This is a genomic window from Novosphingobium album (ex Liu et al. 2023), assembly GCF_029076845.1.
In the GTDB taxonomy this organism is placed as follows: domain Bacteria; phylum Pseudomonadota; class Alphaproteobacteria; order Sphingomonadales; family Sphingomonadaceae; genus Novosphingobium.
This window is the reverse complement of sequence record NZ_JARESE010000056.1, coordinates 56,051-111,205: the sequence shown is the minus strand read 5'-3', so window position 1 is coordinate 111,205 and position 55,155 is coordinate 56,051. Positions and strand designations below refer to the sequence as shown.

Below are 55,155 nucleotides of genomic sequence, written 5' to 3'. Positions count from 1 at the left end.
TCGCTGCTTGGCGAAGTGCAGAGCCTGGCGCTCAACCATCTGCGGATGCGGCTCGATCCCGATCCGTCGATGCGGCGGCCGGGCGATATCGTTTCGGGCCCGGCGATCATGGCGCTGGTCGATGTCGCGGCCTATGGCGTGATCGCGGCGCATCACGGCCCCGAGGCGATGGCGGTGACGCATTCGCTGTCGATCACGTTCCTGCGCGCCTGCCGGTTCGAGCCGATCATCGCGGATGCACAGATCCTCAAGCTGGGGCGACGGCTGGCCAGCGTGGACGTGCGGATCTGGCAGCGCACGCCGGAGCGGCTGATCGCGCAGTCGACCGTGGGCTATTCGCTGCCCTGAGCGGGCGCCCTGAGCGGGCGCATCGCCTGCCGCCCGGCGCGGCTCTTGCGCCTAATGGGAAGGGCGAAAAATGAGAAGGGCCGCCCCGGAAACCCGGTGCGGCCCTTCGCATGGTCAGCGGCCGGAAGTGCCGCCAGCGAAACCTTTATCGCTTACTGATTTTTCAGCGATAATGCCTCGCGACGGATTTAGCCGACCTCTCTGCTGAACCATGAGACATCGGATCACCTCCTTTCGCGCTGTTGAGCCAGATCGCCGCTTTCACGGCTGGGGCGGACAACTGCGGGGGAGGCCCTGCCAGCTCATCCTGCCTTGAGGGAATTTCTGTATGATTCCGCAGCGCACAACAAGTCTTGCAAAGATTTTTTTTGCCGTCAGTATCGGGACTTCCGGCCGGTTCTCCCCAGCCTTTTCGAAGCAGTGCCGGCAAGCGGCCGGGCGCCTTCGATTCCCTAGCGGCAATCCTCGATCACGCGGCTCACTTCCGGCCAGCTTGGCACGTAGAGCGCGGGCAGTCCCGCGGCCTCGACCATGAATCGGCCCCGGCTGAAGGCCATCGCGTCAAGCAGCGGATCGCGCGCGCTGAAAGTGATCGCGATGGCCGGCGCCGGGCCGCCCTGCGCGGTGCCGGTCAGCGGGCGAGTCACCGTTTCGGTCGTCACGGTCATCGGCACTTGGCCCGTACCCATGGCCGTCCCCGTACCGGCGCGCAGCAGCGTCACCGTGCGCTGGGGCAAGTCGCAGCGCAGCACCAGTTGCCCGCCGGCGAAGCTTGCGGCCGACTGGCTGGCGTTTGCGCTCAAGGCCCAGTCGCCCGGCGTGATCGGCGCATCGCGCCAGTTGGCGGGCGGCGATGGCAGCGGGGGAGGCGCGCGCGTGGGCGTGGAGGTTGGCGTGGGCACGGGCGCCGGAACGATGCCGCGCTCCGAACAGCCGGCCAGCGCCAGCATCGTCGCGGCGGCGGCAAGCAGGGGGGCGAGGGGAGCGCGAAGTGGGCGCAGGCGCGGATTTGCCTTCATCGCGCCCGTATGGGATCAGTCGCCTTTGACCACAAGACCGCTTTGCCCATGACCAGCGCTTCCAAGCCCCGCCTTGCCGAAAAAACCCGTGTCGACCAGTTGCTGGTCGATCGCGGCCATGCCGAAAGCCGCACGCGCGCGCAGGCGCTGGTGCTGGCCGGGCTGGTGTTTTCGGGCGAGACGAAAATCGCCAAGCCGGGCCAGACGCTGCGGGCCGATGCGCCTCTGGAGGTGCGCGGGCGCGATCATCCCTGGGTCTCGCGCGGGGGGATCAAGCTGGCGCACGCGCTGGCCCATTTCGGCCTCGATCCCACCGGGGCCACGGCGATGGACATCGGCAGCTCGACCGGCGGCTTTACCGACGTGCTGCTGGCGAACGGGGCGGCGCGCGTCTTCGCGGTCGATTCGGGTACCAACCAGCTTGCCTGGAAATTGCGGCAGGACCCGCGCGTCACCGTGCTGGAACAGACCAGCGCCCGCGTGCTGACGCCGCAACTGATCGACGCGGCTTGTGACTGGGTGGTGTGCGATGCCAGCTTCATCGGCCTTGCCAAAGTGCTGGAAGTGCCCTTGCGGCTGGCCGCGCCGCGCTGCCGGCTGGTGGCGCTGATCAAGCCGCAGTTCGAAGTGGGGCGCGGCGAAGTGGGCAAGGGCGGCGTGGTGCGCGATCCGGCGCTGCACGATCGGGTCTGCGGCGAAGTGCGCGCATGGCTGGAAGCCACCGGCTGGACGGTCGAGGGAATCGTGGAAAGCCCGATCAAGGGGCCTGAAGGAAATGTGGAATTTCTCGTCTCGGCACAGCGTGGTGGCTGACGATTGCGTGTTCGCCCGCATGACGTCACAACCACGCACGAACACGTGATTCGGGAGACCGCACGGGAATGAACGTGATTGCCTCGTCAGGCCAGTTGCGCGCGGGCTATTTCCGCTGGGCGCTTTTTCTCGTTCCCTCCGTTCTTCTTCTCGGCCTGCTTTCGGGCCGGATCGCGGGCAGCGATGCCGGCGGCGCCTGGTTCAACGCGCTGGTCAAGCCGGCCGCCTTTCCCCCGCCGGTGACGTTCGCGATCGTGTGGAGCGTGCTTTATGTGCTGATGGGCCTGGCCTGCGCGATGATCGCGGCCGCGCGCGGCGCGCCGGGGCGCGTGACGGCGCTGACGGTCTTTGCCGTGCAGCTCGTGCTCAACCTGGCCTGGTCGCCGGTGTTCTTCGGCGCGCACCGGCTTTCGGGCGCGCTGGTGGTGATCGGACTGCTCGACATCGCGGTGATCGCCACGATCGTGCTGTTCCAGCGCGTGCGCCCGGTGGCGGCGCTGCTGCTGGTGCCCTACCTGCTGTGGGCGCTGTTCGCGACCTATCTCAACTGGACGATCCTGGAGGCCAATCCCCGGCTGGATGGCGTCGAGCTGAGCGGGGCGGTGCAGCGGATCACGTTCTGATCCCTTGCAGCCGCGCGCGGATTGTCCCATCTAGGCGCCATGCAAAGCGAAAACCCCTTTGTCGCCGATTTCGTCAAGCTGATGAACAGCGCCGCCGGCACGCTGGCCGGCATGGGCCGCGAGGCGCGCGATTCCGCGCGGGAGCGGTTCAAGGAACTGATGGGGGACATGGACTTCGTCAGCCGCGAGGAATTCGACGCGGTGAAGGAAATGGCCGCCCGCGCCCGCGAGGAAGCCGAGACGCTGAAGAAGCGGATCGACGAACTCGAAGCCAGGCTGAACCCGGGCGACTAACGCCCGGTTCGCGCGTCCGGCCATCGCCGGCTTGCGGCTGAGGGCCGCGGCGTCCACACAGCCTTGATGGAGATCAGCGCGCCCGCGATCGTCTGCGCGGCCCGGCCGCACGGCGAGACCGCCGTGATCGCGCGGCTGCTGACGCACGACCATGGCGTGGTCGCGGGCTATGTCGCCGGGGGCAGGGGGCGGCACTTGCGGCCGCTGCTGATCCCCGGCACCCTCGTCGCGGCCGAGATCCGCGCGCGATCGTCCAGCCAGCTGCCCTTCGCCCGGATCGAGCTGATCGAAAGCCGGGGCCCCTGGCTGAGCGAGCCGCTGCCCGCCGCCGGCATCACCTGGGCCACCGCGCTGACCGCGACCGCGCTGCCCGAACACCAGCCGTTTCCCGCCCTGTTCGATGCCCTGGCCGCGCTGCTCGATGCGATCTGCGTCGCCCCATCGGCGCGCGGCTGGGCCATGCCGCTGCTGTCCTACGAAGTGCTGATCCTGCGCGAACTGGGCTATGGCGCCCCCGTGCCGCGCCCCGAGCGGGACGACTGGCCGGTGATTCTCACAACCTTTGATCGACTTGGCGCCTATCTGGAGCGCTACCTGCTTGCCGATCGGCGAAGCGGTGTTATGGCGGCGCGCGCCATGCTGCGGGAGCGGCTGGCACGGATCGAAGGCGGCTAGCAGCAACGAGGGGCCAGATGCGCATCGCGGTTTTTGCAGGGGACGGGATCGGCCCGGAAGTGACGCAGCAGGCGGTTCGCGTGCTCGAAGCGCTGGCGCTGCCCGGGCTCGAACTGGTCGAAGGCGATGTCGGCGCGGCCGCCTATCGCAAGCACGGCCATCCGCTGCCGGCCGAAACGCTGGCTATCGCGCGCTCGTGCGACGCGATCCTGTTCGGCGCGGTGGGCGATTTCGATTGCGACGGGCTTGAACGCCACTTGCGGCCCGAGCAGGCGATCCTGGGGCTGCGCAAGGAACTGGGCCTTTTCGCCAACTTGCGCCCGGCCACCGTGTTCAAGGGCCTGGAAGACCTGACCACGCTGCGCCCGGAAGTGGCCGCGAAGATTGACCTGCTGATCGTGCGCGAGCTGAACGGCGACGTCTACTTCGGCGAGAAGGGCGTGCGCATCCTGGAGGACGGGCGGCGCCAGGGCTATGACATCATGTCCTATGCCGAGGACGAGGTGCGCCGCATCGCGCGCACCGCGTTTACCGCCGCGATGGGGCGGCACAAGCGGCTCTGCTCGGTGGACAAGGCCAACGTGCTCGAAACCTCGCAGCTCTGGCGCGACGTGGTGATCGAGGTTTCGGCCGAATTTCCCGAAGTCCACCTCAGCCACATGTACGTCGACAATGCGGCGATGCAGCTCGTCAAGAATCCGGGCCAGTTCGACGTCATCGTCACCGGCAACCTGTTCGGCGATATCCTGTCCGATCAGGCCAGCATGTGCGTCGGCTCGATCGGGCTGCTGGCCTCGGCCTCGCTGGCGGAAGGGACTTACGGGCTTTACGAGCCGATCCACGGCAGCGCCCCCGACATCGCGGGCAAGGGCCTGGCCAACCCGATGGCGACGATCCTCTCGGCCGCGATGCTGCTGCGGCACAGTTATCAAATGGAAGCCGAAGCGTCCCGGATCGAGGCGGCGGTCTCAAAGGCGCTTGCCCAGGGCGTGCGCGGGGGCGATCTGGGGGGAACCGCCGGCACGCGAGAAATCGGTGACGCGGTCGTCGCGGCACTGTAATTGCGGGCAATGTCTTCTTCAGATTTACCTTATAATGCGCGGAATATGAACCTGACCCGTTCCGATCTTGTCCAGGCCGTCGATGCCGCCGCCAAGCCGCTGGAGCTGGCGATCGTGCTGCCCACGCTGAACGAGCGCAACAACCTTGCGCCGCTGGTCGATCGCCTGGACGCGGCCTTGCAGGGCATCGCCTGGGAAGCGATCATCGTCGATGACAACAGCCCGGACGGCACTTCGGACGAGGCACGGGCGATCTCGCTGCGCGATCCGCGCATCCGCGTGATCCAGCGGATCGGCCGGCGCGGCCTGGCCTCGGCCGCGATAGAGGGCATGTGCGCCACCGCCGCGCCCGTCGTCGCGGTGATGGACGCCGATCACCAGCATGATCCGAAGCTGCTGCCCGGAATGCTCCAGGCGATCACTTCGGGCGAATACGATCTCGCCTATGCCTCGCGCTTCTGCGCCGGAGCCAGCACCGATGCGTGGCACCGGCCCGATCGGGTCAAGGCATCGGGGCTGGCCAACAGCCTTGCCCGCCGGGTGACGGGCGTGACCCTGTCCGATCCCATGAGCGGCTATTTCATGCTGCGCGCCGAAACCCTGCGCGCCGATGCCCATCGCCTGTCCGGCGTCGGCTTCAAGATCCTGCTCGATATTCTCGCTACTGTGGAGAGCCCGTTGCGCGTCAAGGAATTCCCGCTGGCTTTCGCCGCCCGCGCGGAGGGTGAAAGCAAGCTCGACCGCACGGTCGTGTTCGAGTTCCTCGTCGGCCTCTATGACAAGTGGCTGGGCCGCGTCATCCCCACCCGCTTCGCGCTGTTCGGCACGATCGGCGCGATGGGCGTGGTCGTCCACATGGCGGTGCTGGCCGCGTTCCTGGGCATTTTCGGCGGTATGCCGATGCGCGGGCAGCTCGTCTCCTCGTTCGAGGTGGGCCAGACAGTCGCGGCTGTGACCGCGATGACATTCAACTTCTTCCTCAACAACGCGCTGACCTATGCCGACAAGCGGCTGACCGGCTTCGTGCCGCTGGTGCGCGGCTGGGCCAAGTTCGGCATGACCTGCTTCGTTGGCCTTACCGCCAATGTCGGCGTGGCCGCGATCCTGGTCCATTACGGCATCCACGAATATCCCGCCGCGCTGACCGGCATCGTCATTGCCTCGGTGTGGAATTTCGCGCTCTCGTCGAAGTTCGTCTGGGGCAAGTACTGATCCGCCAAGCGTTTCGTCGATGGCGGTTGGCTGTTTGACGGAAGCGATATTGTCCCCCCGGCGGGGTTCGTCTTTGGCCCGGCAACCTCAATGTCCGGGAGAAGACACATGCTGTTTCACGTTTCCATAGATGCCCACGATCCGCGCCGCGTCGCCACGGCGCTGGCCGGACTGATGGGTGGTATCGCCACGCCCTTTCCGCCGGTTGCCGAAGGCAGCTGGGTGGCCATGGCGGGCGATGATCGCAACACGCTGGTCGAAGTCTATCCGCGCGGGACCCGGCTGGTCGAAGGCGAGGGTGAGGACGAACTGGTCGCCGTGGCGGGCGAGGGCGGCCCCACCGCGACGCATTTCGCGCTGGCGACCGCCCTGGCCCGTCAGGACGTGTTCCGCATCGCGCTGCGCGAGGGCTGGCCGGCGAAGATCTGCCGGCGCGGCGACATGTTCGACGTGATCGAGCTGTGGCTCGAAGGCGAATGCCTGGTCGAAGTGCTCACGCCTGAAATGCAGGCCGAATACCTGTCCTCGATGACGCTGGCCAAGTGGCAGTCGCTGATGGCGGTGTTCAGCCAGCGCCAGAGCGTGGCCGCCTGAACGCCGGTTCGGGGGCGAGCGGCCGGGGGAACCCGCCGCTCGCCTCAGCGCCAGCTATGCAGCCACATCCAGCGGGCATAGGATTGCTTGCCGCCATGCAGCGCCGCGGCCGAAATGATCGGATAGAAATAAGCCGCCATGGCGAACGCGGCGATCAGCGCGGCGGGCGTCAGCCAGCGCCAGCGATCCCTCCTTTGCCACAAGGCGTCGAGCGCCAGCGCCAGGCAGGCCATCAGGAAGGCGCCGGGCAGCAGGTAGTGGTAATAGAACTGGATCGGCTTGCCGTTCACCGCCCAGATGCCCAGGCACGCGACATAGAGCACGACGAAAGCGGCCGCGTCGCCGCGTCGGCGCCATAGGCCCGCCCAGGCGCACCAGGCCAGCGCGGGCAGCCCGGCCAGCATCGAGAAGGGATTGCCGATCAGCACGATGCCGCGCTGCGCGCCGTCGATGTTCTCATAGAGGAACCAGATCGCCCGCCAGTTCGCCACCCACTGGTACCAGACGCTGCGATAGGGGTGCAGCCGGCGCACGCTGTCCTGCAACTGGATCATGTAGCGGTGCTGCTCGATCACGCCCCAGGGGCTGACCGGCTGCTCGTGATAGAAGAAGGCCGGCGCGAAAGTCGCCCAATAAACCATGAGCGGGAACAGGCCGAGCCACCACGCCGCCTCGGCCAGCGAGATGCCGGGAATCGGGCCGGCGCCGCGCGTGCCCATGATTTTCCAACCGGCCTCGCGCCAGCGCAGCCACAGGAAGGCAAGGCCCGGCAGGATCGCGGCGGGCAGCACGCTCCACTTCGCGCCCAGCGCCAGGCCCAGCGCCAGCCCGCTCGCCGCCAGCCGCCAGCGCGCGTGGCGAGCCGGTGCGCGCAGCGCGGCAGCGAATTGCCACAGCCCGACCATGCCCAGCCCCGCCTCGACCATGTCGAGCATGGCGATCCGGCTCTGGATGAACCACATGAAGTTCGTCGCCAGCAGGGCCGTGGCCATGATCGTGGCTAGGCGCCGCCGGCTGGCCCACCACACCAGGCGGCCGAAGGCGAACAGGCCGATCGTCCCGAACAGCAGCGACGGCAGCCGCCAGGCCAGTGGCCGGTCGCCCAGCCAGTGGATCGAGGCCGCGATCAGCTCCTTGCCCAGCAGCGGATGCTCGCGGTTGGCCGGCATCAGCTCCAGCAGCTTGCGCGCGGCCGGAACGTAGTGGATCTCGTCAAAATAGAATGTCGAAGGAAAGCCGATGCGGTGCGCCGCGATGATCCCGAACAGCGCCGCGATCAGCATGCACCAGCCAAGCGGATCGCGGTCGGTTCTTGCGGCTTGCAGCATCGAGGCGCTGCGATAGCACGATCGCTTGCGCCCGCAAGCCGGGAAAACCGCGCGCCCTGCTTGCGCAAGGCTTTGCCCGCACGTAGAGCCGCAGCCATGAAACGCACGACCGGACAAGACCGCTCGCAGACGACCAGATGGCGTCCCGCCACCCGCGCGGTGCGCGGCGGCACCTGGCGCTCCGAGCAGGGTGAAACCAGCGAGGCGCTGTTCCTCACCTCGGGCTATTCGTACGACGATGCCGCGACCGTGGCCGCGCGCTTCGCCGGCGAGCAGGAGGGCATGACCTATTCGCGCCTGCAGAACCCCACCGTGGCGATGCTGGAAGAGCGGATCGCGCTGCTGGAAGGGGCTCAGGCTTGCCGGGTCCAGGCATCGGGCATGGCGGCGATGACCGCGGCGTTGCTGTGCCAGCTCAGCGCCGGCGACCACATGGTGTCCGCGCGTGCCGCGTTCGGTTCGTGCCGCTGGCTGGGCGATCACCTGCTGCCGCGCTTCGGCGTGGACGTAACCGTGGTGGACGCGCGCGACAATGCTGCCTGGGAAGCGGCGATCCGGCCGAACACCAGGGTCTTCTTCTTCGAGACGCCGGCGAACCCGACAATGGATATCGCCGATCTCGAAACGATCTGCGCCATCGCCCGCGCGCACGGCATCACCACCGTGATCGACAATGCGTTCTGCACTCCGGCCTTGCAGCGCCCGCTGGAATTCGGCGCCGATGTCGTGGCCTATTCGGCGACCAAGCTGATGGACGGGCAGGGCCGCGTGCTGGCGGGCGCCGTCTGCGGGACCGAGGAATTCATCAACGAGAAGCTGCTGCCGTTCCAGCGCAATACCGGCCCGAACCTTTCGCCGTTCAACGCCTGGGTCGTGCTCAAGGGACTGGAAACGCTGGACCTGCGCGCGCGGCGGCAAAGCGAGAACGCGCTCAAGGTCGGCCGCTTCATCGAAGGGCGGGTGCCGGTGATCCTGCATCCCTGGCTGGAAAGCCACCCGCAGCACGATCTGGCCAAAAAGCAGATGGACGATTGCGGGCCGATCTTCAGCCTGGTGCTCGATGGCGGCCGGGCGCAAGCGCATGCTGTGCTCGATGCGCTGGAACTGATTGATATTTCGAACAACATAGGCGACTCGCGATCGCTTATGTGCCATCCTGCCTCGACCACCCATCATAACATGGGGCCAGAGGGACGCGAGGCCATGGGCATTTCGGAAGGCATGTTGCGAATCAATGTCGGCCTGGAAGACCCGGATGATCTGATCGAGGATCTTGACCGGGCGCTGGCGAAAGCCGGGCTCTGAGCCAGTCCGGGGCCGCCGCCGATCCTGCGGCGCTGCTCGCCGCCATTGTCGCATCGACCGACGACGCCATTGTCGGCAAAGAGCTCGACGGGCGCATCCTGTCATGGAACGACGCGGCCGCGCGCATCTTCGGCTATTCCGCGCAGGAGATGATCGGCCGCAACGTGCGCATTCTCATCCCGGCCGGCAGACAGGCCGAGGAAGACGAGATCATCGCCTGCATCACCCGCGGTGAGCGTGTGCCGACGTTCGAGACCGTGCGGCTGCGAAAGGACGGCAGCGAAGTCGCCGTCGCGGTCACCGTCTCGCCCGTGCTCGATGCCCAGGGGCGAGTCGTCGCCGCCAGCAAGATCGCTCGCGATATCACCGCGCAAAAGCGCGTCGAGGCCCGGCTGCGCGACAGCGAGGCGCGTTTTCGCCTGCTGGCGGACAATATCGCCCAGCTTGCCTGGATCGCCGACGGCAAGGGCTGGGTCGTCTGGTACAACAAGCGCTGGTTCGATTACACCGGAACCACGCTGGAAGCGATGCAGGGGTGGGGCTGGAAGGCGGTGCACCACCCCGACCATGTCGATCGCGTGGTGGCAAAGCTGCAGCATAGCTGGGACACCGGCGAGGACTGGGAGGATTCGTTCCCCCTGCGCGGCGCGGACGGCAATTATCGCTGGTTCCTCTCGCGCGCGGTGCCGATCCGCGACGAGGCCGGCGAGATCCTCTGGTGGTTCGGCACCAATACCGACGTGACGGCGATGCGCGAGGCCGAGCAGCGGATCGAGCTGCTGCTGCAGGAGGTCAACCACCGTTCGAAGAACCTGCTGGCGATCGTCCAGTCGCTTGCGCGGCGGGGCGATGCCGACAATGCCGATTTCGTCGAACGGCTGGAACAGCGCATCCAAGCGCTCGCCGCCAATCAGGACGTGCTGGTCAGCCGGGCCTGGGCGAGCGTTCCGGTGGGCGAGATGATCCGCGCGCAGTTGCGCTTCACCGGCGAGGGATCGCAGCAGGTCACGCTGGACGGGCCGGACGTGCTGCTTTCGCCCGGATCGGCCGAGGCGCTGGCCATGGCGATCCACGAGATGGCGACCAATGCGATGAAATACGGCGCGCTCTCCGTCCCGACCGGGCGAGTCGAGATCGCCTGGAACATCACGGACGATGATCGCGGCGACGGCGCTGGCGCGCGCTTCCACATCGCCTGGCGCGAGACGGGCGGCCCCGTCGTGACCGAACCCACCCGCAAGGGCTTCGGCAGCCGCATTATCGTCGATGTTCCGCGCGTGAAGCTGACCGCCCAGGTCACGGTGGCTTACCCGCCAGAAGGCTTCCGCTGGACGCTAAGCTGCGCGATCGGCGGGATTTCCTGAGGCTGCGGCGCGAATTCAGACGTCTCTGCGTCGGCCGCGCCAATGGTGTTGTCGCCTCGCGGATTCGCCGCTAGGCTCGATTCCGCGATGAAGGAACTGTTTCAACATACCGCGATCACCGATGGGATTGTCGTGCGCGTCGCCGTCAATTTCCTGCCGGAGCAGTCGCGGATCGAGGCGGGCAAGTGGTACTGGGTGTACCACATCCGCATCGAAAACGATTCCGACCAGACGGTGCAACTGCTCAAGCGGCACTGGCGGATCACCGATGGCACCGGCAAGGTCAGCCTGGTCGAAGGTGACGGTGTCGTGGGCGAGCAGCCCGTGCTGGCGCCCGGCCGCAGCCATGACTACGTTTCGGGCTGCCCGCTCTCCACGCCGCAAGGCAGCATGGAAGGGTATTACACCTTTCGCCGCGAGAACGGCACGCTGGTCAAGGCCGCGATCCCCTATTTCCCGCTGGCCGCTCCCGCCACCGCGGGCTGACCGCGCGGCGGAGCGGGAATCGCTTAAGCCATTGCCGTGCCACGGGCTTGGCCATAGGGAAGCGCCATGAAGCGCACGCATTTGCCTCTCAATGCCCTGCGCGTGTTCGACGCGGCGGCGCGCCACTTGTCGTTCACGCGCGCGGCGGACGAGCTTGCGGTCACGCCCGCCGCAGTCGGCCAGCAGATTCGCGCGCTGGAAGACCTGCTGGGCGTCGTGCTGTTCCGCCGCACCAGCAAGGGCCTGGAACTGACCGACGAGGCCGGCGCCGGGCTGGAAGCATTGCGCAGCGGGTTCCTCCATTTCGAGGATGCGGTGCAGGCGATGCAGGCCGGGCAATCCAGCCATGTCTACACTATCGCCGCGCCGCGCGAATTCTTCGCCGCCTGGCTGGCGCCGCGCCTGGCCGCGTTCCGCCGCGCCAACCCGCAAGTACGCTATGTGCTGGTCGATGGCGAGATGACCGATTTCACCGAGGCCAATCTCGATCTGGCGGTGCGCTGGACCGAGGGGCCGGGCGATCTGGAAGGCGTGCCGCTGGGCACGGCCGAGCGCGTGGTGATCGGCGAGGGTGACTGGATCGGCTGGCCCGGCGATCCGACGCCCGGCAGCGACGGCGAAAGCGCGGGCGAGGAGGCGAAGCCGCCGGTCATGGTCAGCGATGCGGGCCAGGCGCTCAGCGCCGCGCTTTCCGGGCTGGGCCGGGCGCGGATTCCGGCATTGCTGACCTGGGCGCTGGCCGCAAGCGGCGGAATGCCGGACGCGGGCGTGCCCGAACCGTGCCGGCGCGGATACTGGCTTGTCGCGCCGCTGCCGCAGTGGCGGCAGAAGAAAGTGCGCGAACTCGTCGCCGCATTGACCGCCGGGGCGTAGCTCGCGGCGTTGACGGGTTCCGCCCGTGGCGGCAGCTTCCTTTCGCGGAAACCGCCGCAGGAGGATGCCCGATGCGTTTCAACCGACAATTGTGGCCGCTTGGCCTTGCCGCTGTCGCTCTTGCCGCCATGCCTTTCGCCAGCCGCGCGCAGGACAAGGCGGCCGCGCGGACCACGCCGCCTTCGCCGCCGTCTGCCGCGCCATCTCCGGTCGAAGGGTGGGACGAGCTGATCGAAAGCCTGCGCACGCTGCCCGGCCGCATGTTGGAAAGGCTGCCCGCCGAAGCGCGCGCCGATCCGCAAGTGCGCCAGGAAGTGGGCCGGCTGGCGCTCGAAGCGCTGGCCACTTCGGCGATCGAGGCGATCGGCGCCGATGGCGACGCGCCGGTCTTCCTCCCTTCGATCGGGCAAGTGCTGAACGTCGGCCAGCCCAATGCCGATACCGTCTACAAGACCGCCAATATCAAGCCGGGCGAAAGCTATCGCATCACCGGGCGGCAGGGCACGGCGACGCTGGCGGTGATTGCCCAGGTGGTGCCGGGCAGCAACGACCGGCCGCACCTCGATCTCTCGACGCTCAGGCTGGACGGCGAAGGCCGGTTCGACGTGCTGGTCGCGCCGGAAAAGCCCGCGGGCCATGCGGGCGACTTCTGGCAGCTCAGCCCGCAGGCGACGCGCCTGATGCTGCGGATCGTCGAGGCCGACTGGAGCCGCGAGGTCCAGCCCACCATCGCGATCGAGCGGGTGGGCGCGCCGATGGGCCGCCCGCGCCTTTCCGCCGCCGATCTGGAAGCCCGCCTGCGCGCCTTGCCCAAGGCGACCGATTTCATCGCGCTGCTGTTCGTCGCCCGCGTGCAGAGCCTAGCGGACGAAGGCTATGTCAACAAGTTCAAGGTCATGGTTCCGCCCGAAGGCGCGCTGGCCAGCCAGTTCTATTATGACGGCGTCTACGATCTGGCCGACGACGAAGCACTGATCGTCGAATCCCCGGTGCCCGCGACGTGCCGTTACCGCTCGCTGATCCTGACCAACGCGCTATACGAAACCACTGACTGGACCAACAACCATTCCAGCCTCAACGCCGCGCAGGCCGCGCCTGATTCCGACGGCAAGCTGCGCATCATCGTTTCGGCCAAGGACCCCGGCGTGAAGAACTGGCTCGATACCGCCGGCTATCCGCGCGGGATCATCCAGGGCCGCTGGACCGGGTGCGACAGCCAGCCGATCCCCAGTACCAGGAAGGTCAAGCTCAAGGATCTGATGAAGGCACTGCCCCGCGACGTGGCGACCGTCACGCCCGATGAGCGCCAGCAGATCATCCGCGAACGCAGCCGCGCCTATCAGCAGCGCGCGCTCTGGTGAGGCCGCCGTGCCAGCGAAAGGGCCCCGGAACCGATGGTTCCGAGGCCCTGATCGCGGCTTGAGGCAAAGTCAGGCGCGGCTCAGAAGCCGAGTTCCGCGATCTTGCCGTCGAAATTGCCGCCCAGCAGGTTGTTCGCCTTGGCCAGCTTGTCCTGCGGCACGCCGGCGAGATAGCCGTCGATGATCCGCTGGTAATTGCTGATCAGGCCTTCGACGTCCTTCGACAGGCGCATGAATTCAAAGCCCTTGGCGTGCAGGCCCTTCTGCTGGATCGGGATGTTCGAATAGTCCTGCCGGGGGATCGGCGGGAAATCGGGGCTGTCATAAGGCAGCACGATCGGCTCCATCACCGGCTCGGGCTCTTCGCCCTCGGGGAAGAAGGTGAGCGACCAGATCTCGAAGAAGCAGCTTTCCGGTCCCAGCGGACGGATGCGATAGGCCGACATCGAGCTGAAATAGGGCAGCAGGAAGTAATGCGGGAAGAGGAACTCGACCGCGTTGATCGGGTCCGACTGCGAGACGGCGCACAGATCGGGGATCGGCTCGCCCTTGGCTTTCAGCTTCTCGCTGATCTGGTGCATGACCATGCCCAGCCAGGTCATCACCGCCAGGTTCTTGTCCTCGGGCAGCCCCTCGGTCACGTCGGCGAGCGTCTTGGCGATCTCCACTTCCTTTTCGTGGATCATGCCGGCCATGCCTTCGCTCAGCAGTTCCATCGAACGGATCTGGATATCGATGTTCTCGCGCAGCGAAAGCTCGGGATCGGCCAGTTCCAGCACCGGCTTGCGTTCCCGCTTGTACATCCCGTCATAGAGCATCGGCGCGGCGTGCTGGAGCTGCGGATGCGTCTGCATCACATGGTAGCCTTCCATGAAGGCTTCCATCGCGATCTTCCAGTTGGCGGGAAGCACCGCGCCATAGCACCATTCGGCGCGCAGATGCTGCACGTGGTGCGCTTCGAGCCGATCCGCCACCGGGCCCAGCGATTCCTTCACCGAAGGCGCATCGTCATCGTGGTTGATCCACACGCAGCCGCCCCAGACTTCCGCCCGGCAGGGGATGAGGTTGATATCGTCCTCATCCATCTGGCGTTCGCTGAACAGGTGCTTGCCGTAGACCAGCGTGTTCTCGCCATCCATGTTCCAGCGCCAGCCATGGAACGGGCAGACGAACCCGGTCTTGGCGCAGTTGCCGTGGGCGGTGGGGTGCGACGAGCCCAGCGGGGCACCGCCGGCGAACGGCACGCCGCGATGGCGGCAGGCGTTGTGGAACGCCTTCACGCCGCTTTTCGTGCGCACGACGATCACCGACTTGCCGACGTTCTCGTACTCGATCCAGTCGCCGACCTCGGGAATCTGCTCATCGCGGCAGGCCATCTGCCAGACATGGGGCCACAGATTATCAAGCTCGGCCTGATAGAAGTCCGCGTCGAAGTAGCGCTGGACCGGGATCCGTTCAGGATCGTCTATCGGGAAAGGGACGGCCCGCAGGCCCCCATCGGCTGATTTGAGCACTCCCACACCTCTTTGCTTGTGAGTCTTTTCGCGTTGAACGATGGTACAGCACCACGAAAGCCACGCAATGGCTCACATCGCGCGAACCATCGCCCGAACGTTTCTTGCGGCGGAACGGCCGGCGGGATCGTGGCGCCGGCCGGGATCAGCGCAAGGGCGCGCTCTTGGCAGGTTCGCGCCGAACGCCTAGACCGGGAAGTCAAGGCGCGCCAAAGCCTTGGGAGAATTCAGGACCGGAGCAACGCTTGCCCAAGCCACCGCCATCACCCCCGCCCGCGCCGCGCCGCCGCCGGCGCAGTTCCGGGGAAGTGGCCGATCGCATCCTGGAAGCCGCCGCCGAGGAGTTCGAGCTGTCGGGCTACAGCGGCGCCACCACCGCCGCCATCGCGCGCCGCGCCGAAGTGACCGAGGCGCAGATCTTCCGGTTCTACGCCTCCAAGCAGGACCTGTTTCGCGCGGCGATCTTCCGGCCGCTCAATCGTCATTTCGCCGAGTTCCAGGCGCGCAGCACCGCCACCAGGGGCGATGGCGCGGCCGGGGCCAGTCCGGGGCGCGATCTGGCCCGCGCCTATATCGGCGAATTGCAGGACTTCATGGAGCGGCATTCGCGCATGTTCATGTCGCTGATCGTCGCTTCGGCCTATTCGCCCGACACCGCCGGCAATGTCACCGAGATGGAAGGGCTGCGCGCCTATTTCCAACGCGGCAAGGCGATGATGGCCGCCCGCGTGGGCGAGGATGCCAGAGTCGCGCCCGAACTGATGGTGCGCGTGTCCTTCGCGGCGGTGCTGGCCAACCTCATGTTCCGTGACTGGCTGTTCCCGCCGGGCCTTGCCAGCGACGCGGAGATCCGCGAGGCGATCATTGACTTCGTGATCCAGGGGATCGAGGCGAACGGCCCGGTCTCCGGGCTTTAGGGCCGCGCGCCATTCCGCCCTGACGGCCTGCAAATGGCGATTTTCCGCGCTTCCGGTGCTCACGTACCCTTGGTACGCTGCGCTCCGGCTCATGAAAAACCCCCATTTTCGCCGCGTCATCTTCTGAATGGCGCGCGGCCCCAGAGCGTGATCGCGGCCCCGATGGCGCCACATTGCCCGCTTGATGCCGGGCGCCGCTTGGCTTAGCCCCCGCGCCACCGGCCAGACAAAGGCGAGCCGTTCAACCCAATTCCGGCCTGACCAACCAGGAGAGACCCATGGCGTTCAAGACCCGCGTTACCGAAATGCTCGGCATCGAGCATCCCATCGTCCAGGGCGGGATGCAGGGCGTGGGCCTTGCCGAACTGGCGAGCGCGGTGTCGAACGCGGGCGGGCTGGGCACGCTGACCGCGCTGACCCAGCCGAGCCCCGAAGCGCTGCGCGAGGAGATCGAGCGCTGCCGGTCGATGACCGACAAGCCCTTCGCGGTGAACATCACCGTGCTGCCGACGATCCTGCCGCCCGATTACAAGGCTTATGCCCAGGCCGCGCTCGACGGCGGGATCAGGATCATCGAGACCGCCGGCACGCAGGAAGTGCGCGAGATCTGGGAAATGGTGAAGCCCCACGGCGTCACCATCCTGCACAAGTGCACCGCCGTGCGCCACGCGCTTTCGGCCGAGCGGCACGGCTGCGACATCATCTCGATCGACGGCTTCGAATGCGCCGGCCATCCCGGCGAGGACGACATCCCCGGCCTGATCCTGATCCCGGCGGCGGCCGACAAGGTGAATATCCCGATGCTCGCCTCGGGCGGGTTCGGCGATGGGCGCGGGCTCGTCGCGGCGCTGGCGCTGGGCGCCGAGGGGGTCAACATGGGCACGCGCTTTTGCGCCACCAAAGAGGCGCCGATCCACGACAACATCAAGGCGCTCTATGTCGAGAACGACGAGCGGGGCACCAACCTGATCTTCCGCAAGTTCAAGAACACCGCGCGCGTCGGCAAGAACTCGGTCTCCGACGAGGTGGTCGAGATCTCGGCCCGCCCGGACGCGGTGTTCGAGGACATCAAGCACCTCGTCGCCGGTGCGGTCGGCCGCGAGATGCTCAAGAGCGGCGATGTCGATGCGGGCATCTTCTGGGCCGGCATGGTGCAGGGCCTGATCCACGATATCCCGACCTGCCAGGAACTGATCGACCGGATCATCGGCGATGCCGAGGCGATCGTGCAGGGCCGGCTTTCCGGTATGCTGGCCTGAACGGAGCGCAGCCCATGACGTATGAACGCATCCTCTATTCGCTGAAGGACGGGGTCGCGCGCATCGCGCTGAACGACCCCAGGACGATGAACGGCGTGACCGAGGCGATGGGCCACGAGATGGTCGATGCTTTCGATCGCGCTTCGCGCGAGGCGCGCGCGGTGCTGGTGACGGGCGAGGGCAAGGGCTTCTGCTCGGGCGCGAACCTGGCCGATGCGGTCGCCATGCTGGACGATCCGATGCGCGATGTGGGCGGCCAGCTCGATCGCGCGTTCAATCCTGTGCTGGTGGCGATCAAGCGGATGGAACAGCCGGTCGTCACCGCCATTCGCGGCCCGGCGGCGGGTTTCGGCGCGGGCCTGGCGGCGGCGGGCGATATCGTCATGCTGTCGGACAACGCCTATTTCTTCTGCGCCTTCCGCCATGTCGGCCTCGTGCCCGATGGCGGCGCGTCCTACCTCCTGAGCAAGGCGGTGGGCCGCGTGCGCGCGATGCAGATGATGCTGCTGGGCGAGAAGCTGCCGGCGGAAAAGGCGCTGGAATGGGGGCTGGCGACCATGGTCGTGCCCGATGCCGAGCTGGACGACAAGGCCATGGCCATGGCGAAGGAATTGGCCAGCGGCGCCCGCTCGCTGGGCATCATCAAGCGCATGGCCTGGGACGCGCTCGATGCCAGCTTCGAGACCGCGCTCAACATCGAGCGGCGCGGCCAGCGCGAGGCGGGCCGCACCGAGGATTTCGTCGAAGGCATCAAGGCTTTCGGCGAGAAGCGCAAGCCGCAGTTCAAGGGGCGCTGAGCGGGCCGGTCAGGCGGGAGGGGCGATCAGGGCCTCAGCCGCAGGGCGTAGGACGGATCGCCGCGGTCGCGCGTGCCGCCCCAGCTCCCCAGCCCCTGGTCGTCGGGCAGCAACGCGTCGGTGCGGGTGAAATCGACCAGCATCTTGCGCCGCGCGATCCGCCACGCGCCCTCGCGACGTTCCATCCGGTCGATATAGCGGCCATAGGCGACGAAATCGCGCTCCGGCCCGCTATCGTCGGCGGCGATGCGGTGCGAGGATATCGTGTAGTGCTCGGCCCAGGCGGCATCGCCGTCCACCTCGACCAGCTGGTTGCCGGTGTTGTGCCATGTCACCGTGTATTTGCTCAGGATCACCCGGCCGAGCGCGATGAAGGCGTCCACGTCCATCGGCTCGTGCAGTTCGATCACCGCGCCGGGGTGGAAGCAGCCGCGCATCAGCTCCTCGTCGCGGCGGTCGTTGGCCCGGCAGAAGCGCAAGTGCACGTCGCGGATCTCAGCTTCGGCGATCACCTCGTCGATAGTCTTGGGCATGGGCCTCTCCCTTCCTGCGCCGGGCATCGTGCCCGACCGGTTCAGATGATGCGGGCTTCCTCCAGCGCGGCGATGCGCGCGTCGTCATAGCCCAGTTCGTTCAGGATCTCGCGGTTGTGCTCGCCCAGCATCGGCGGCGCCATGCGGATGCTGGCCGGGCTCTCGCTCATCCGGGCGAGGGGGCTTTCGATCAGGTCGACATAGCCGGCTTCGGCCCAGGCGTGCGGCGTGCGGGCGCGCAGGTTGCGGTGCCGCACCTGCTCGTCCTCCCAGACGTCGGCCAGCTCGTTGTACTTTGCCGCGGGAATGCCTTCGCCATCGAGCATGGCCTGCACTTCGGCCGTGGGGAACTGGCGGCTCCAGGCGTTGATGATCTCCATCAGCTCGGCCCGGTTGGTCTTGCCGCGCTTGAAGTTGCTGTCGAAGCGCGCGTCGGTGAACAGCTCGGGCTGGCCCATCAGCACGGTGAGGCGGCGATAGTGCTCGTCGGTGCCGGCGGTGAGGTAGATGATGCCGTCCGAACAATAGATCAGGTCGGCCGGGCCGCCGCCGTTGCCGCCGTTGCCCAGGCGCGGCGGCGCGTTGCCGCTGATCAGGTAGTCCTGCATGATATGGCTGACCATCGCCACCGAGCTGTCGAGCAGGGCGATGTCGATATACTGCCCTTCGCCGGTCCGGTTGCGGTACATCAGCGCGCCCAGGATCGCGAGCGCGGTGTTGTGGCCGGTGACGAAATCAACCAGGCTGGGCCCGGTCTTGAGCGGGCCGGCGCCGGGCTGGCCTTCGGGAATGCCGGTGACCGCCATCATCCCGCCCGTGGCCTGGAACAGCCCGTCATAGCCGGGGCGCGCGGCCATCGGGCCATCCTGGCCGAAGCCGGTGACCGAGCAGTAGATCAGCCGGGGATTGATCGCTTTCAGGCTCTCGTAGTGGAGGCCGAAGCGCTTGAGATCGCCCACCTTGTAGTTCTCGATCAGCACGTCGGCGGTTTCGACCAGCTTCTTGAGGATCTCCTGCCCCTCGGGCTTGGAATGGTTGAGCGTGACCGAGCGCTTGTTGCGGTTGGACACGGTGAAGAAGCTGGAGTGGCGCGTTTCGATGCCGTCCTTGCCCGGAACCCAGGAAAAGCCATAGCCGCGCCCGTCGTCGCCCACGCCGGGCCGCTCGATCTTGATGACATCCGCGCCCAGATCGCCCAGGATCTGCGCGCCCACCGGCGCGGCGAAGACGCGGCTCATGTCGATGACGCGGATGCCCGAAAGCGCGCTCTTGCTGGTATTGGTCATGAAAAAATCCTCGCCGCAGTCCTTGTGGTCGTCTTTGCCGGCCGAATCCCGGAGTCGGCTTTTCCTGTCCCTAACCATGTCATCCGCGCGGGTGAAGGGGGTGGGTACCCAACGATGTTGTGCAATTGCGGCAAATGCGGGTAGGCGCGAAGAAGCATGACGCGTTTCGGTCGCCGGGCGATTGACTCGGTGAAGGCAGGCTCGGCGGGCGGGGAGAGGCATATGGCACGGATCTGGAAGCCGCGCGCGGGCATCGCAATGCTGGGCGCCCTGACGCTGGCGACACTCGCGCTCTCGGGCGGGGCGCTGCTCGCCGCGGGGTCGGCTGACGACGGCGCGGACTGGCCGGCCTATGGCCGCACCGGCGCGGCGCAGCATTACAGCCCGCTGGCCGAGATCGACCAGGGCAATGTCGCGCGGCTGGGGCTGGCCTGGTCGCTGGACCTGCCGCTGGGCAATACGCAAGTGCAGCCGCTTGCGGTCGATGGCGTGCTCTATTTCGCCACCGGGCTCAGCGTCGTGCGCGCGGTCGATGCGGCGACGGGGCGGCAATTGTGGGAATACGATCCGCAGGCCGCGGGGAAGGCGGGCAAGAACCTGCGCTTCGGCTGGGGCGTGCGCGGCATCGCTTTCGCGCAAGGCAAGGTCATCACCGGCACGCAGGACGGCCGCCTGATCGCGATCGACGCCATGACCGGCAAGCCGGTGTGGAGCGTGCAGACTTATCCGTCGGACTATCCGGCCTACATCAGCGGCGCACCTCGGGTGTTCGGCGACAAGGTGCTGATCGGCTATGGCGGCACCGCCGGGCCGACGCGCGGCTATGTCACCGCCTATGACGTCGCCACCGGCCAGCAGCGTTGGCGCTTCTGGACCGTGCCGGGCAACCCCGCCGATGGCTTCGAGAACGAGGCCATGAAAATGGCCGCCAGGACCTGGGCCGGCGAATGGTGGAAATTCGGCGGCGGCGCCGACGTGTGGAATGCCACGGCCTATGATCCCGAGACCGACACGGTCTATATCGGCACCGGCAGCGGCTATCCATGGAACCGCCAGTTGCGTAGCGCCGATGCCAAAGGCGATCGCGGCGACAACCTGTTCGTCTGCTCGATCATCGCGCTCGACGGCAAGACCGGCGCCTACAAGTGGCACTATCAGGTCGTGCCCGGCGAGACCTGGGATTTCGACGCGACGATGGACATGGAACTGGCCGACATCACGATCGCCGGCAAGCCGCGCAAGGTGCTGATCCAGGCGCCCAAGAACGGCTTTTTCTATGTGATCGACCGGATCACCGGCCAGTTGATCTCGGCCGAGCCGTTCGTGCCTGTGACCTGGGCCAAGGGGATCGATCCGAAGACCGGGCGGCCGATCGAGGCCGAAGGCGCGCGCTATCGCGATGGCGGGATGGTCTTCCTCCAGCCTTCGGGCATGGGCGGGCACAACTGGATGCCGATGGCCTACAGCCCGAAAAGCGGGCTGGCCTATATCCCCGCCAACCAGTTCGAGATGGGCTATGGCGACGGCAGCAAGACCTGGACGATCCCTACCGACCGCACCGTCAGTGGCGCGGTGAACATCGCCGGGGGCGAGGCGATGGGGCGCTCCAGGGCGACCGGCGCGCTGCTGGCGTGGTCGCCGGTGACGCAAAAGCCGGTGTGGCGGGTCGAGCATCCCAGCTATCTCAATGGCGGCGTGCTGGCGACGGGCGGCGGTCTCGTGTTCCAGGGCACGGTCGATGGCTATCTCACCGCCTATGCCGCCGATAGCGGCAAGGTGCTGTGGCGCTTCGATGCCGGCGCGCCGCTCATGGGCACGCCGATCGCCTACAAGGCGAACGGGCGCGAATATGTCAGCGTGATCACCGGGCTGGGCATGAACCTGGTCGCTTCGGCCGGGGCGATCATGGGCCCGGATTTCGAGCGGCGCTATCGCCTCGATCCGCAGACGCAGGCGCGGCGCGTGCTGACCTTCGCGCTTGGCGGCAAGGGCACGCTGCCCGCGCCGGCCAGCCCGGCTCCGCCGGTCGCGGCAGCGGACACGCCGTTCGACAAGGATGCGGCGATGATCGGGCTCTATGCCTTCGCGGCCCATTGCGGCACGTGCCACGGCGCGCTGGCGATCGGCAGCACGCAGGGGCCGGACTTGCGCCGATCGCCGCTGATCCTGGATCGCGCCGCTTTCGCGCAAGTGGTCAAGGCCGGCGCGCTCGAAGCGCGGGGGATGCCGCGGTTCGGCGAGTTCGAGGACGGCAAGGTGGAAGGGCTGCGCCAGTACCTGCTGCAACGCTCGGCCGAGCTGGCGCGCGATCAGGCGGGCCAATGAGACTTATGAACCGCAAGGAGACAAGCGAATGATCGGATATGCACTGGTGGGCAGCAACGACTTGCCCAAAGCCCTGGAATTCTACGACCAGCTTTTCGCCGCGATCGGCGCGAGCAAGGTGTTCGATCATCCCAGCGGCGGGCGCGTCTATGGCGCCGGTCCCGACAAGCCGATGTTCGGCGTCGTCGCCCCGGCCAATGGCGAGGCCGCGACCTTCGGCAACGGCACGATGATCTCGTTCCTGCTGGATTCGATCGAGCAGATCGAGACCATGTACGCAAAGGCGATCGCGCTGGGCGGCAGCGACGAGGGCGGGCCGGGCTGGCGCGGCGAGCCGGGCGGGTTCTATGGCGCGTATTTCCGCGATCTCGACGGCAACAAGCTTTGCGCTTACCGGGTGGGGCCAGCGTGATTCCAGCGAGAGAAGAGGGACAGGAAATGAAGGTTGCGATCATCACCGGCGCCGGCAGCGGCATCGGCCTGGCGACGGCGAAGATGCTCCATGACGAAGGCATGGCGGTGGTGGGCGTCGGGCGCGACAAGGGCAAGCTGGCGACGCTTGAACAGGCGATCGGCAATCCCGATCAGGTTCTGGCCATCTCGGCCGACCTGATCGATCCGGCCGCCCCCAAGGCGATCGTCGAGGCCGCGCTGGACAAGTTCGGACGGATCGATTGCCTGGTGAACAACGCCGGGATCGGCAGCCCCAAGCCGCTTGACGAGACCGACGACGAAACGCTCGACAGCTTCCTCGACATCATGCTGGTCGCCCCGTTCCGGCTGTGCCGCGATGTGATCCCGCACCTTGGCGCGGGGTCGAGCGTGGTCAACGTCACGTCCACGTTCGCCCATGTCGGCGGGCGGCGCGGCGGCGCCTATTCGGCGGCCAAGGGCGGCCTCAAGTCGCTGACCGAGCACATGGCCTGCGAATATGGCCCGCGCGGCATCCGTTCGAACTGCGTCGCGCCGGGGGTGACGCGCACCGACATGGTCGCCCACCGTTTCGAGGACGAGGCGTTCAAGCGCATCAATGTGGAAACCACGCCTTATCCCCGCCTGGCCGAGCCCGAGGACATCGCCAGCGTGATCGCGTTCCTGTGCCTTCCCGGCAGCGAGATGATCAACGGCCAGTCGATCGTCGTCGATGGCGGCTGGACGCGCACGAAATACCTCAGTCCCCGCGTCACCCGCACGACCTGGATCGAGCCCGACGCATGATCGCGGCGGCTTCGCCAGGGACAAGCCCTGGCGGCTGTATCGTTTGCCAATGAGAGGGCGAGCGGGTGGCGGAACCAGTTCCTCCCCCTGACGGGGGAGGACACGGCAGCCCGCGCAACCGCGTCTGCAAACGATGCCATCACCATTGCCTTGGCGCGCGGGCTCGGGAATAGTCGCGGGCAAAGGCGGCGGGAGAGGAATCGATGATCAGGGGCATCCATCATATCGGCATGAACTGCCGCGACCTTGCGCGGATGAAACGCTTCTACCGGGAGGCTTTCGGTTTCGCGCCGGTGGACGAGGAAGGTTTCGGCTGGTCGGGCGAGCCGGTGATGGACCTGATCGTCGATGTGCCCGGATCGGCCGCCAAGGGGTGTATGCTGCGCGCCGGGCAGTGCTATCTCGAACTGTTCGAATATAGCGCCCCGCCGCCCCAATTGGACAAGCCGCTGCGCCCGTTTGACCGGGGCTACACCCATTTCTGCGTCGATGTGACCGATATCGAGCACGATATCGCCCACCTCAAGCGCTGCGGCATGACCTTCAACGATCGCGACTTCGTCGATGCCGGCCATGTGAAGACGCTTTACGGCTACGATCCCGAAGGCAACGTGATCGAGGTGCAGCAATGCGCGCCGGGCAACGGCTTCACCCTGGAGGATCTCAAGGCCGGCGCGGACGCGGCCTGAGATGGCAGGCCCGATATCCTTCGCCGGCCGGGTGGCGATCGTCACGGGCGCGGGCGGCGGCATCGGCCGGGCGCACGCGCTGGAGATCGGCCGGCGCGGCGGCATGGTGTTGGTCAACGACCTGGGCGGCAATGTCGAGGGGGCGGGCGGCTCGGCGGCGATGGCCGAACAGGTTGCCGGGGAAATCCGCGCCGCCGGCGGCCAGGCGGTGGCAAGCGGCGCAAGCGTCGCCACCAGCGCGGGCGCGGCGGCGATCGTCGAGACGGCGCTGGCCGCGTTCGGGCGGATCGACGTGCTGGTCAACAATGCAGGCAACATGCGCGTCGCGCGGATCGAGGATACCAGCGACGAGGATTGGGACGCGCTGATCGCCACCCACCTGTCGGGCAGCTTTCGCATGACGCGCGCCGTCTGGCCGCACATGAAGGCGCAAGGCTATGGCCGCATCGTCTATACCGCATCCAGCGCCGGGCTGTTCGGCGTGGAGATGCAGGGCGCCTATGCGGCGGCCAAGGCGGGCATCGTCGGGCTGATGAACGTCGCCGCGATCGAGGGCGGGGAGCACGGCATCCTGGCCAACGCGATCCTGCCCAACGCCATGAGCCGCATGGCCGACAAGGTGGCCGAGGACTGGGATCCCGCGGTCACCGCCCGCGGCGCGGCGATGATCGAGGCTTTCGGCAATGCGATGAACCCGGAATTCAACACGCCGCTGGCGGTCTGGCTGGCCAGCGAGGCGTGCCATTCCACCCACCGCATCTATTCGCAGGCGCTGGGGCGCAACGCGCGGGTCTTCATCGGTGTCGTCCCCGGCTGGCAGGCCCAGCGCCAGAGCGCGCCCAGCGTGGAGGAGATCGCCGAGCACTGGGATGCCATCGTCGATACCGCGCACGGCTTTACCACGCCCGCATCGCCGCACGAGGAACTGGGCGGCGTGATCGCGGCCTTTCCCGGCCCGGCATGAAAGTAGCGCCGCATAATAGACGCGCGGGCAAGGGAGAGGGGCGGAACCAATGGACATGATCGCAAGGAAGCAGCGCGCGCGGCGCGAGTTCCGGCAGCACTGGACGATGATCCTGGCCGCCGCGATCGGCTTCTCGTTCACTTCGGTCATCACTTCGGCCACCGGCCTGTTCCTGGAGCCGATCAGCCGCGAATTCGGCTGGAGCCGCACGCTGGCATCCTCGGGCGTTTCGATCACCGCCGTGCTCACCTTCCTGTTCTCGCCGCTGTTCGGCGTGTTCATCGACAAGTGGGGGACGCGGCGCATGGCGCTGCCCGGCCTCGTGCTGATGGCGGTGGTCATCGCCTCGCTCAGCTTGCTGGACGGGTCGCACTGGCAGTGGTTCGCGATCTGGACGGTCTATGCCCTGGCCGCGCTCGCCACCAAGTCCACCGTGTGGACGGCGGCGGTGAACAGCACGTTCGATGCCGGGCGCGGGCTGGCGCTGGGCCTCGTGCTGTCGGGCAGCGCGCTGGCGCAAGGCATCACCCCGCCGCTGACCAATTACCTGATCGACGCGCACGGCTGGCGCATGGCCTTCGTCTGGCTGGGCACCGGCTGGGGGGCGATCGCCTTCATCCTGTGCCTGCTCTGGCTGCGCGACGGCTATGACATCAGCCGCCGCGCCCGCGCCGCCGATCCCGACGCGGCGGCCCGCAAGGCGCCGCTGCTCGATGTGCCGGGGCTGTCGGTGAGCGAGGCCTGGCGCAGCGTGGCGCTCTGGCGGATCTCGATATCCACGTTCGTCATCATGGTCGCGACGATCGCGCTGGTGGTCCACCAGATCCAGATCCTGGGCGAAGTCGGCGTCGACCGGAAGACGGCGGCCTTCTATGCGGGCGCCGCCGGCCTTACCGGGATCGTCGGCAAACTGGTGACGGGCGCGCTGCTCGATCGCTTTCCGGCGCGCTGGGTCGGCGGGGTGACGATCACGGCCACTTCGCTCACTTTCGTGCTGCTGCTGGTGCCGCAGGCGCCGACGGCGGTGATCGTCCTGGCCATGATGATCAACGGCTATGCCGGCGGCACCAAGCTGCAACTCGTCGGCTATCTGACCGCGGCCTATTCGGGGATGCGCAATTTCGGCACGATCTTCGGCGCCATGGCCAGCCTGATCGCGGCGGGATCGGGGCTGGGTCCGGTGCTGGGCGGGCTGATCTATGATACTTACGGCAATTACGCGCCGATGCTGTGGGGCGGCTTCGCGGTGACGCTGCTCAGCGCCTTCCTGCTGTTCGGGCTGGAGGATTACCCGGTGTGGCAGCGCGAGCCGAAGCCGACGCCAGCCTGATCGCCGGCCCTATTGCGAGGTTTCGATCGCCGAGGCCGATTCGCGGGCGATCAGGTGCGGCACATAGCGCGGCGGCAGGGGCGCCGCGCCGGGATCGACCAGCCGTTCGGCCGCCGCGCGCGCCATCTGCGTCCAGGGCACATGCACCGATGTGAGCGGCGGCGTGACTTGCGCGGCCAGCGGCTCGTCGCCGAAGCCGATCACCGACAGGTCCTCGGGCACGGCGATCCCCATGGCGCAGGCGGCGCGGATCACGCCGGCCGCCATCACATCGTTGCAGGCGATGATCGCGGTGGGGCGCGGGCTGACTTCCAGCAGCAAGCGGCCGGCGGCGACCCCCGAATCGAGGCTGTAATCGCCGTTGGCGATCAGCGCGGGCCCCCGGTCCAGCTCATGATCGGCCATCGCGTCGAGATAGCCCAGCTCGCGCTGGCGCGATTCGCGCGAGTGCTCCGGCCCGGCGATCAGGCCGATCCGGCGATGCCCCGCGCGCACCAGCGCATCGACCGTTTCGGCCATCGCGGCGCGCTCGTCCGCCGCGAAGCAGGCGGGATCGTCCGGCGCCGACACGCCCAGCCGGACGCAGGGCGTATCGGCCGCCAGACAGCGCGCCGCCAGCGCCGGATTGCCCGACAGGGGCGGCACCAGCAGCACGCCGGCGGGGCGGTGGCGTTCGAGAAATTCGGCAAGCCGCGTCTCGGGATCGCCCGCCAGCGCGCGCAGCACCAGCGCATAGTCGCCGCCTTCCAGCGCTTCGTGGATGCCTTGCTCGATCAGGGCCAGAATCGCCGGGGATGTGCCATCATGGATCAGCGCGATGCTGAAATTGCGCCCGCGGGCCAGGGCGCGCGCTTGCGGATCGGGGACATAACCGGTCTCGGCGATGACCGCCTCGACCTTGCTGCGCGTCGCCTCGCTCAGCAGCGGGGAATGGTTGATCACGCGGCTTACCGTCTTCTTCGAGACACCGGAAAGGCGCGCGACTTCGTTGATGGTGATCCGTGACACATTCATGGCATGGCGCTTCGGGGTGCCCGCATCCAAGGCCAGTTGTCCCCGATTTGGCTTCGCGCCGCTCCCAAATCGGATCGGTTGCGGATCGCCGCCACTGTGGCTAGGCGTTTTCGAGCCCCCCACGATATCCCAGGCATATGGATGGCAGCGACAAGAGCGCAACGACATTACGGAATGGATTGGCTGCGTATCGGCGCGTTTGGTCTGCTCATCATCTACCACGTCGGCCTTGTCTTCGCCCCGTGGAATTTCGAGCCGAAGGACCGCGCCGCATACGAATGGGTCACGATTCCGCTGGTCTTCACCAATTCGTGGCGGCTCTCGCTGCTCTTTGCGATTTCGGGCTATGCCAGCGCGGCGCTGCTCGCGCGTGAACGCGTGGTCGGTGCGTTCCTGCGCAGCCGGCTGGCGCGGCTGGGCATTCCGCTGGCGTTCGGCACGGCGCTGATCGTCGCACCGCAGCCCTGGGCGGCGCTTGCCGGTGAGCACGGCTATCCGCATGGTTTCGGCTATTTCCTGATCCACGATTACTTCCGCTTCGGCCGGATCGACGGCGTGCTGGTGCCCGATTGGGCGCACTTGTGGTTCGTCGGCTACCTGCTGGTCTACACTTTCGTCCTGGGCGCGCTCTGGTCGCTGCCGCCGCACTTGCGATCGGCCTTGCGGCGCGGGGCGGAGCGGGTGCTGGCCGGGCCGTGGCTGCTGCCGGCGGGCATGGCCTTCGTCCTGGTGGCGCGCCTGCTGCCGCCGGGGTGGAGCGATACGCGCGCGCTGGTGGACGATGCCTCGGCGCACGCGGTCTATCTCTCCTCGTTCCTGTTCGGTGTCCTGCTGCGCCGGTCCGAGGCGCTGCGGCTGGCGATCCTGCGCCAGTGGAAGATCGCCGGCCTGCTGGGCCTGGCCGGCTACCTGGTGGTGGCCGGCTTCGAGGCGCGCTTCCACGGCTCGGTGCCGCGCGATCTGCTCGCGCCGTTCCTGATCGCGCGCGCGGTCCAGTCATGGGGCATGATCGTCGCGCTGTTCGGCATCGCCGATCGGTACTGGAACCGCGACGGCGCCTGGCGGGCGACGCTGGCCGAGGCGGTGTTCCCGTTCTACATCGTGCACCAGACGATCATCATGCTCGTCAACTTCTGGCTCGCGGATTCGGCGATCGGCGCGCCGGGCCGCTTCGCCATCCTGATCGCGGCGACGGCCGGCGGCTGCTGGCTGTTCTATCTGGTGGGGCGCGAGATCGGCCCGCTGCGCCCGCTGATCGGGCTGAAGCGCACGCACGCACGCGCCTTTCCGCTCCATGCGCCGGCGGAAGCAGTGCCGGCCGAATAGCGCCTTCGCCCCCGGCACGGCGGCCTGACCACCGCGCCGGGGGCGAAGGCGCCGGGGGGCGAAGGCGTCAGTCGCGCGCCAGCAGCAGTGCGGCGGCGAGCGGGCCGCCGCCCGAAGTCGCCACCGCGACCTTGGGATCGCCGGGAATCTGCCGCTCGCCCGCCGTGCCGCGAAGCTGCGTCACCGCCTCATGCGCGAAGCCGAAACCGTGGAGCCGACCGGCGCCCAACTGCCCGCCGAAGGTGTTGAGCGGCAATTCGCCGTCAATGGCGATGCGCGTGCCGCCCTCGATGAAGGCGCCGCCTTCGCCCTTGCCGACAAAGCCCAGCCCTTCGAGCCAGGTGATCGGCAGGAAGGCGAAGCCATCGTAGAACTGGATCGTATCGACGTCCCTGGGAGTGTAGTCGGTACGCTTCCACAAGTCCGCGCCGGTCTCGTAGGAGGCGGGCCATTCGACCTGGTCCCACGAATAGCGATCGACCGAGGCGGACATCGCGGCGATGCGCACCGGCGTGCACTTCACTTCGTCCAGCGCGTCGCCGGCCGAAACGATCACCACGGTGGCGGCATCGGTGAAGCGGTCACAGTCATAAAGGCACAGCGGCGATGTGATCATCCGCGCGGACATGTATTTGTCCAGCGTCAGCGCTTCCTTGGTGATCGCCCGCGCGCGCGGGTTCTTCATCGCATTGCGCGAGGCGTTGAGCGCGATCTGGCCAAGCTGCTCGCGCGTCATGCCATAGCGGTGCATGTGCCGCATGGCGTATTGCGCGGTCCAGCACGCGGCCGAAAGCGCCCAGAACGGTGAAGTCCATTGCGATGCGCCGTCCACCTCGTCGCGCCGCACCATCGGATATTCGTCGGGCCGAGAGAGTGCCGCCGCCTCATAGACGGTGCGGAAGCAGATGACGTGGCGGCACAGCCCTTCCTTCACCGCCTGCGCGGCGGTGCCGATGGCCGAAAGCTGCGCGCCCTGTTCCATCGCGCCGTTGTGCCATTTCGACTTGATGCCCAGCGCCTCGATGATCTCATCGCTGCCGACCGGCGAAAAGCCCAGGAAACTCGGCACCTTGCCGGGATACGTGAACACGCCGTCGATCTGTTCGACAGTCAGCCCCGCCTCGTCCAGCGCTTCGCGGATCGCGTCGATGGTGAGGAGCAGCGGATGGCGCTGCAGGCGCACGCCCACTTCGGACTGGCCGACGCCGGTGATATAGGCTTCCTTGCGTGCCATGGCTCAGTTCACCTTCTCGAACAGCGGATAGTGGATGCCGTTTTGCTCCTCGAACACGACGCGCACCTTGTCGTCGAACGTCACCGCCTCGACCGGGCAATTGACGATATTGGTGGTAAGGATCACGCCCGGCACGCCATCGAGCCGCACGCGGGCGATGACGAAGGGCACTTCCAGATCCTTGGCCCAGGGCTGGTAATTGATCGTGTAGCTGTCGATCTCGCCCGTGCCGGCGACGGCGTGGGGGGCGACGTTTTCCGAATGGCAGTGGCGGCAGATCGGCAGCGGCGGATGGGTGTATTCGCCGCAGTCACCGCACCGGGTGATGTTCAGCTTGCCTTCGGCGCCACCTGTCCAGAACGGGCGGTTCACCGCATCGAGGCGCGGCTTTGGACGTGGTGGATTCATCGGTCCTGTCTCCCAAGGTTTGCCCGATCAGTCCGGGCGCGGCGGCGCGGCGTCAAGTGCGGGCAGGCGGGCCGGCCGCAATCATCGCGCCCGCGTTTCGTCGTGGCTCACCTGACGGCGGGCATGATCTCTTCGGCGACCCACTGCGTGTAGTCATAGTATTCCTGGATGTGCCTGACTGCCGGGATCGGCACCGAACTCCAGGTGACGCCCAGGTCTTCCAGCCAGCCCAGCCGGTCGATGATCTCCTGCCTGGTCTGGCCCGGCCGGGCCTTGGGATCGTCGATCACCGCATGGCCTTCGCCGACACGGCTGGTGGACATACCGTAGTAGATATCCCGCAGCCGCCCGTTGTAATCGGGCCGGGACCGGATGAAGTCGATCCGCTCGGGCAGGGTCTCGGGCTTGGTCAGGAATGGCCACCAGCCGTCGGCATAACGCGCCACGCGCCCCAGCACCGCGTCGGCATCGCCGCCGAACCAGATCGGGATATGCGGCTGCTGCACCGGCTTGGGCTCGAAGGCGACGTCCCTGAACGAGACGTACTTGCCTTCGAATTCGGGGTTTTCCTGCGTCCACAGCGCGATGATCGCCTGGGTATATTCCTCGGCCATCGCGCCACGCTGGTGAAAGGGGATGCCGAGGAGATCGAACTCCTCCTCCAGCCAGCCGACGGCGAACGTGATGGTGACGCGCCCGCTGGACAGCCAGTCGATCGTCGAGAGCGCCTTGGCGGTGACGATCGGGTGCTGCGCCGGCAGGATGGCGATGCACGAATTGACCCGGATCGTCTCGGTCGCGCCGGCGATATAGCCCATCGCGCTGTAGGCGTGGAAATAGTGCGGGCCGGAAAGCTCGACATGCGATCTGGGGATGATGTGGTGCTCGGGGATGGCGATCATCTCGTAGCCGAGCTTTTCCGCCCATTTCGCCAGCCGGGTCTGGTCGGCGCCGGTCACGGCCGCTTCCCACGGCTGGGTCATGGCCTTCAGTCGCACCATGTGCGGCATCGCGAATCCCAGTTTCATCCTCGTTCCCCGTCTTGTTCGCGGGCCGACGGGGCCGATGCCCTAGTCGATCACCTTGCGGGCTATCAGATCGTCGATTTCATCCTGCCGCAAGCCCAGAATGTCCCGGTAGACGTACTGGTTGTCCTCGCCGAGCAGCGGCGCGCCGCGTTCGACGCGTGGTGGATCGGGGCTGATCCGCCATGACGGGCCGATGATCGGGCGCGATCCGGTGCGATGGTCGCTGACCATGCGATAGGCCTCGCGCGCCCAGAGGAAGGTATCGGTGGCAAGGTCGATCGAGCTCATCGACTTGAACGCCGGAACCCCGGCATTGCGCAGCTTTTCGGCAAGTTCGGCCGCATCATGCGCGCGCGTCAGCCCGGCCAGCGCGGCATCGAGCGCATGGCGGTTGGCCAGCCGGCCGGCCAGCGTGGCGAAGCGCGGATCGGCGGCGAGATCGCCCGCGTCCAGCACTTCGCACAGGCCCTGCCATTCGGCCTCGTTCGCCACGGCGATACTTGTCCAGTCGACCCCCGCGCAAGGATAGGCACCGTGCGGGCACATCTCGGGATGGAAGTTGCCGTCCGAATGCGGCACCTCGCCCGTCACCGACCAGCCGAACAGGCTGTCGCCCACCAGGCTGGTCATGGTCTCGACCGCCGAAAGGTCGATGAACTGGCCTTCGCCCGTGCTCTCGCGGTGGTGCAGCGCGGCGATGCAGGCCAGCGCGGCGCAGGCGCCGGCGGTGGAATCGCCATAGCGGATGTTCATGCCCCTGGGCGTCTCGCCCTCGTGCCCGACAAGCGCGGTGAGGCCGGAGAGCGCGGCGAAGCAGGGCGCATAGCCCGTCTGATAGCCGAGCGGGCCGTCGCTGCCCCACATCTTGATCGAGCACTGGATCAGGTCGGGCCTGATCTTGCGCAGGCTCTCGTAATCGAGCCCGGAGCGCGCCATCGCGCCGGGGCGGATATTGTCGATGACGATGTCCGACTGCGCGACCATCTGCTTGACCAGATCGAGGCCCTCCGGGGTCTTCATGTTGACCTGGACCGAGAGGATCTCCTGATTGATCGAAAGGAAATAGGGCGCCGAATCGATATCGACGCCGCCATAGGCGCGCATCTCGTCGAGATTGGTCATGCTCTCGACCTTGATCACCTCGGCTCCGAGATGGGCAAGCATCTTGCCCGCATAGGGCCCGGCCCAGACCTTGGTGATCTCAAGCACCCGCACGCCCTGCAACGGACCGCCGCGATCACGCATCGGCATCGCTGGCCTCCACTTCGCGATTGTCCGCCCCCAGCGCCGGGGCAGCGCTGGCGATGCGCACGGGTGTGGCGCTCATCCGGTAGCACGCCGTCGGATAAGCGACCGGGCCGAACACCGGGTGCCCGGCTTGCTGGAAGAAGCCGCGATGTTCGAACTGCTCGTGGCGCGGCAGGTCGGCGGCGGTGTTGACCGGGACCATGGCGACGCCGGCCTTCTGCGCCGCCTCCGTGATCGGCAGCTTGTCCTGCCCGGCGATCCATGCGGCGAAGTGCTGGCGGAAGCGCGCGACATTGGCGGGCACGCAATCGAACTCCAGCCAGTCCTCGCGGAATTCGCGCGCCCATGCCGGATCGCCCATCAGTCCGCGCAAGGCGTTCCAGTGGCCCCTCGTGGTCATGAACAGGAAGACGTGGCCGTCCTTGCAGGCGAACGACGTGCCCGGGCCGCCCATGTCATAGGCGGTGCGCGCGGCGCTGGGATCGGCTTCGCCAGCGATCATCCGGTCGAGCACGCAGTCGATCCGGTTCAATTGCACTTCGACTTCGGATATGTCGATGAACTGGCCCATGCCCGTGCGGCGCTGGCGCAGCAGCGAGGCCATGACGCACAGCGCGGCATCGATCCCGGCTTCGTAATCGGACAGGAAGCGGCCGGCGCCTTTCAGCGGCGGCTTGTCGTTCGGGGTCTCGCTCGGGCTGTGATAGGCCCAGCCGCCGGCGTTGATCACGTTGATCGGCCGCGCGGTCTGCCATTCGGGCGGCGCGCCCTGGCCGAACGGTGTGACGATGCAATGGACGAGGCGGGGATGCGCCTGGGCGATCACGGCTGGCGACAAGGCGTGCGTCTCGGCCCAGGGCTCGTCGTGATCGTCCACCAAGGCATCGGCGCGCGCCAGCAGCCGGTCGAGCAGGGCGCGCTCCCCTGGGTTTGCCAGATCGAGCACCACCGATTTCTTGTTGGCGTTGAGATAAGCGAACAGCGCGCTCTCGCCGGCCTTGAACGGCCCCATGCGCCGCGTCGGCGCGCCGCCGGGGGCCTCGATCTTGATCACCGTGGCGCCAAGGTCGGCCAGCAGCTTGGCGGTATATTCGCCCGAGACGCGCTCGGCAGTCTCGATCACGGTGAGCCCGGCAAGTGCGCCGGCCGGATGCGCGGTCGTCTGGGCGGTCATTTGCGGTGTTCTCCCAGCCGCTTGCGGTGATCTCCAAGCCGCTTGCGGACAAGGCCGTCTTCCTCGACCCAGTCCGAACCGGGATAGAGCGGCACGATCGCCGTCGCCGCATCGAGCCGGGCGCGCTGATCGTCGCTCAGGGCGACCTTCGCCGTGCCGAGATTGTCGGCAAGCTGGTGCGCCTTGGTCGCGCCGAGCAGCACGCTGTCGACGCCTGCGCGGCCCAGCAGCCAGGCAATCGCGAGCTGCGCCATCGAGCAGCCAGCCTCGAGCGCGATCGCTTCCATTACCGGCAGCAGCGCGAAGGCCCGGTCGCGGTCGAACCTCAGCCAGTCGAAATGGGCAAAGCGGTTGTCGTCGCGCGCCATGTCCGCGCTGGTGTACCGGCCCGCGAGGAAGCCATAGGCCAGCGGGCTCCACACCGTCATGCCCAGCCCGTGGTGCGCCATCATCGGCAGCGTATCGCGCTCGACGTCGCGACCCAGCAGCGAATAGTACATCTGGCCATGGGTGAAGCGTGCGAGGCCATTCGCCTTCTGCATTTCGAGCGCGGTCGCGGCGAGCCAGGCGGGCCAGTTGGAATAGCCGATGTAGCGCGCCTTGCCCGATCGCACGACCGCGTCGAGCGCTTCGAGCTGCTCGATCAGCGGCGTGAACGGATCGGTGCGGTGGACGATCAGCACGTCGATCCAGTCAGTGCCGAGGCGGCGCAGGCTCTGGTCCACCGACCACAGGATGTGCCGGCGCGAGAGCCCGGAATGCAGCACCTCGCGGTTGCCCGCGCCGCGATTGCCCACCTTGGTGGACAGCACCACGCGGTCGCGATGCGGCTTCAGCGCGGCGCCGAGCAGTTCCTCGGACTGGCCGCTGGCATAGACGTCGGCCGTGTCGAAGGAATTCACCCCGGCATCGAGGGCCATGCCGACCAGCTCGTCGGCCAGTTCCGGCCCCACCTTGTAGAAGGCGCCCAGCGCGGTATCGCCGCTGGTGAAGGTCGAACCTCCGAGCGCCAGCCGCGATACGATCAGTCCGGTGGAGCCGAGCTGGGTGTATTGCATCGGTTCAGGGCTTCTTGCGCCCGCCGTAGCTCAGGCGCCAGTCGGCCGGGAAGCGCATGTCGTTGTCCTTGACCGCGTTGTTCAGGCCCTGCTCGAAAGTGTCGCCACCCAGGCCCAGGTCTTCGGCGGTATCGTCGGTCATGATCGGCTTCACGCCTTCGACGAACCCGGTCAGCAGGCTGCCGAAATACTCGCCGCGATACTGCTTGTAGAGTTCCATGAAGGTCTTCTGCACCGCGACCGTATCGTTGGGCCGAGTGATCGAGCAGGCGTGGGCGTACTTGGCGGTCTCTTCCTCCAGCCGCTCGCGCGGGACCACCGAATTGACGAAATTGCAGTCGTACATTTCGCGCGCGGTAAAGGGCCGGCCGGTGAACAGCATCTCGGCGAACTTGCGTGGGCCCATCATCTCGGCCCAGGTCCACATGCGCGGGCCCCAGCCGACGTAGCGGAAGGCGGCATGGCCGAAGAGCGCTTCCTCCGAGGCGACGACGATGTCGGCATCGCCCGCGAGGTAGAAGTGCCAGCCGTAGACGTAGCCCTTGCACTCCAGGATCGAGATCTTCTTGAAGTTCTGCAGCGAGCGGCAGCCGAAATCGGCGTTGGCGTAGAGATTGGTGATGCCAGCAAGGAAGCGGTACGAGCCGGCGGGCGGGTAGGTGACGCTGCCGTCGTCATCGATCCTGAACTCCTTGAGCAGCGAGATGTCGCTGTCCGGGTTCAGCATGTCGGACTGTTCGGGCAGGTCCGCGCCCGAGCCCAGGTGCTTGCCTTCGCCCCGGATCACCAGCACTTTCACGTCGTCGTCGATATTGGCGCGGTGAACCAGATCGGCGAAGCGCAGCCGCGCCGCGATCGTCGGGGCGTTGAGCGCGTCGGGCCGGTTCAGCGTGATCGTCGCGATCTTGGTCTTCGGGTCCTTGTGATAAAGGACGATCTCTTCCGGCTGCGGACGATCGGCTTCGGCCATTGTTCTCTCCCAGGTTCGGTCTTGCGGCGCGAGGCGCCGTCGGTGCCTTTTTCAAAGCACAGGCGGGCGCGCCCCGACAGGACGCACCCGCAAATTCATCTACCGAATGCGCCAGCGCTCAACGGCGCTGGAGCGCCTTCCAGTTCGGGATCTTCGGCTCCATCGCCATGTACTTGTCCACCGCCTGCTCGAAGTGGCGGATGCGGATTTCCTGATAATCCCCCAGCGTCAGGCCGGGCTTGGCCGAAGCCTCGACCCCTTCCTGCTGGAGGAACAGGTTGTCGGTGTCCTGGTCGAGAATCGCGCCGAAGCCTGGGTCCATCCCGGCCGCCTCGCAGAACGACTGCTCGGCGGTGAGGTGGACGGCCTCGGCGGTTTCGACGAAGCTGCCGTCCCTGGGCCGGGGCCGCAGGAACAGCACTTCGTAAAGGCTTTCGCGGTGGTTCCTCGGGTTGGGCCGGAAGCGATAGACCATCGGCAGCGAGATCCCCGGGAACAGGAAGGTGTTCGGGAAGATCGTGTAGCTGAAGCAGTCGAGAATCTCGGAGTCCGAGACGTTCGACAGGTCGGCGTTGGCGGCCTTCTCGAACATGTCGCGGAACATGTCGGCCATCAGCTGCCGCGCGGTGGCGCCGTCGGAGACTCGCGGCTTGTCGGTGACGATCGAGCTGTCGCCCACGGTGAACATGTCGAGCACGTCCTGCTCGCTGTACTTGCCGGCGTGCTCGGGGCTGACGACGCCGAGCGTCGAGATGAAGCGGTTCACGTGCTCGCCGTAGGTGTCATACTGCGAGTTCACGTCCGCGTTGGTCGGCGAGACTTGCGGGTGGGTGTCCGGCACGTGGTAGGCCTCCATGAAGGCCTCGATATTGAGCTTCCAGTTCGACGGGATCGGCTTGGTCACATGGCAGGCGATATAGCGGTCTTCCAGCTTCCATGCCCTGATGTGCTCCAGCGCGCGCGGGCCGAGGTAGTCCTCAAGGCTCGGCGCGTCGGGGTCCATGTTGATCCAGACGAAGCCGCCCAGCGTCGCCACGCGGGCTTCGGGCAGCGAATATTCCTGCGGGTCGGCATGGGGGAAATCCCAGGGGCAGAGCATCGACTTGTTGGTGCCGTCGATATTCCAGGACCAGCCGTGGAACGAGCACTTGAACTCGCTCGCCGCGCCTTCGCTGCCCGATGCGCGCAGCTTGGTGCCGCGATGGAGGCAAGCGTTGAAATAGGCGCGGATCTCGCCCTCGGCGATGCGGGTGACGATGAACGAGTAGGGGCCGATGTCGTAGACGTAGTAGTCGCCGACTTCGGGAATGTGCTCCTCGCGGCAGGCGAATTGCCAGGTCCGCGTCCAGAGCCGCTTGAACTCCTCCTGCATGTAGGCGGCGGACTTGTAGCGCTCGGTATCGATGTCCTCGCTGCCGAGATATTCGTAGGATTCGCTCGCGACCCATTCGGGCGCCTTCACCTTGTCGCGGGCGATGATATCCTGGGTGCTGACGTCGGGATGACGCGCCTGCCCGGGCTGCAGCCTGGTCTGGAGATTCATGGCAAATGCTCCTGTTTCGTGCCTTATTCCGCGGCCTCGAGCGCCGGCTGCGCCGGCCGGGCCGCGCGTGCGGATGACTGTTTCTGGATGACCCCGTCCTTCATCACCAACGCGATGGCCGCCGGGCCGGCGAGCACGGAAATGTCGGCGAGCGGATCGCCGTCGACCAGGATCAGGTCGGCCAGCTTGCCGGCTTCGAGCGTGCCGAGATCGCCGCTGTCCATCATCGCCAGGCCGCCGTTGCGCGTGGCGCAGACCAGCGCCTCGGCCGGGCTGTAGCCATAGTAGTCGACGAAGAAGCCCAGATCGCGCCCCTGCGTTCCCTGCGGGCTCCAGCCGAAGCCGTAATCGCCGCCGATCAGGTGGCGGATGCCGCGCCTCCTCAGTTCGCTGTGCGTGCGGATCGAGTTTTCCAGCAGGTCGGGAATGTTCATGTAGCCGCCGACCTCGGGCGAGAGGCCATGCCCGCTCGCCTCGCCGGCCATGATCTGCGCGAACAGGCCAACGGTGGGGACCACGAAGATGCGGTCCCTGGCCGCTTCCATCAGGTCGAGCAGTTCCTCGTCGACGTATTCGCAGTGGAACAGGCCGTCGACGCCGGCCCGGACGCAATGCTTGGAACCGTCGATCGAGCGGGTATGGGCGTTGATCCTGCGGCCATAGGCGTGCGCGGTTTCGGCCGCGACACGCACTTCCTCGAAGGTCATCGGCGTGGTGTGGCCGGGCGTCGAGGGGTAGAACGGATCGCCCGAGACATCGAGCTTGATGTTGTCGATCCCCTCGCGGCAGTGGAGCCGCACCGCGCGGCGCATCTCCTCGGCGCCGTCCACGATCGTCGCGGGGCCGACGCGCGGATTGTGCTCGCGGCTTTCATCGCCCATCGCGCCGGTGACGCTGATCTCCAGCCCGCCCGCGCGGATGCGGGGGCCGGGAATGCGCCCGGCGTTGACTTCATCGCGCACCGCGACCGCCAGCCGCAGCTTGGCTTCCGAAGCGCCATAGGCGCTGGTGAAGCCAGCCTCGATCAGCGCCTTGGCGCCGCGCGCGGTGGCGAAGACCTGCGCCTCGGGCGTGGGGGTGATCAGGTCCTCGGTGGCGCAGACGTTCTCGAACGAAAGGTGCGCGTGGCCTTCGGTCATGCCGGGCATGCAGAACAGGCCGGTGGCGTCGATCACCGTGTCGGCCGCGCCGCCCTTGCCGGCCGGGCCGACCGACGCGATGCGATTGCCTTCGACCGCGATGTCGCCGGTGAAGGGTGCTTGCCCGGTTGCCGTGAATATCGTGGCGTTCTGGATCAGGGTCCGTCCCACGTGTCCTCTCCTCTTGCGCCCGACGATCGCCGGGATCGACGTGTCGCCCGGCCAGCCTGGATGATCGCAGTCTAGGTGCGCGCGCGGCTCTGGCAAATGACTGGCGGCGCAGAGCCGGTTTTCCCTGACGGCGGGCGGGCACGGCCCCGCGCTTCCATGCCAGTCAAGTCCTGTGATACAGATTGGCTCTTTGCAAACCGGCATGGCCTGGGGCATTGCAGGCGGGAATTCACCCTGCCGAACGAGAGAGGAACCGGGGAACGATGGGCAAGCTCAAGGTCACGATGACCGACGTCAACGGCGATACGCGGACATTCGACGATGTCGAGGAAGGCACCAGCCTGATGGAAGTCGGCAAGGCCCATGGCGTGGCCGGAATCATGGGCGATTGTGGCGGCGGCTGCGCCTGCGCGACGTGCCATGTCTATGTCGCCGAAGGCTGGTGGGACAAGGTGGGCGAGCCAGACGATATCGAGTTCGCCATGCTCGACATGGTCGCCGACGTGATGAAGGACACCAGCCGGCTGGGCTGCCAGATCAGGATGAACCCCGAGCTTGACGGGATCGCGGTGACGGTCGCGCCAGCCTCCACCTATTGAGGCGGCTTTGCCCGTGAGGGCAAGCGGGGCTTCGAGGCCGGGTATGGTTCGGTTGCCTGCGGGACGGCATAGTCCCCATCCGAAACAGGCGCGATCGCCAGCATCGCGCGGACAGGATGACAGGATAGGCTAGATGGCAACGCAGACCACCGAACCCCGGCCTTCGCAGCGGCTTGCACTCTCTTCCGAAGAGCAGCGCCTGCTGGCGGAAGGCACGCTGACCGATCGCGGGATCCAGGCGCATCCGCGTGCCTTCTACCGTGCGATGCGCCACGGCGATCCGATCCATTATGACGAGAAGCTGGGCTCGTGGCTGGTCACGCGGCACGAGGACATCTCGGCCGTCCAGTCCGATCCGCTCACCTTCTCGGTGCACCACGGCTATCACGAGCAGCAGGCGCGCGGGATGCACGAGGAGTTCCGCGCCTACCTGAAGGAGCACGGCGGCGGCTATTTTCCCGACGCGATCATGTCGGACCCGCCCTATCACACGCGCATCCGCAAGCTGATGGAGAACGCCTTCACCGCGCACCGCGTGAAGGAACTGGAACCGCGCATCACCGAAGTGGTGCGCGCCCTGATCGGCGAGGTCATCGCCCGCGACGGCACCCGCTGCGATGCGGTGAAGGACATCGCCATCCCGCTGACCATCCGCATCATCGTCGAGCAGCTCGGGCTCGATCAGGGGATGGAAGACAGGATCTCGCGCTGGTCGGTCGCGGTCACGGCGCAGATCGGACGGATGCAGAGCCGCGAGCAGATGATCGAGAACGCGAAGGAGATCTGCGACCTGCAGCACTACCTCATCGCCAAGATGAAGCAGCGCGAGGCGGTTCCGGGCGAGGACATGATTTCCGACCTGGTCCACGCCGAAGTGACCAATGCCGACGGCACCAGGGAGAAGCTGACTTTCGAGGAAGCGGTCTCGCTCGTCCGCGCGACGCTGATCGCCGGCAACGACACCACCGCGACCGCGATCGGCAACCTGTTCTATGTGCTGACCACCAAGCCCGGCATGGCCGAGCTGCTGGAAAGCGTGATCGACGACGATCGCCGGCTCAATCGCTTCGTCGAGGAGCACTTGCGCAACGAGCCGCCGGTGCGCGCGCTTTCGCGCATGGCGGTGAAGGAAACCGTGGTGAACGGCACCACGATCCCCGAAGGCGCGCACATGCTGCTGGTCTATGCTTCGGGCAACGATGACGAGACGGTGTTCCCCGAACCGCGCAAGTTCGATATCGACCGGCCGAACCTGGGCCGCCACGTCGCTTTCGGCGGCGGGCCGCACCGCTGCATCGGCCTGGCGCTGGCGCGCATGGAGGTGAAAGTCGCCGCGCGCGAGATCGTCCGCCAGATGAAGAACATCAGGCTGGCGATCCCCGAAGGCGAGATCACCTACACGCCGACCGTGGCCACCCACACCATCGAATCGCTGCCGATCACGTTCGAGCGGCGCGAAGCCTGAGGCACAGGTCCGGGACAGGCGCCTGCGGCGCGACGAAAACCAAGCGGGAGAAGGCATTGGCTGAGGAACTGGCCGGCAAGGTCGCGATCGTGACCGGCGGCGCAAGCGGCATCGGCCGCGCGACGGCGGAGCTGTTCGTCGCCGAAGGCGCGAAAGTGGTGATCGCCGACGTGCAGGATGAGGCCGGCGCGGCGCTCGCCGCCGCTCTCGGCGATGCCGCGCTGTTCCGCCATGCCGACGTGAGCGATCCCGAACAGGTGCAGGCGGTGGTCGATTTCGCGATCGAACGCTTCGGCGGGCTTAACGTGATGTTCAACAATGCCGGCATCTCCTGCGCCGCCTTTCCCGATTTTCTTGATGATACCCTGGCCGATTTCGACAGGGTGATGCGCGTCAACGTGCTCGGGCCGATGCTCGGCACGCGCAACGCCGCGCGCTGGATGAAGGATCACGGCGGCGGCGTGATCCTCAACACCGCCTCGATCGCCGGTACGCTCGCCGGCCACGCGATGATGACGTACCGTGCGTCCAAGGCAGCGCTGATCCAGTTCAGCAAGTCGGCCGCGATCGACCTGGCGCGGCATGGCATCCGGGTGAACTGCATCGTGCCCGGCCACGTGCGCACCGAGCTGTCCTCGTTCGGCGAGAAAGGCGCGGACGACGCGCTGGCCGCGCGCATCGCGCAAGGGGTGGACGCGGTCTACCTGTCGAACCAGCTCATCAAGCGGCGCGGCGATCCGATCGACGTGGCCAATCTCGCGCTGTTCCTGGCGACCGACAAGTCCCGCCACATGACGGGCGCGGTCCTGCCGGTCGAAGGCGGCGTCACGGTCGGCGATCCGGTGAACCACCTGCGCGAGATACTGGACGCGCGCGCGGCGGCTTTCGCGGACAACGGCCTGGCCTGAGCCGCCACGCGAAGGGGCGCCCGCATCCGCCCCATGACGCCAGGCTTGCGGCGGGCCGGACAGCACGCGGTCCGGCCCGCGGAAGACATGACCGCCGCGTGCCGGGGAAGGCTCTCGACTGGCTACGAAATGGGTCGGCGAGGGGAGTGAGGAGAGAGTGCATGAGGAAGCTGCTCGTTGCCGGCCTGCTGGCCGGAGTCGCCACGCCGGTCGCGCCCACCGCCTGGGCCCAGGGCAAGATCGCGGATAGCGGCGGAGACGGCATTGCCGAAGACGCCATCGTCGTGACCGCGCGGCGGCGCGCGGAAAATATCGAGAAAGTGCCGATCGCGATCACCGCGCTTGCCGGCGAGGATTTGGCCAAGCGCGCGATCTATAACGAGAATGACCTGCAATCTGCAGTGCCCGGCCTTGTCGTCCGCCAGAACGGCGGCGCGCACGCGTTCAATTATGTGATCCGCGGCCAGAGTGTCGATACTTTCACCAATTCGCCGCCCAGCGTGCTGCCCTATGTCAACGAAGTGCAGATCGTCACCCATTCGGCATCGACGTTCTATGACATGGGCGGCATCCAGGTGCTCAAGGGCCCGCAAGGCACGCTGTTCGGCCGCAATGCCACGGGCGGTGCGGTGCTTTACACGACAGCGCCGGCGACTGACGGATATGGCGGCTATGTCAGTGGCCGCTATGGCAGTTACGATGCCCATCACCTCGAAGGCGCGATCAATGCGCCGCTCGGCAGCGGCGGCAGCGCGCTCCGCCTGGCCGCGAGCCTGACTGGCGGTGGCGCTTTCGTGCGCGATTACTTCACGGGCGAGAAGTATGGGGATCTCGATCAGAAATCGGTGCGCGGCACGCTCAAGCTGGTTCCGGCCGCCGGTCTCGAGAACACCACGGTGGTGCAGTACACGCACGAGGATGGCACCAACACGCCTTACCAGCTCTGGTCGACCAACGCTTGTGGCAGCAGCGCGCAAGGTCTGGTCGATGCGGCCTCGTGCGCGCTGAGCGCGAGCAACCCTGTGTTCGCGGCCTACCTCGCGGCGCATCCGCAAGCCTATCAGGGCGGCCTCGATGCGGCGATCGCGCTCCAGCGTCAGGTGGGGCCCTGGAAATCGCTCTCGAGCTTTCCGCCCTATCACAAGGCCAGCAGTACTTATGCGATCAACACCACCTCGATCGAGCTGACGCCGGATCTGACGCTCAAGAACATCTTCGGCTACAACCGGGCCAAATCGGACGACGGCTATGATTACGACGGCTCGCCCTATCACTTCTTCGAAAGCCAGGGCACGCTGACGGCGAATGCGGTGAAAGTGACGGTCGACAACGGCTTCATGCTCGCCACCCGGCAGATTTCCGACGAATTGCAGCTTCAGGGCAAGGCGATCGACAACCGGCTCGATTTCGTGCTGGGCGTCTATTACCTGAAGCAGCGCGACCGAGTGCATTCCTATCTCGATTCCGGCAATTTCGCGCCGGTCCAGCCAGCGTTCCGCTTCGCCTACAATGCTGAATGGCACACCGAATCGCTCGCCGGCTTCGCGCAGGCCTCGTTCAAGGTGACCGACCGGCTGAACCTCACCGCCGGCTTGCGCTATACGCATGACAAGACGCGGATCGCGCAGCTTCCCGGCTCGCTCTGGCTGCTCTACCTGCCGGAGAACACGCCCGAACGCACTTCGGCGAGCAAGCCGAGCTGGACGGTCAGCATCGATTACCATGCCACGCCGGAACTGCTGCTCTACGTTGCCCAGCGCGGGAGCTGGCGCGCGGGCGGCTACAACTACAGCGTCTTTCCCGCCGACGTGACGGCGGCAAGCGGCGGCAACCTGTTCCTGCCCGAAACCACGCGCGACGTCGAACTGGGTGCCAAGTATTCCGGCGACAGCATCGGCGTCCCGCTGACGCTCAACGCCGATGTCTTCAGCCAGTGGACGCGCAACATCCAGCGATCGGCCTATATCCTGACACCGGCGGGGGTTTCGCTGCTGACGGTGAACGTGCCCAAGGCGCGCATCCGGGGTTTCGAAGCGGATGTCTCGGTGCGCCCGGGCGAATTCCTCCAGATCGGCGCCTCGGGCAATTACACCAATGCGAAATATACCGACAACGCCGTGTCGGTGCTGGGCAGCGTGCTGCGATATGGGCCCTTCGCCGACGTCCCCAAGTGGAGCGGCACGGTTTTCGCCGAAGCAGGCGTGCCGCTGGCGGGCGATGCCGGCAAGCTGTCGCTGCGGGCCGATTTCTATGGCCAGAGCAGGATGAGCTTCTCGAACGTCGGGGCCACGGCCAATCCGCGCACGACGCTGCCCGGCTATACCCTGGTCAATGCGCGGCTGACCTGGTCGGACATCATGGCCACACGCCTTTCGGCCTCGCTCTTCGCGCGCAACCTGTTCAACGAGAAATACTACCTCGGCGGCAATGCGGCGGCGGCCGGCGGCAGCACCAATGTCGTCAATCCGGGGACGCCGCGCATGTGGGGCGGGGAGATGCGCTTCGACTTCTGACCGGCTGGGCGGCGCTCAATCCGCGAGGAACCGCGTGATTTCCCCGGCGATTTCGCGCGGCCGCTCGTAAGTCAGCATGTGGCCGGCGTCGGGATGGTCAATGCGCTCGACATGCGGCGCGGCGCTGGCGATCACTTCGGCCATCAGGCGGAAGTCGGGCAAGTCGCGCCCGCCGGTCAGCAGCAGCGTGGGCATGGCCAGGCGATGCAGCCGCTCGATCTCGGGCAGTTCGTTGCGCTGGTCGTCGCGAATCCATTGATGCCCGTGGAACGCGGCGATCGCGGCGCGTAGCGTATCGGCGGCCGGGCTTTCGCGCGTCGGGGCGAAAAGCGGATGCTGCCACCACAACTCGCGCGCGGTGGCCATGTCGCCGGCGCGCGCGGCGCGGCCCATCGCTTTCCACAGCGCGACCCATTCCGGCGTCCAAGACCAGCCGACCATCAGCGGGCTGACCAGCACCAGCCGCCGCACCCGCGCGGGCCAGTTCAGCGCGAAGTTGAGCGCGGTCGCCCCGCCCAGCGACATGCCGCAGATGTCCGCCGTCGCGATCCCGAGCGCGTCGAGCAGGCGCAGCAGGTCTTCGGCATGGGAAAAGGCCACGCCGTCCGGCCCGGTCGATTCGCCGAAGCCGCGCTGGTCATAGGCCAGTGTCGGCAGGCCGGCGGGCAGGGCATTGCGCACGCCGGCCCAGTCATGGCGCGACCCGCCGAAGCCGTGGATCAGGACGAGCGGCCGGGCGTCGTCGCCTTCGCCCCGCCGCTCGCCGGGAAGCCACTCGCCAAGAATCCATTCGCCAACAAGGCGCGCGCCATCGCTGTCGATCGCGAACGCCCCCGGCATGGGCTCAGGCCGAGCCCATGTAGCGCCCGCCGTTGACGCTGATCGTCTGGCCGGTGATGTAGCTCGCCTCTTCCGAAGCGAGGTAGCTGGCGGCGGCGGCGATATCGTCCACGGTGCCGATGCGCTTGACCGGCAGGGCCGCGCCGTAATTGCTGATCGCGTCGGGCGCGGTCATGATCGCGGCGCCGCGCAGCATCGGCGTGTCGATCGAGCCGGGCGGGATCATGTTGACGGTGATGCCGCTTCCCCCCAGTTCGAGCGCCAGCGCCTTGGTCAGCCCCAGCAGGCCGCCCTTCGAGGCGACGTAATGCGATTGCATCGGCGAGCCCGTCTGGGTCGAGGACGAGGTGATGTTGATGATCCGGCCCCAGCCGGCGGCCAGCATGTCGGGCACGATCTCGCGCGTCAGGATGAACGGGCCGCGCAAGTTGATGTGCAGTACCTTGTCCAGCTCCGCGTCGTCCACGTCGAGGAACCTGGTGAAAGGCGCGATGCCGGCGTTGTTCACCAGGATCGTGATGGGGCCCAGCGTGGCGCGGGTTTCGCTGGCCGCCGCCTCGATCGCGGCGCGGTCGGCGCAGTCGGCGGTGATCGCCAGCGCGGTGCCGCCGGCGGCGGTGATCGTTGCCGCCGTCTCGGCCGCGCCTGCGCCGTTCACGTCCCAGATCGCCACGGCGGCCCCGTCCGCCGCAAGCCGTTCGGCGATGGCCCTGCCCATGCCCGAGCCTGCCCCGGTGACGACGGCGACGCGCCCGTTCAGTGAAGTTCTCATGATTCCTCCCCAAATCCTTTAGGTGGTTGATGCTGAACGGGTGAACAGCATCCCCGCGCGCGGTGTCAAGCCCCGCGTCAGATGATCTCGGCGAAACCGCCGTAGCGGCCGCGATGGAACAGCATGGGATCATCCTCGCGCGTGGTTTCCAGGCGCAGCACTTCGCCCAGCACGAACCAGTGATCGCCCGCTTCGGTGACGGAATAGAGCCGGCATTCGATGCAGGCGATCGCATTGGCGATCACCGGCAGGTTATGCTCCGAGATGGTATATTCGACGCCGACGAACTTCTCCGGCCCCCTGGCGGTGACGGCGCGGCAGATGTCCTGCTGGTCGCTGCCCATGACATTGACGCAGAAATGGCCGGCCGCCTCGATCAGCGGCCAGGACGAGGATTTCTTGTCGGGGAAGAAGCCGACCAGCGGCGGATCGAGCGAGACCGAGGTGAAGCTGCCCACCACCATGCCCGCCGGGCGGTTGCTGGCATCGAGCGCGGTGACGACGCACACGCCGGTGGGATAGCTGGACAGCACCTGGCGGAAGGCGGCGGGGTCAATGGTGGTCTGGCTCACGCAAGTCTCCCTTCTGGATCATTCTTCGGCCGCGGCGCCACGGGCATTCGCCAATCCGTCACATCGTTCGCCATGCCGACCCGCATCGTGGCAGGTTTTTCGCCGGCGATGCAACCCGATTAGTCGGACTTGGCGGTGCAGCGCAACCGCCAGAGCGATCCGCGCGCCACGCGTGCGATCGACGCGGGCGATGTTGACTTTTTTGCAATAGCAACCCATTTAACTGTCCGATTAAATGGGTTGCGAGCCGCTTGCGAAACGTGCAGTGGACGGAACTGGAGTTGGGATGCTTGAAGCCGTGCGCCGCGCCCCTGGCCGCGCCGGCCGCTCGCCATCCGCATAAAAAGGGATAGAGCCCATGGCTACCGTTGAAGACATCGCCGAAATCTCCGTTGCCGATGAAGTCGCCGAACTGGTCGCGCGTTCGCGCAAGGCCCAGCTCGCCATCGAGAACTACACGCAGGAACAGGTCGATCGGCTGATTCGCGGCATGGTCTGGGCCGTCGCCAAGCCCGGCGTGGCCGAGGATATCGCCCAGCACACCGTCGATGAGACGCAACTGGGCAACTACAAGGGCAAGTTCCTCAAGATCTCGGTCAAGACGCGCGCCGCGCTGATGGACATCATCGACGACAAGTCGGTGGGCGTGATCGAGGAAATCCCCGAGCGTCACATCGTCAAGATCGCCAAGCCGGTAGGCGTGATCGGCGCGCTTTCGCCGTCCACCAATCCCGAGGCGACTCCGGTGATCAAGGCGATCTGCGCGGTCAAGGGCCGCAACTCGGTGATCATCTGCCCGCATCCGCGCGCCAAGATCACCAACAAGATCATCTGTGACAAGATGCGCGAGGCGCTGGTCAAGCTGGGCGCCCCGGCCGATCTCGTCATCCCGATCGAGCGTCCCTCGGTCGAGAAGACCAACGAAGTGATGAAGCAGTGCGACCGCGTGCTGGCCACCGGCGGCACGCCGATGGTGCAGGCGGCCTACAGCTCGGGCACGCCGGCGCTGGGCGTGGGCGTGGGCAATGCGGTCATCACCGTCGACGACACCGCCGACCTGGATGACGCGGCCGAGAAGATCCTGCTGTCCAAGACGCTGGACTTCGCCGCCTCGTGCTCGTCGGACAACAGCGTGATCCTGCTCGACGCGATCTATGACAAGATGCTGGCCAAGCTGCAGGAAAAGGGCGGCCTCGTGCTCGACAACGAGCAGAAGGCCAGGCTCCAGGCCGCGATCTGGGAAGATGGCGAGCACATCAATGCCAAGGTTGTCGCCCAGTCGCCGCAGTTCATCGCCGACTATGCCGGCTTCACGATCCCCGAAGGCACGCAGTTCTTCATCGTGCCCGAGACCGGCACCGGCAAGGAGCATCCCTTCTCCGGCGAGAAGATGACCGTGACCATGGCGCTGTACCGGGCCAGGGATCTGGACGAGGCGATCGAGCTGACCAACGCCATCCAGGCCTATCAGGGCCAGGGCCATTCCTGCGGCATCTATTCGACCTCGGACGAGAACATCATGAAGCTGGCCATGCACACCAAGACCAGCCGCGTGATGGTGAACCAGCCGCAGGCCGCCTCGAACTCGGGCAACCTGTGGAACGGGATGCGCCAGACCTTCTCGCTGGGCTGCGGCTCGTGGGGCGGCAACGCGACGAACAACAACGTCTCGTGGCGCGACCTGATCAACGAGACCTGGGTGTCGAAGCCGCTGCCGCAGACCAAGGTGATCCCGTCGGACGAGGATCTGTTCGGCAAGGACGTGATCGAAGCCGTCGGCTGACGCTCTCGCAGCGCCGGAAGGCGGCCGGGCCCGGAACGATCCGGCCGGGCCCCGTCCGGTCCCCCGGACAGGAGAGGAGACCGGAAGAATGCGCACCATCGCCCTTTTCGCCGTGACCGCCGTCGCGCTCGCGCTTGGCGCCTGCTCGAAAGAGCCGGCCGGGCCCGAGGGGCAGGCCAGCGAGACGCCGGCCGAAGCTGCGTCCGAAGCGCCGCTGCCCGAGGATACCGCTAGCGAGGCGGTGTCCGAGCCCGAGCCGGTTGCCGCCAAGGCTATTCCCCAGGCCATTCGCGGCCGCTGGGGGCTGGTGGCGGCCGATTGCACCAGCACGATGGGCGATGCCAAGGGGCTGCTGACGATCGGCGCCAGCGAACTGCGCTTCTACGAATCGGTGGCGACGCTGGGCAAGATCCAGGAAGCCGATGCCGAGCGCATCCGCGCGAGCTATACTTTCTCCGGCGAGGGGCAGACCTGGACGCAGGACGTCGTGCTGGGCGTGCAGGATCAGGGCAAGACGCTGATCCGGCGCGACTACGGTCCGGACGCGATGCCCGGCGCGCTGACTTACACCCGCTGCCAATAGACCACCAGGACAGGGGCACCATGACCGACCAGTTTGCGTTGACCGAAGACCAGATCGCGATCCAGGAGACCGCGCGCAAGTTCACCGCCGACCAGATCACGCCGTTCGCGGCCGAGTGGGACGAGAAGCACCACTATCCGGTCGACGTGTGGAAGGCGGCGGGTGAGCTGGGCTTCGGCGCGATCTATGTTTCCGAGGAAAGCGGCGGCATTGGCCTGGGCCGGCTGGAAGCGGCGCTGATCATGGAAGCCATGTCCTATGGCTGCCCGGCGACATCGGCCTATATCTCGATCCACAACATGGCGGCGTGGATGATCGACACGTTCGCGGGCCAGCCGCTCAAGGACCGCTACCTGCCCGAGCTGGTGACGATGGAGAAGATCGCCTCCTATTGCCTCACCGAGCCGGGTTCGGGATCGGACGCGGCGGCGCTCAAGACCAGCGCCAGGCTGGATGGCGATGCCTATGTGCTCAACGGCACCAAGCAGTTCATCTCGGGCGGCGGCTACAACGACGTCTACGTCGTCATGGCGCGCACCGGCGAGCACAAGTCGCGCGGTATCTCGTGCTTCGTGGTCGACAAGGACACGCCCGGCCTCAGCTTCGGCGCGCCGGAAAAGAAGCTGGGCTGGAATGCCTCGCCCACCGCGCAAGTGATCTTCGAGGATGCGCGCGTGCCGGTCGAAAACCGCGTCGGCGCGGAAGGCGATGGCTTCAAGTTCGCCATGGCCGGGCTCGACGGCGGGCGGATCAACATCGGCGCCTGTTCGCTGGGCGGGGCGCAGCGCTGCCTCGACGAGGCGATCCAGTACGTGAAGGACCGCAAGCAGTTCGACCAGCCGATCGGCGATTTCCAGAACACCCAGTTCATGCTGGCCGACATGGCGACCGACCTCGAAGCGGCGCGCGCGCTGCTCTATCTCGCCGCCGCCAAGGTTACGTCGGGGGCGCCGGACAAGACGCGGTTTTCGGCCATGGCCAAGCGCCTCGCCACCGACAGCGGATCGAAGATCGTCAATGACGCCCTTCAGCTTTTCGGCGGCTATGGCTATCTGCGCGACTATCCGATCGAGCGCTTCTGGCGCGACCTTCGCGTCCATTCGATCCTGGAAGGGACGAACCAGGTGATGCGCATGATCGTCGGCCGGGACTTGCTGCGCTGATGAGCGACGAACTGCTGACGCGCCGCGCCGGCGTCGCGGGCTATCTCACGCTCAATCGCCCCAAGGCGATCCACGCGCTCACGCTCGGCATGTGCCAGGCGATGACGGCGGCGCTTGCGCAATGGCGCGACGATCCCGAGGTCAAGGCGGTGATCCTGGAGCACAGCGAGGGCAGGGGCTTCTGCTCGGGCGGCGACATCAACCTGCTGCGCCAGTCCGCGCTGGAAGACGGCGGCGCCGCGGGCCGGGCCTTCTTCTTCGACGAATACCGGCTCAATCACCAGATCTTCACTTACGCCAAGCCCGTGGTCGCGTTCATGGACGGCATCACCATGGGCGGCGGCGTCGGCATCTCGCAGCCGGCGAAATACCGCGTGGCGACCGAGAACACCCGCTTCGCCATGCCCGAAACCGGCATCGGCCTGTTCCCCGATGTGGGCGGCGGCTGGTATCTCTCGCGGCTGGAAGGGCGCGTCGGCCAGTTCCTCGCGCTCACCGGGGCGCGGCTCGATGGCGCCGAATGCCTCTGGGCCGGCCTTGCCACGCATTACCTGCCCGCCGACAAGCTGGCCGAGGCCAAGGCCCGGATCGAGGCGGGGCACGAGATCGGCGGCGTGCTCTCCGCGCTCGCGGTCACGCCGCCCGAACCGCGCATGGCCGCCCATGCCGCGCAGATCCGCAAGCATTTCGCCTCGGACCGGCTGGAGGACGTGCTCGTCTCGCTGGAGGCCGACCCGGACGAATGGGCGGCAAAGGAACTGGCCACGCTGCGCGCCAAGAGCCCGCAGGCCTGCAAGGTGGCGCTGCGCCAGCTCGCCGAGTCGGCCGGGCTGACGGATTTCGCCGCGAACATGGCGATGGAATACCGCATCGGCAGCCGCGTGCTGACGCTCCCCGATTTCGCCGAGGGCGTGCGCGCCGTGATCGTCGACAAGGATCACGCGCCGAAATGGAACCCCGCGACGCCGGCCGGCGTCACCGAAGACCTGCTGGACGCGATCTTCGCGCCGCTCCCCACGCAAGAGGAATGGAAGCCGCTATGAGCTATGAAACGATCCTGGTCGAACAGAAGGGCGCGGTCACGCTGATCACGCTCAACCGGCCGCAAGCGCTCAACGCGCTCAATTCGACCGTGCTGGCCGAGCTGATCGACGCTTTCGCCGCTTACCAGGCGGACAAGGCGCAGCGCTGCGCGGTGATCACCGGATCGGGCGACAAGGCTTTCGCGGCCGGCGCCGACATCAAGGAAATGGCCGACAAGCCGGGTGCCGAGTTCTATTCGGAAGACTTCTTCGCCGGCTGGACCAGCCAGCTGGTCAAGAGCACACGCAAGCCCTGGATCGCGGCGGTGAACGGCTTCGCGCTGGGGGGCGGCTGCGAGCTTTCGATGATGGCCGATTTCATCATCGCGTCCGAAAACGCCAAGTTCGGCCAGCCGGAGATCAAGCTGGCGGTGGCGCCCGGTATGGGCGGATCGCAGCGCCTGACCCGCGCCGTCGGCAAGGCCAAGGCGATGGACATGTGCCTGACCGGCCGCCTGATGGGTGCCGAGGAAGCCGAGCGCGCCGGCCTCGTCAGCCGCGTGGTGCCGGCCGACAAGCTGATGGAAGAAGCGCTGAAGGCGGCCGAGACGATCGCCGCCATGCCGCCGCTCGCCGCGATGATGAACAAGGAAATGGTCAACATCGCGTTCGAGACCACGCTCGACACCGGCCTGCTGATGGAACGCCGCATGTTCCAGGTGCTCACCGCGACCGAGGACAAGGCCGAGGGCATGAAGGCGTTCATCGAAAAGCGGCCGGGCAACTGGCAGGGCAAGTAAGCCGCTCGGGCTCGGGAGAGGAAATGACATGAAGATCGCATTCATCGGCCTTGGCAACATGGGCGGCGGCATGGCGCACAACCTGGCCATGGCCAGCCACCACGTCCGCGCGTTCGACTTGTCGCCCGATGCGCTGGCCAAGGCCAGGGCGAACGGCTGCGAAGTGTTCGATTCGGTGCGCGAGGCGGTGCAGGGCGTGAACGCCGTCGTCTCGATGCTGCCCAACGGCGCGATCGTCGAGAGCGTCTACATGAACGATGTCCTGGGCCATGCGCCCAGGGGCGCGTTGCTGATCGACTGTTCGACGATCGACGTGGCCACCGCGCGCAAGGTGCAGCAGGCCGCCGCCGATGCCGGCTATCCGATGGTCGATGCCCCGGTTTCGGGCGGCATCACCGCGGCCAACCAGGGCACGCTCACGTTCATGGTCGGCGGCGATGCCAAGGTTTTCGGCCATGTCGAGGATATCCTGCTCAACATGGGCAAGGCGGTGATCCACGCGGGCGAAAGCGGCGCGGGGCAAGTCGCCAAGATGTGCAACAACATGCTGCTGGCGATCCACATGATCGGCACTTGCGAGGCGCTGGCGCTGGCCGAGAAATCCGGCCTCGACATGCGCAAGTTCCATGAGATCAGCTCGAAGTCGACCGGCTACAACTGGTCGCTCAACGATTACACCCCCGCGCCGGGCGTGGGCGCGACCAGCCCGGCCGACAACGATTACCAGGGCGGCTTCGCCTCGGCACTGATGCTCAAGGACTTGCGCCTCGCCATGGCGGGCGCGCAAACCAGCGGCGCGAGCGTGCCGCTGGGCGAACACGCGACGAAGATCTACGAGGCTTTCGTCGAGGCGGGCAACGGCGGCAAGGACTTCGGCGCGATCTTCACGACGCTTTAGGGTTTGCCCGCGCGAATGCCGGTACGCGCTTGCCTCTGGTGCGGCCAGTGAGGTGGAACTGGCCGCAGCGGTCGCAGCGATAGGGGCGCAAGGGATAGGCGGCTTGCGCGGCCACGCCCAGCGCCTCGTCCTCGCTGCGAAAGCGGGCCTTCCTGCGGCAGACGCTGAGCCGGGTGCGCATCGCCTCGGCCTGGTTCAGCCCAGCAGCGCGCCGCCCAGCAGGGTCAGCATCTTGACGTCGATGGCATAGCCTTCGGCCCGCCAGCGGGCCACGGCATCGGCGATGCCGGCCAGCGGCACGCGGTGGACCACGATCTGCTCGCTGTCGACGCCGCCGCCGTCGCCCACCTTGGTCAGGCCGTGCGCGCGCAGCAGAGTGAAGCTTTCGCTGACCATGCCGGGCGAGGACCAGAACTCGCCGATCACCTCGATGCGTTCGGCGCGGTAGCCGGTTTCCTCTTCCAGCTCGCGAGCGCCGGCGGTGGCCGGGTCTTCGCCCCGCTTGTCGTCATCGTCGCCGACCAGGCCGGCGGGCAGCTCGATACAGGGGCGGCCCAGCGGCACCCGGTACTGCTCGACCAGCAGGACATGATCGTCCTCGTCCACCGCCAGGATCACCGCCGCGTGGATGCCGCGCGCGCGGCTGACGTATTCCCAGTTGCCGCGCTTGCGGGCGGTGATGAACCGCCCTTGCCACATCACCTGTTCCTCGGCGGTCGCGTCCACGCTCATACTTCGATCAACCTGTCGGGCAATTCGTTCTGGTCGTCATCGGCGCGCGGGAAGTTCTCGGCCAGGATCGCGCCGACCTTGCCGATCGCGGCGATCATGCCATCGGCCACGCGCCCGTCTTTCAGCTCGCCGATCATCGCGGCCATGGCATCGCCCCAGGCATCGGGCGCGACCTTGGCGGCGATCGCCGCGTCGGCGACGATCTCGGCGCGGTGCTCGCGCATCGAAAGGTAGATGAGGATGCCGGTGCGCCCGGTGGTGCGCCGCTCGGCCCCGATGCGGAATGCCCGCACCGCCCGGTCGCGCACGCGCGCGGCCTTGATCGGCGAAGGGATCAGCAGGAACTTGAGCGGTGTCCACAGCTGGAGCAGCACCATGGCGCCGAACTTGATCGTCGCCACGCCGGCAGCCAGGACCAGCAGTTCGCGCGCGGTCCATTCGACGATCCAGCCGCCGGCGAACCATTCGACGATGCCGAGATAGAATTCCGGCACGATGGCCAGCGCACACAGCGCGGCCAGCGCCACCATCGCCGCCCAGACGAGCGCGACATCCGAATAGCCGTCCGAACGGTCGGCCAGGATGGTGACGATCTCGCCCGCGGTGCCGTGCTCGGCCTGGGCCACCGCGTCGCTCACGCGGCGGTGATCGTCCTCGTTGAGATAGCTGGGAGTGGACATCGCGCTTCTCCTACCAGCTTCCGCTCGCGCCGCCACCGCCGAAGCTGCCGCCGCCGCCGGAGAACCCGCCGCCGCCTCCGCCACCACCCGAACTGCTGCTGGCATGGCTCAGCGCGTCCAGCACGCTCCACAGCACGATCGGGCCGACGCCGCTGCCCTGATAGCGCTGGCGGCTGCCCCCCATCGTCGCCCGCAGGATCGGCACGATGACGAAGAAGATGATGATGAAGCCGAAGATCAGCAGCGGAAACAGGTCGCCCTCCTCAGGCGCGGCCTCGGCCTGCTGCGCGACCTTCTGCGCCTCTGCGGGCGGCAGGGCGAGCTGGTGGATGATCGCATCGGTTCCCGCCTCGATCCCGCCGGCCATGTCGCCGGCCTTGAAGCGGGGGACGATGTCGTTGGCGATGATCAGCGAGGACAGGCCATCGGTCAGCACGGGTTCGAGGCCATAGCCCACTTCGATCCGCACCTTGCGCTCGGCGGGCGCGACGAGCAGCAGCGCGCCGTCGTTGCGCTCCTTGTCGCCCAGGCCCCAGGCTCGGCCGAGCTGGTAGCCATAGTCCGAGATCTCGTAGCCCTGCAGGCTCGGGACCGTGGCGATCACGAGCTGGCGGCGCGATTGCGCTTCCAGATCGGCGAGCTTCTGCGTCAGCCGTGCTTCCTGGTCATCGGGGATGATGTTGGCGACATCGACCACGCGGCCGGTGAGCTTGGGAAACTCCTGCGCCAGCGCCGGCCGGGGCAGCAGCAGGGCGAGCGCCAGCAGCAGTGCCGCCAGCGCGGCGCCGATGCCGTCGCGTTCCGCGCGGAGCCCAGAGCGGAAAAAGGTCACGCGCGCTCGCGGCCGATCACATCTTGCCTTCGAGGCTGGGTGCGACATCGGCACCCGGCGTCACCGCCTGATACGGTACGAGCGGCTCGGCCCCGCGCATCTTGGCGCCGATCATGGTCGGGAAGGTGCGGACCTCGGTGTTGTAGTCCTGCACCGCGCCATTGTAGTCGCGGATGGCGATGCGGATGCGGTTTTCCTGACCTTCAAGCTGGCTTTGCAGCATCTGGTAGTTGGTGATCGACTTGAGGTCGGGATATTGCTCGACGCTCACCATCAGGCGGCTGAGGCTGGAGCCGAACTGCGCCTGCGCGGCCTGGAACTGCTGCATCTTGGCGGGATCGTCCAGATCGTCGGCGGTAAGCTGGACGCTGGTCGCCTTGGCGCGCGCCTCGATCACGCCAGTGAGGATGGCCTTCTCCTGCTCGGCCGCGCCCTTGGCGACGGCGGCGAGGTTCGGCACGAGGTTGGCGCGTTCCTGGAACGCGGCCTGCA

56 protein-coding genes (2 of these 56 only partly in view) are annotated in these 55,155 nt (G+C 67.0%); 33 read left to right on the top strand and 23 right to left on the bottom strand.

What is annotated here, in order from left to right:
• Window positions 1-348 carry the 3' portion of a PaaI family thioesterase gene (locus PYV00_RS16635; protein WP_275229429.1) on the top strand. Its footprint begins 87 nt before the window's first position, so only the last 348 of its 435 coding nucleotides appear in the window; its start codon lies beyond the left edge, outside the window; its stop codon occupies window positions 346-348.
• A gap of 452 nt (window positions 349-800) precedes the next feature.
• Here the strand turns inward: PYV00_RS16635 and PYV00_RS16630 are convergent, their stop codons facing one another.
• Window positions 801-1,367, bottom strand: coding sequence for a hypothetical protein (locus PYV00_RS16630; RefSeq protein WP_275229428.1), 567 nt, complete (start codon window positions 1,365-1,367; stop codon window positions 801-803).
• 48 nt (window positions 1,368-1,415) lie between these two features.
• Here PYV00_RS16630 and PYV00_RS16625 point away from each other — a divergent pair, with 48 nt between their 5' ends.
• The 7 genes from PYV00_RS16625 (at window position 1,416) to PYV00_RS16595 (ending at window position 6,639) form a co-directional block, all read left to right on the top strand.
• Entirely contained in the window at window positions 1,416-2,180 is a 765-nt protein-coding gene (locus PYV00_RS16625) for a TlyA family RNA methyltransferase (RefSeq protein WP_275229427.1), read from the top strand.
• 68 nt (window positions 2,181-2,248) lie between these two features.
• On the top strand, window positions 2,249-2,803 hold the full coding sequence (locus tag PYV00_RS16620; RefSeq protein WP_275229426.1) for a TspO/MBR family protein: 555 nt from the start codon (window positions 2,249-2,251) through the stop codon (window positions 2,801-2,803).
• Window positions 2,804-2,842: 39 nt separating this feature from the next.
• Complete coding sequence (locus tag PYV00_RS16615) at window positions 2,843-3,097, top strand: accessory factor UbiK family protein (RefSeq protein WP_275229425.1); 255 nt, start codon at window positions 2,843-2,845, stop codon at window positions 3,095-3,097.
• 66 nt (window positions 3,098-3,163) lie between these two features.
• On the top strand, window positions 3,164-3,772 hold the full coding sequence (locus tag PYV00_RS16610; protein ID WP_275229424.1) for a recombination protein O N-terminal domain-containing protein: 609 nt from the start codon (window positions 3,164-3,166) through the stop codon (window positions 3,770-3,772).
• Window positions 3,773-3,789: 17 nt separating this feature from the next.
• Window positions 3,790-4,833 carry a 3-isopropylmalate dehydrogenase gene (gene leuB / locus PYV00_RS16605; RefSeq protein ID WP_275229423.1) on the top strand — a complete coding sequence of 348 codons (1,044 nt, stop codon included), beginning with the start codon at window positions 3,790-3,792 and terminating at the stop codon, window positions 4,831-4,833.
• Window positions 4,834-4,878: 45 nt separating this feature from the next.
• The gene (locus PYV00_RS16600) at window positions 4,879-6,045 is read left to right on the top strand and encodes a glycosyltransferase (RefSeq protein ID WP_275229422.1); all 1,167 of its coding nucleotides are present in this window, start codon (window positions 4,879-4,881) and stop codon (window positions 6,043-6,045) included.
• A gap of 108 nt (window positions 6,046-6,153) precedes the next feature.
• Window positions 6,154-6,639 (top strand): hypothetical protein, encoded by a 486-nt coding sequence (locus PYV00_RS16595; protein WP_275229421.1) that lies wholly within the window; start codon window positions 6,154-6,156, stop codon window positions 6,637-6,639.
• 44 nt (window positions 6,640-6,683) lie between these two features.
• Here PYV00_RS16595 and PYV00_RS16590 read toward each other — a convergent pair whose 3' ends face one another.
• A complete protein-coding gene (locus tag PYV00_RS16590; protein ID WP_275229420.1) occupies window positions 6,684-7,967 on the bottom strand; it encodes a phospholipid carrier-dependent glycosyltransferase in 1,284 nt (427 codons plus the stop codon).
• Between the two features lie 96 nt (window positions 7,968-8,063).
• On the opposite strand from PYV00_RS16590, the gene PYV00_RS16585 reads away from it, so the two are divergent.
• The 5 genes from PYV00_RS16585 to PYV00_RS16565 all read left to right on the top strand — a co-directional run bounded on the left by PYV00_RS16585 (window position 8,064) and on the right by PYV00_RS16565 (window position 13,356).
• Window positions 8,064-9,272, top strand: coding sequence for a trans-sulfuration enzyme family protein (locus PYV00_RS16585; RefSeq protein ID WP_275229419.1), 1,209 nt, complete (start codon window positions 8,064-8,066; stop codon window positions 9,270-9,272).
• Window positions 9,269-10,636: a PAS domain S-box protein gene (locus PYV00_RS16580; protein WP_275229434.1), complete on the top strand. Its 1,368-nt coding sequence runs from the start codon at window positions 9,269-9,271 to the stop codon at window positions 10,634-10,636. Before PYV00_RS16585 ends, PYV00_RS16580 begins: the two co-directional genes overlap by 4 nt.
• A gap of 87 nt (window positions 10,637-10,723) precedes the next feature.
• A complete protein-coding gene (apaG, locus tag PYV00_RS16575) occupies window positions 10,724-11,122 on the top strand; it encodes a Co2+/Mg2+ efflux protein ApaG (protein WP_275229418.1) in 399 nt (132 codons plus the stop codon).
• A 66-nt stretch (window positions 11,123-11,188) separates the two neighbouring features.
• Window positions 11,189-11,995: a LysR family transcriptional regulator gene (locus PYV00_RS16570; protein ID WP_275229417.1), complete on the top strand. Its 807-nt coding sequence runs from the start codon at window positions 11,189-11,191 to the stop codon at window positions 11,993-11,995.
• Window positions 11,996-12,066: 71 nt separating this feature from the next.
• Complete coding sequence (locus PYV00_RS16565; protein WP_275229416.1) at window positions 12,067-13,356, top strand: hypothetical protein; 1,290 nt, start codon at window positions 12,067-12,069, stop codon at window positions 13,354-13,356.
• An 80-nt stretch (window positions 13,357-13,436) separates the two neighbouring features.
• Here the strand turns inward: PYV00_RS16565 and PYV00_RS16560 are convergent, their stop codons facing one another.
• Entirely contained in the window at window positions 13,437-14,870 is a 1,434-nt protein-coding gene (locus PYV00_RS16560; protein WP_275229415.1) for an aromatic ring-hydroxylating oxygenase subunit alpha, read from the bottom strand.
• A 245-nt stretch (window positions 14,871-15,115) separates the two neighbouring features.
• Here PYV00_RS16560 and PYV00_RS16555 point away from each other — a divergent pair, with 245 nt between their 5' ends.
• The 3 genes from PYV00_RS16555 to PYV00_RS16545 all read left to right on the top strand — a co-directional run bounded on the left by PYV00_RS16555 (window position 15,116) and on the right by PYV00_RS16545 (window position 17,843).
• Window positions 15,116-15,787 carry a TetR/AcrR family transcriptional regulator gene (locus PYV00_RS16555; protein ID WP_275229414.1) on the top strand — a complete coding sequence of 224 codons (672 nt, stop codon included), beginning with the start codon at window positions 15,116-15,118 and terminating at the stop codon, window positions 15,785-15,787.
• A gap of 278 nt (window positions 15,788-16,065) precedes the next feature.
• On the top strand, window positions 16,066-17,046 hold the full coding sequence (locus PYV00_RS16550) for an NAD(P)H-dependent flavin oxidoreductase (protein ID WP_275229413.1): 981 nt from the start codon (window positions 16,066-16,068) through the stop codon (window positions 17,044-17,046).
• Between the two features lie 14 nt (window positions 17,047-17,060).
• Window positions 17,061-17,843, top strand: coding sequence for an enoyl-CoA hydratase-related protein (locus PYV00_RS16545; RefSeq protein ID WP_275229412.1), 783 nt, complete (start codon window positions 17,061-17,063; stop codon window positions 17,841-17,843).
• 26 nt (window positions 17,844-17,869) lie between these two features.
• Here PYV00_RS16545 and PYV00_RS16540 read toward each other — a convergent pair whose 3' ends face one another.
• Both PYV00_RS16540 and PYV00_RS16535 read right to left on the bottom strand, forming a co-directional pair.
• Window positions 17,870-18,376, bottom strand: a complete 507-nt coding sequence (locus PYV00_RS16540; protein ID WP_275229411.1) for a nuclear transport factor 2 family protein — start codon at window positions 18,374-18,376, stop codon at window positions 17,870-17,872.
• A gap of 41 nt (window positions 18,377-18,417) precedes the next feature.
• Window positions 18,418-19,662 (bottom strand): CaiB/BaiF CoA transferase family protein, encoded by a 1,245-nt coding sequence (locus PYV00_RS16535; protein WP_275229410.1) that lies wholly within the window; start codon window positions 19,660-19,662, stop codon window positions 18,418-18,420.
• 222 nt (window positions 19,663-19,884) lie between these two features.
• Between PYV00_RS16535 and PYV00_RS16530 the strand changes: the two genes are divergently transcribed.
• The 6 genes from PYV00_RS16530 (at window position 19,885) to PYV00_RS16505 (ending at window position 26,188) form a co-directional block, all read left to right on the top strand.
• The gene (locus PYV00_RS16530) at window positions 19,885-21,987 is read left to right on the top strand and encodes a PQQ-dependent dehydrogenase, methanol/ethanol family (RefSeq protein ID WP_275229409.1); all 2,103 of its coding nucleotides are present in this window, start codon (window positions 19,885-19,887) and stop codon (window positions 21,985-21,987) included.
• 28 nt (window positions 21,988-22,015) lie between these two features.
• A complete protein-coding gene (locus PYV00_RS16525) occupies window positions 22,016-22,399 on the top strand; it encodes a VOC family protein (RefSeq protein WP_275229407.1) in 384 nt (127 codons plus the stop codon).
• Between the two features lie 26 nt (window positions 22,400-22,425).
• Window positions 22,426-23,205 (top strand): SDR family NAD(P)-dependent oxidoreductase, encoded by a 780-nt coding sequence (locus PYV00_RS16520; protein WP_275229406.1) that lies wholly within the window; start codon window positions 22,426-22,428, stop codon window positions 23,203-23,205.
• 203 nt (window positions 23,206-23,408) lie between these two features.
• Complete coding sequence (locus PYV00_RS16515; protein ID WP_275229405.1) at window positions 23,409-23,894, top strand: VOC family protein; 486 nt, start codon at window positions 23,409-23,411, stop codon at window positions 23,892-23,894.
• Window position 23,895: 1 nt separating this feature from the next.
• Window positions 23,896-24,858, top strand: a complete 963-nt coding sequence (locus PYV00_RS16510; protein WP_275229404.1) for an SDR family NAD(P)-dependent oxidoreductase — start codon at window positions 23,896-23,898, stop codon at window positions 24,856-24,858.
• A 49-nt stretch (window positions 24,859-24,907) separates the two neighbouring features.
• Window positions 24,908-26,188, top strand: coding sequence for an MFS transporter (locus tag PYV00_RS16505; protein ID WP_275229403.1), 1,281 nt, complete (start codon window positions 24,908-24,910; stop codon window positions 26,186-26,188).
• Between the two features lie 9 nt (window positions 26,189-26,197).
• Here the strand turns inward: PYV00_RS16505 and PYV00_RS16500 are convergent, their stop codons facing one another.
• Window positions 26,198-27,202, bottom strand: a complete 1,005-nt coding sequence (locus PYV00_RS16500; RefSeq protein WP_275229402.1) for a LacI family DNA-binding transcriptional regulator — start codon at window positions 27,200-27,202, stop codon at window positions 26,198-26,200.
• Between the two features lie 174 nt (window positions 27,203-27,376).
• On the opposite strand from PYV00_RS16500, the gene PYV00_RS16495 reads away from it, so the two are divergent.
• Window positions 27,377-28,528 (top strand): acyltransferase family protein, encoded by a 1,152-nt coding sequence (locus tag PYV00_RS16495; RefSeq protein ID WP_275229401.1) that lies wholly within the window; start codon window positions 27,377-27,379, stop codon window positions 28,526-28,528.
• Window positions 28,529-28,595: 67 nt separating this feature from the next.
• Here the strand turns inward: PYV00_RS16495 and PYV00_RS16490 are convergent, their stop codons facing one another.
• The 9 genes from PYV00_RS16490 to PYV00_RS16450 form a co-directional block, all read right to left on the bottom strand.
• Entirely contained in the window at window positions 28,596-29,762 is a 1,167-nt protein-coding gene (locus tag PYV00_RS16490) for a thiolase family protein (RefSeq protein WP_275229400.1), read from the bottom strand.
• Between the two features lie 3 nt (window positions 29,763-29,765).
• On the bottom strand, window positions 29,766-30,170 hold the full coding sequence (locus tag PYV00_RS16485) for a Zn-ribbon domain-containing OB-fold protein (protein ID WP_275229399.1): 405 nt from the start codon (window positions 30,168-30,170) through the stop codon (window positions 29,766-29,768).
• A gap of 107 nt (window positions 30,171-30,277) precedes the next feature.
• Complete coding sequence (locus PYV00_RS16480; RefSeq protein ID WP_275229398.1) at window positions 30,278-31,198, bottom strand: TIGR03619 family F420-dependent LLM class oxidoreductase; 921 nt, start codon at window positions 31,196-31,198, stop codon at window positions 30,278-30,280.
• Window positions 31,199-31,240: 42 nt separating this feature from the next.
• Window positions 31,241-32,449 carry a CaiB/BaiF CoA transferase family protein gene (locus PYV00_RS16475; RefSeq protein WP_275229397.1) on the bottom strand — a complete coding sequence of 403 codons (1,209 nt, stop codon included), beginning with the start codon at window positions 32,447-32,449 and terminating at the stop codon, window positions 31,241-31,243.
• Complete coding sequence (locus tag PYV00_RS16470) at window positions 32,436-33,620, bottom strand: CaiB/BaiF CoA transferase family protein (protein WP_275229396.1); 1,185 nt, start codon at window positions 33,618-33,620, stop codon at window positions 32,436-32,438. The genes PYV00_RS16475 and PYV00_RS16470 overlap by 14 nt, the downstream gene beginning before the upstream one ends.
• Complete coding sequence (locus tag PYV00_RS16465; protein ID WP_275229395.1) at window positions 33,617-34,678, bottom strand: aldo/keto reductase; 1,062 nt, start codon at window positions 34,676-34,678, stop codon at window positions 33,617-33,619. The genes PYV00_RS16470 and PYV00_RS16465 overlap by 4 nt, the downstream gene beginning before the upstream one ends.
• A gap of 4 nt (window positions 34,679-34,682) precedes the next feature.
• A complete protein-coding gene (locus tag PYV00_RS16460) occupies window positions 34,683-35,648 on the bottom strand; it encodes an enoyl-CoA hydratase/isomerase family protein (RefSeq protein WP_275229394.1) in 966 nt (321 codons plus the stop codon).
• A 118-nt stretch (window positions 35,649-35,766) separates the two neighbouring features.
• Window positions 35,767-37,191 (bottom strand): aromatic ring-hydroxylating oxygenase subunit alpha, encoded by a 1,425-nt coding sequence (locus PYV00_RS16455; RefSeq protein ID WP_275229393.1) that lies wholly within the window; start codon window positions 37,189-37,191, stop codon window positions 35,767-35,769.
• 23 nt (window positions 37,192-37,214) lie between these two features.
• On the bottom strand, window positions 37,215-38,501 hold the full coding sequence (locus PYV00_RS16450; protein ID WP_275229392.1) for a metal-dependent hydrolase family protein: 1,287 nt from the start codon (window positions 38,499-38,501) through the stop codon (window positions 37,215-37,217).
• A gap of 263 nt (window positions 38,502-38,764) precedes the next feature.
• Between PYV00_RS16450 and PYV00_RS16445 the strand changes: the two genes are divergently transcribed.
• The 4 genes from PYV00_RS16445 to PYV00_RS16430 all read left to right on the top strand — a co-directional run bounded on the left by PYV00_RS16445 (window position 38,765) and on the right by PYV00_RS16430 (window position 43,986).
• Window positions 38,765-39,100 (top strand): 2Fe-2S iron-sulfur cluster-binding protein, encoded by a 336-nt coding sequence (locus PYV00_RS16445; protein WP_275229391.1) that lies wholly within the window; start codon window positions 38,765-38,767, stop codon window positions 39,098-39,100.
• Between the two features lie 133 nt (window positions 39,101-39,233).
• The gene (locus PYV00_RS16440; RefSeq protein ID WP_275229390.1) at window positions 39,234-40,565 is read left to right on the top strand and encodes a cytochrome P450; all 1,332 of its coding nucleotides are present in this window, start codon (window positions 39,234-39,236) and stop codon (window positions 40,563-40,565) included.
• 56 nt (window positions 40,566-40,621) lie between these two features.
• Entirely contained in the window at window positions 40,622-41,473 is an 852-nt protein-coding gene (locus tag PYV00_RS16435; protein ID WP_275229389.1) for an SDR family NAD(P)-dependent oxidoreductase, read from the top strand.
• A gap of 161 nt (window positions 41,474-41,634) precedes the next feature.
• Complete coding sequence (locus PYV00_RS16430) at window positions 41,635-43,986, top strand: TonB-dependent receptor (RefSeq protein WP_275229388.1); 2,352 nt, start codon at window positions 41,635-41,637, stop codon at window positions 43,984-43,986.
• Between the two features lie 15 nt (window positions 43,987-44,001).
• Here PYV00_RS16430 and PYV00_RS16425 read toward each other — a convergent pair whose 3' ends face one another.
• The 3 genes from PYV00_RS16425 to PYV00_RS16415 form a co-directional block, all read right to left on the bottom strand.
• Entirely contained in the window at window positions 44,002-44,826 is an 825-nt protein-coding gene (locus PYV00_RS16425; RefSeq protein WP_275229387.1) for an alpha/beta fold hydrolase, read from the bottom strand.
• 4 nt (window positions 44,827-44,830) lie between these two features.
• On the bottom strand, window positions 44,831-45,598 hold the full coding sequence (locus PYV00_RS16420; protein ID WP_275229386.1) for an SDR family NAD(P)-dependent oxidoreductase: 768 nt from the start codon (window positions 45,596-45,598) through the stop codon (window positions 44,831-44,833).
• Between the two features lie 77 nt (window positions 45,599-45,675).
• Window positions 45,676-46,170 carry a flavin reductase family protein gene (locus PYV00_RS16415; protein ID WP_275229385.1) on the bottom strand — a complete coding sequence of 165 codons (495 nt, stop codon included), beginning with the start codon at window positions 46,168-46,170 and terminating at the stop codon, window positions 45,676-45,678.
• Between the two features lie 358 nt (window positions 46,171-46,528).
• Here PYV00_RS16415 and PYV00_RS16410 point away from each other — a divergent pair, with 358 nt between their 5' ends.
• The 6 genes from PYV00_RS16410 to mmsB all read left to right on the top strand — a co-directional run bounded on the left by PYV00_RS16410 (window position 46,529) and on the right by mmsB (window position 52,419).
• Window positions 46,529-47,953: an aldehyde dehydrogenase family protein gene (locus PYV00_RS16410; protein WP_275229384.1), complete on the top strand. Its 1,425-nt coding sequence runs from the start codon at window positions 46,529-46,531 to the stop codon at window positions 47,951-47,953.
• Window positions 47,954-48,041: 88 nt separating this feature from the next.
• Window positions 48,042-48,536 (top strand): hypothetical protein, encoded by a 495-nt coding sequence (locus PYV00_RS16405; protein WP_275229383.1) that lies wholly within the window; start codon window positions 48,042-48,044, stop codon window positions 48,534-48,536.
• Window positions 48,537-48,556: 20 nt separating this feature from the next.
• Window positions 48,557-49,699 (top strand): acyl-CoA dehydrogenase family protein, encoded by a 1,143-nt coding sequence (locus PYV00_RS16400; protein ID WP_275229382.1) that lies wholly within the window; start codon window positions 48,557-48,559, stop codon window positions 49,697-49,699.
• A complete protein-coding gene (locus PYV00_RS16395) occupies window positions 49,699-50,742 on the top strand; it encodes an enoyl-CoA hydratase/isomerase family protein (protein ID WP_275229381.1) in 1,044 nt (347 codons plus the stop codon). Before PYV00_RS16400 ends, PYV00_RS16395 begins: the two co-directional genes overlap by 1 nt.
• Window positions 50,739-51,521, top strand: coding sequence for an enoyl-CoA hydratase-related protein (locus PYV00_RS16390; RefSeq protein ID WP_275229380.1), 783 nt, complete (start codon window positions 50,739-50,741; stop codon window positions 51,519-51,521). The genes PYV00_RS16395 and PYV00_RS16390 overlap by 4 nt, the downstream gene beginning before the upstream one ends.
• Before the next feature lie 28 nt (window positions 51,522-51,549).
• Window positions 51,550-52,419: a 3-hydroxyisobutyrate dehydrogenase gene (mmsB, locus tag PYV00_RS16385; protein WP_275229379.1), complete on the top strand. Its 870-nt coding sequence runs from the start codon at window positions 51,550-51,552 to the stop codon at window positions 52,417-52,419.
• Here mmsB and PYV00_RS16380 read toward each other — a convergent pair.
• The 5 genes in view from PYV00_RS16380 to PYV00_RS16360 are tightly spaced (at most 16 nt apart) and all read right to left on the bottom strand, a layout consistent with a single transcriptional unit that may run on beyond the window.
• Window positions 52,406-52,600: a hypothetical protein gene (locus PYV00_RS16380; RefSeq protein ID WP_275229378.1), complete on the bottom strand. Its 195-nt coding sequence runs from the start codon at window positions 52,598-52,600 to the stop codon at window positions 52,406-52,408. The two genes, mmsB and PYV00_RS16380, sit on opposite strands and share 14 nt — an antisense overlap.
• Window positions 52,601-52,614: 14 nt before the next feature.
• Window positions 52,615-53,151 carry an NUDIX hydrolase gene (locus tag PYV00_RS16375; protein WP_275229377.1) on the bottom strand — a complete coding sequence of 179 codons (537 nt, stop codon included), beginning with the start codon at window positions 53,149-53,151 and terminating at the stop codon, window positions 52,615-52,617.
• Entirely contained in the window at window positions 53,148-53,831 is a 684-nt protein-coding gene (locus PYV00_RS16370; protein WP_275229376.1) for a TPM domain-containing protein, read from the bottom strand. The genes PYV00_RS16375 and PYV00_RS16370 overlap by 4 nt, the downstream gene beginning before the upstream one ends.
• A gap of 10 nt (window positions 53,832-53,841) precedes the next feature.
• Entirely contained in the window at window positions 53,842-54,663 is an 822-nt protein-coding gene (locus PYV00_RS16365) for a TPM domain-containing protein (RefSeq protein WP_428981651.1), read from the bottom strand.
• A gap of 16 nt (window positions 54,664-54,679) precedes the next feature.
• A protein-coding gene (locus PYV00_RS16360) for a LemA family protein (protein ID WP_275229375.1) crosses the window boundary here: on the bottom strand, window positions 54,680-55,155 show its 3' portion. It continues 130 nt past the right edge of the window; 476 of the gene's 606 nt are visible here — the last part of the coding sequence; the start codon falls outside the window, past its right edge; its stop codon occupies window positions 54,680-54,682.

Coding starts and splice junctions, on each gene's coding strand:
- PYV00_RS16430 (WP_275229388.1), top strand. CDS start 41,635: ATGAGGAAGCTGCTCGTTGCCGGCCTGCTGGCCGGAGTCGCCACGCCG.
- PYV00_RS16400 (WP_275229382.1), top strand. CDS start 48,557: ATGACCGACCAGTTTGCGTTGACCGAAGACCAGATCGCGATCCAGGAG.
- PYV00_RS16550 (WP_275229413.1), top strand. CDS start 16,066: ATGGCGTTCAAGACCCGCGTTACCGAAATGCTCGGCATCGAGCATCCC.
- PYV00_RS16440 (WP_275229390.1), top strand. CDS start 39,234: ATGGCAACGCAGACCACCGAACCCCGGCCTTCGCAGCGGCTTGCACTC.
- PYV00_RS16610 (WP_275229424.1), top strand. CDS start 3,164: ATGGAGATCAGCGCGCCCGCGATCGTCTGCGCGGCCCGGCCGCACGGC.
- PYV00_RS16410 (WP_275229384.1), top strand. CDS start 46,529: ATGGCTACCGTTGAAGACATCGCCGAAATCTCCGTTGCCGATGAAGTC.
- PYV00_RS16595 (WP_275229421.1), top strand. CDS start 6,154: ATGCTGTTTCACGTTTCCATAGATGCCCACGATCCGCGCCGCGTCGCC.
- PYV00_RS16425 (WP_275229387.1), bottom strand. CDS start 44,826: ATGCCGGGGGCGTTCGCGATCGACAGCGATGGCGCGCGCCTTGTTGGC.
- PYV00_RS16535 (WP_275229410.1), bottom strand. CDS start 19,662: ATGACCAATACCAGCAAGAGCGCGCTTTCGGGCATCCGCGTCATCGAC.
- PYV00_RS16570 (WP_275229417.1), top strand. CDS start 11,189: ATGAAGCGCACGCATTTGCCTCTCAATGCCCTGCGCGTGTTCGACGCG.
- PYV00_RS16405 (WP_275229383.1), top strand. CDS start 48,042: ATGCGCACCATCGCCCTTTTCGCCGTGACCGCCGTCGCGCTCGCGCTT.
- PYV00_RS16505 (WP_275229403.1), top strand. CDS start 24,908: ATGGACATGATCGCAAGGAAGCAGCGCGCGCGGCGCGAGTTCCGGCAG.
- PYV00_RS16485 (WP_275229399.1), bottom strand. CDS start 30,170: ATGAATCCACCACGTCCAAAGCCGCGCCTCGATGCGGTGAACCGCCCG.
- apaG (WP_275229418.1), top strand. CDS start 10,724: ATGAAGGAACTGTTTCAACATACCGCGATCACCGATGGGATTGTCGTG.
- leuB (WP_275229423.1), top strand. CDS start 3,790: ATGCGCATCGCGGTTTTTGCAGGGGACGGGATCGGCCCGGAAGTGACG.
- PYV00_RS16545 (WP_275229412.1), top strand. CDS start 17,061: ATGACGTATGAACGCATCCTCTATTCGCTGAAGGACGGGGTCGCGCGC.
- mmsB (WP_275229379.1), top strand. CDS start 51,550: ATGAAGATCGCATTCATCGGCCTTGGCAACATGGGCGGCGGCATGGCG.
- PYV00_RS16510 (WP_275229404.1), top strand. CDS start 23,896: ATGGCAGGCCCGATATCCTTCGCCGGCCGGGTGGCGATCGTCACGGGC.
- PYV00_RS16525 (WP_275229407.1), top strand. CDS start 22,016: ATGATCGGATATGCACTGGTGGGCAGCAACGACTTGCCCAAAGCCCTG.
- PYV00_RS16600 (WP_275229422.1), top strand. CDS start 4,879: ATGAACCTGACCCGTTCCGATCTTGTCCAGGCCGTCGATGCCGCCGCC.
- PYV00_RS16495 (WP_275229401.1), top strand. CDS start 27,377: ATGGATTGGCTGCGTATCGGCGCGTTTGGTCTGCTCATCATCTACCAC.
- PYV00_RS16530 (WP_275229409.1), top strand. CDS start 19,885: ATGGCACGGATCTGGAAGCCGCGCGCGGGCATCGCAATGCTGGGCGCC.
- PYV00_RS16420 (WP_275229386.1), bottom strand. CDS start 45,598: ATGAGAACTTCACTGAACGGGCGCGTCGCCGTCGTCACCGGGGCAGGC.
- PYV00_RS16465 (WP_275229395.1), bottom strand. CDS start 34,678: ATGCAATACACCCAGCTCGGCTCCACCGGACTGATCGTATCGCGGCTG.
- PYV00_RS16475 (WP_275229397.1), bottom strand. CDS start 32,449: ATGCCGATGCGTGATCGCGGCGGTCCGTTGCAGGGCGTGCGGGTGCTT.
- PYV00_RS16445 (WP_275229391.1), top strand. CDS start 38,765: ATGGGCAAGCTCAAGGTCACGATGACCGACGTCAACGGCGATACGCGG.
- PYV00_RS16500 (WP_275229402.1), bottom strand. CDS start 27,202: ATGAATGTGTCACGGATCACCATCAACGAAGTCGCGCGCCTTTCCGGT.
- PYV00_RS16565 (WP_275229416.1), top strand. CDS start 12,067: ATGCGTTTCAACCGACAATTGTGGCCGCTTGGCCTTGCCGCTGTCGCT.
- PYV00_RS16490 (WP_275229400.1), bottom strand. CDS start 29,762: ATGGCACGCAAGGAAGCCTATATCACCGGCGTCGGCCAGTCCGAAGTG.
- PYV00_RS16620 (WP_275229426.1), top strand. CDS start 2,249: ATGAACGTGATTGCCTCGTCAGGCCAGTTGCGCGCGGGCTATTTCCGC.
- PYV00_RS16390 (WP_275229380.1), top strand. CDS start 50,739: ATGAGCTATGAAACGATCCTGGTCGAACAGAAGGGCGCGGTCACGCTG.
- PYV00_RS16455 (WP_275229393.1), bottom strand. CDS start 37,191: ATGAATCTCCAGACCAGGCTGCAGCCCGGGCAGGCGCGTCATCCCGAC.
- PYV00_RS16585 (WP_275229419.1), top strand. CDS start 8,064: ATGAAACGCACGACCGGACAAGACCGCTCGCAGACGACCAGATGGCGT.
- PYV00_RS16515 (WP_275229405.1), top strand. CDS start 23,409: ATGATCAGGGGCATCCATCATATCGGCATGAACTGCCGCGACCTTGCG.
- PYV00_RS16375 (WP_275229377.1), bottom strand. CDS start 53,151: ATGAGCGTGGACGCGACCGCCGAGGAACAGGTGATGTGGCAAGGGCGG.
- PYV00_RS16625 (WP_275229427.1), top strand. CDS start 1,416: ATGACCAGCGCTTCCAAGCCCCGCCTTGCCGAAAAAACCCGTGTCGAC.
- PYV00_RS16590 (WP_275229420.1), bottom strand. CDS start 7,967: ATGCTGCAAGCCGCAAGAACCGACCGCGATCCGCTTGGCTGGTGCATG.
- PYV00_RS16395 (WP_275229381.1), top strand. CDS start 49,699: ATGAGCGACGAACTGCTGACGCGCCGCGCCGGCGTCGCGGGCTATCTC.
- PYV00_RS16630 (WP_275229428.1), bottom strand. CDS start 1,367: ATGAAGGCAAATCCGCGCCTGCGCCCACTTCGCGCTCCCCTCGCCCCC.
- PYV00_RS16380 (WP_275229378.1), bottom strand. CDS start 52,600: ATGCGCACCCGGCTCAGCGTCTGCCGCAGGAAGGCCCGCTTTCGCAGC.
- PYV00_RS16460 (WP_275229394.1), bottom strand. CDS start 35,648: ATGGCCGAAGCCGATCGTCCGCAGCCGGAAGAGATCGTCCTTTATCAC.
- PYV00_RS16540 (WP_275229411.1), bottom strand. CDS start 18,376: ATGCCCAAGACTATCGACGAGGTGATCGCCGAAGCTGAGATCCGCGAC.
- PYV00_RS16520 (WP_275229406.1), top strand. CDS start 22,426: ATGAAGGTTGCGATCATCACCGGCGCCGGCAGCGGCATCGGCCTGGCG.
- PYV00_RS16615 (WP_275229425.1), top strand. CDS start 2,843: ATGCAAAGCGAAAACCCCTTTGTCGCCGATTTCGTCAAGCTGATGAAC.
- PYV00_RS16370 (WP_275229376.1), bottom strand. CDS start 53,831: ATGTCCACTCCCAGCTATCTCAACGAGGACGATCACCGCCGCGTGAGC.
- PYV00_RS16470 (WP_275229396.1), bottom strand. CDS start 33,620: ATGACCGCCCAGACGACCGCGCATCCGGCCGGCGCACTTGCCGGGCTC.
- PYV00_RS16480 (WP_275229398.1), bottom strand. CDS start 31,198: ATGAAACTGGGATTCGCGATGCCGCACATGGTGCGACTGAAGGCCATG.